The sequence below is a fragment of the Serratia sp. DD3 genome (genome assembly GCF_000496755.2).
Window position 1 is genome coordinate 115,344 of the sequence record NZ_AYKS02000067.1, and the last position, 45,327, is coordinate 160,670.

General features: G+C 48.9%; 38 protein-coding genes, 1 rRNA gene and 4 pseudogenes (1 of these 43 cut by a window edge). 35 read left to right on the forward strand and 8 right to left on the reverse strand.

Annotation, left to right across the window (positions count from 1 at the left end):
- The 4 genes from rpoA to IO95_RS12220 all read left to right on the forward strand — a co-directional run.
- A protein-coding gene (rpoA, locus tag IO95_RS12205; protein ID WP_023491836.1) for a DNA-directed RNA polymerase subunit alpha crosses the window boundary here: on the forward strand, nucleotides 1-862 show its 3' portion. The gene continues 128 nt to the left of window position 1, outside the view; 862 of the gene's 990 nt are visible here — the last part of the coding sequence; its start codon lies off the left edge, out of view; the stop codon is at nucleotides 860-862.
- A 40-nt stretch (nucleotides 863-902) separates the two neighbouring features.
- On the forward strand, nucleotides 903-1,292 hold the full coding sequence (rplQ, locus tag IO95_RS12210; RefSeq protein ID WP_023491834.1) for a 50S ribosomal protein L17: 390 nt from the start codon (nucleotides 903-905) through the stop codon (nucleotides 1,290-1,292).
- A 175-nt stretch (nucleotides 1,293-1,467) separates the two neighbouring features.
- Nucleotides 1,468-1,899 (forward strand): Zn(2+)-responsive transcriptional regulator, encoded by a 432-nt coding sequence (gene zntR, locus IO95_RS12215; protein ID WP_023491833.1) that lies wholly within the window; start codon nucleotides 1,468-1,470, stop codon nucleotides 1,897-1,899.
- A gap of 49 nt (nucleotides 1,900-1,948) precedes the next feature.
- Nucleotides 1,949-2,155, forward strand: a complete 207-nt coding sequence (locus tag IO95_RS12220; RefSeq protein ID WP_037385532.1) for an alternative ribosome-rescue factor A — start codon at nucleotides 1,949-1,951, stop codon at nucleotides 2,153-2,155.
- A 22-nt stretch (nucleotides 2,156-2,177) separates the two neighbouring features.
- Here the strand turns inward: IO95_RS12220 and mscL are convergent, their stop codons facing one another.
- The 5 genes from mscL to def form a co-directional block, all read right to left on the reverse strand.
- Complete coding sequence (gene mscL, locus IO95_RS12225) at nucleotides 2,178-2,588, reverse strand: large-conductance mechanosensitive channel protein MscL (RefSeq protein WP_023491763.1); 411 nt, start codon at nucleotides 2,586-2,588, stop codon at nucleotides 2,178-2,180.
- Nucleotides 2,589-2,714: 126 nt separating this feature from the next.
- Nucleotides 2,715-4,091 (reverse strand): Trk system potassium transporter TrkA, encoded by a 1,377-nt coding sequence (trkA, locus tag IO95_RS12230; RefSeq protein ID WP_023491762.1) that lies wholly within the window; start codon nucleotides 4,089-4,091, stop codon nucleotides 2,715-2,717.
- Between the two features lie 69 nt (nucleotides 4,092-4,160).
- Nucleotides 4,161-5,450 (reverse strand): 16S rRNA (cytosine(967)-C(5))-methyltransferase RsmB, encoded by a 1,290-nt coding sequence (rsmB, locus tag IO95_RS12235; RefSeq protein ID WP_023491761.1) that lies wholly within the window; start codon nucleotides 5,448-5,450, stop codon nucleotides 4,161-4,163.
- A 186-nt stretch (nucleotides 5,451-5,636) separates the two neighbouring features.
- The gene (gene fmt, locus IO95_RS12240; RefSeq protein WP_023491759.1) at nucleotides 5,637-6,590 is read right to left on the reverse strand and encodes a methionyl-tRNA formyltransferase; all 954 of its coding nucleotides are present in this window, start codon (nucleotides 6,588-6,590) and stop codon (nucleotides 5,637-5,639) included.
- A gap of 17 nt (nucleotides 6,591-6,607) precedes the next feature.
- The gene (gene def / locus IO95_RS12245) at nucleotides 6,608-7,114 is read right to left on the reverse strand and encodes a peptide deformylase (protein ID WP_023491757.1); all 507 of its coding nucleotides are present in this window, start codon (nucleotides 7,112-7,114) and stop codon (nucleotides 6,608-6,610) included.
- Nucleotides 7,115-7,246: 132 nt separating this feature from the next.
- Here def and dprA point away from each other — a divergent pair, with 132 nt between their 5' ends.
- From dprA to IO95_RS12380, 27 genes and pseudogenes are all read left to right on the forward strand, one after another.
- Nucleotides 7,247-8,362: a DNA-protecting protein DprA gene (gene dprA / locus IO95_RS12250; protein ID WP_023491755.1), complete on the forward strand. Its 1,116-nt coding sequence runs from the start codon at nucleotides 7,247-7,249 to the stop codon at nucleotides 8,360-8,362.
- Nucleotides 8,334-8,807, forward strand: a complete 474-nt coding sequence (gene smg / locus IO95_RS12255) for a DUF494 family protein Smg (RefSeq protein WP_037385535.1) — start codon at nucleotides 8,334-8,336, stop codon at nucleotides 8,805-8,807. The genes dprA and smg overlap by 29 nt, the downstream gene beginning before the upstream one ends.
- 25 nt (nucleotides 8,808-8,832) lie before the next feature.
- Entirely contained in the window at nucleotides 8,833-9,378 is a 546-nt protein-coding gene (locus tag IO95_RS12260) for a type I DNA topoisomerase (RefSeq protein ID WP_037385538.1), read from the forward strand.
- A 7-nt stretch (nucleotides 9,379-9,385) separates the two neighbouring features.
- Entirely contained in the window at nucleotides 9,386-9,955 is a 570-nt protein-coding gene (tsaC, locus tag IO95_RS12265; protein WP_023492893.1) for an L-threonylcarbamoyladenylate synthase type 1 TsaC, read from the forward strand.
- A gap of 11 nt (nucleotides 9,956-9,966) precedes the next feature.
- A pseudogene (locus IO95_RS24765) lies at nucleotides 9,967-10,425 on the forward strand (shikimate dehydrogenase); the annotation flags it as partial.
- Nucleotides 10,426-11,072: 647 nt separating this feature from the next.
- Nucleotides 11,073-13,046: a type VI secretion system Vgr family protein gene (locus tag IO95_RS12275; protein ID WP_051791222.1), complete on the forward strand. Its 1,974-nt coding sequence runs from the start codon at nucleotides 11,073-11,075 to the stop codon at nucleotides 13,044-13,046.
- 231 nt (nucleotides 13,047-13,277) lie between these two features.
- Entirely contained in the window at nucleotides 13,278-15,791 is a 2,514-nt protein-coding gene (locus IO95_RS12280) for a DUF2169 domain-containing protein (RefSeq protein ID WP_023492182.1), read from the forward strand.
- Nucleotides 15,788-16,858: a pentapeptide repeat-containing protein gene (locus tag IO95_RS12285; RefSeq protein ID WP_037385541.1), complete on the forward strand. Its 1,071-nt coding sequence runs from the start codon at nucleotides 15,788-15,790 to the stop codon at nucleotides 16,856-16,858. Before IO95_RS12280 ends, IO95_RS12285 begins: the two co-directional genes overlap by 4 nt.
- Before the next feature lie 22 nt (nucleotides 16,859-16,880).
- Nucleotides 16,881-17,519, forward strand: a complete 639-nt coding sequence (locus tag IO95_RS12290) for a DUF3540 domain-containing protein (RefSeq protein ID WP_023492180.1) — start codon at nucleotides 16,881-16,883, stop codon at nucleotides 17,517-17,519.
- A gap of 28 nt (nucleotides 17,520-17,547) precedes the next feature.
- Nucleotides 17,548-17,940: a DUF4150 domain-containing protein gene (locus tag IO95_RS12295; protein WP_023492178.1), complete on the forward strand. Its 393-nt coding sequence runs from the start codon at nucleotides 17,548-17,550 to the stop codon at nucleotides 17,938-17,940.
- A gap of 42 nt (nucleotides 17,941-17,982) precedes the next feature.
- Nucleotides 17,983-18,546 carry a type VI secretion system lipoprotein TssJ gene (gene tssJ, locus IO95_RS12300; protein ID WP_051791224.1) on the forward strand — a complete coding sequence of 188 codons (564 nt, stop codon included), beginning with the start codon at nucleotides 17,983-17,985 and terminating at the stop codon, nucleotides 18,544-18,546.
- Between the two features lie 27 nt (nucleotides 18,547-18,573).
- Nucleotides 18,574-19,911 carry a type VI secretion system baseplate subunit TssK gene (tssK, locus tag IO95_RS12305; protein WP_023488935.1) on the forward strand — a complete coding sequence of 446 codons (1,338 nt, stop codon included), beginning with the start codon at nucleotides 18,574-18,576 and terminating at the stop codon, nucleotides 19,909-19,911.
- 37 nt (nucleotides 19,912-19,948) lie between these two features.
- Nucleotides 19,949-21,217: a DotU family type VI secretion system protein gene (locus IO95_RS12310; protein WP_023488936.1), complete on the forward strand. Its 1,269-nt coding sequence runs from the start codon at nucleotides 19,949-19,951 to the stop codon at nucleotides 21,215-21,217.
- Nucleotides 21,217-24,855, forward strand: coding sequence for a type VI secretion system membrane subunit TssM (gene tssM, locus IO95_RS12315; RefSeq protein ID WP_023488937.1), 3,639 nt, complete (start codon nucleotides 21,217-21,219; stop codon nucleotides 24,853-24,855). Before IO95_RS12310 ends, tssM begins: the two co-directional genes overlap by 1 nt.
- A gap of 12 nt (nucleotides 24,856-24,867) precedes the next feature.
- A complete protein-coding gene (gene tagF, locus IO95_RS12320) occupies nucleotides 24,868-25,578 on the forward strand; it encodes a type VI secretion system-associated protein TagF (protein ID WP_023488938.1) in 711 nt (236 codons plus the stop codon).
- On the forward strand, nucleotides 25,575-26,603 hold the full coding sequence (gene tssA, locus IO95_RS12325; protein ID WP_023488939.1) for a type VI secretion system protein TssA: 1,029 nt from the start codon (nucleotides 25,575-25,577) through the stop codon (nucleotides 26,601-26,603). The genes tagF and tssA overlap by 4 nt, the downstream gene beginning before the upstream one ends.
- Nucleotides 26,604-26,674: 71 nt before the next feature.
- Nucleotides 26,675-27,220: a type VI secretion system contractile sheath small subunit gene (tssB, locus tag IO95_RS12330; protein WP_023488940.1), complete on the forward strand. Its 546-nt coding sequence runs from the start codon at nucleotides 26,675-26,677 to the stop codon at nucleotides 27,218-27,220.
- 3 nt (nucleotides 27,221-27,223) lie between these two features.
- A complete protein-coding gene (gene tssC / locus IO95_RS12335) occupies nucleotides 27,224-28,717 on the forward strand; it encodes a type VI secretion system contractile sheath large subunit (protein WP_023488941.1) in 1,494 nt (497 codons plus the stop codon).
- A gap of 190 nt (nucleotides 28,718-28,907) precedes the next feature.
- The gene (locus IO95_RS12340) at nucleotides 28,908-29,390 is read left to right on the forward strand and encodes a type VI secretion system tube protein Hcp (protein WP_023488942.1); all 483 of its coding nucleotides are present in this window, start codon (nucleotides 28,908-28,910) and stop codon (nucleotides 29,388-29,390) included.
- Between the two features lie 652 nt (nucleotides 29,391-30,042).
- Nucleotides 30,043-31,809 carry a type VI secretion system-associated FHA domain protein TagH gene (tagH, locus tag IO95_RS12345; RefSeq protein ID WP_235186766.1) on the forward strand — a complete coding sequence of 589 codons (1,767 nt, stop codon included), beginning with the start codon at nucleotides 30,043-30,045 and terminating at the stop codon, nucleotides 31,807-31,809.
- Entirely contained in the window at nucleotides 31,806-32,612 is an 807-nt protein-coding gene (locus tag IO95_RS12350) for a PP2C family serine/threonine-protein phosphatase (RefSeq protein WP_081878559.1), read from the forward strand. The genes tagH and IO95_RS12350 overlap by 4 nt, the downstream gene beginning before the upstream one ends.
- On the forward strand, nucleotides 32,609-33,421 hold the full coding sequence (locus IO95_RS12355; RefSeq protein WP_023489722.1) for a type VI secretion system accessory protein TagJ: 813 nt from the start codon (nucleotides 32,609-32,611) through the stop codon (nucleotides 33,419-33,421). The genes IO95_RS12350 and IO95_RS12355 overlap by 4 nt, the downstream gene beginning before the upstream one ends.
- A 2-nt stretch (nucleotides 33,422-33,423) precedes the next feature.
- Complete coding sequence (tssE, locus tag IO95_RS12360; RefSeq protein WP_051791229.1) at nucleotides 33,424-33,981, forward strand: type VI secretion system baseplate subunit TssE; 558 nt, start codon at nucleotides 33,424-33,426, stop codon at nucleotides 33,979-33,981.
- A 4-nt stretch (nucleotides 33,982-33,985) separates the two neighbouring features.
- Nucleotides 33,986-35,869 carry a type VI secretion system baseplate subunit TssF gene (gene tssF, locus IO95_RS12365; protein WP_023489720.1) on the forward strand — a complete coding sequence of 628 codons (1,884 nt, stop codon included), beginning with the start codon at nucleotides 33,986-33,988 and terminating at the stop codon, nucleotides 35,867-35,869.
- The gene (gene tssG, locus IO95_RS12370; RefSeq protein WP_023489719.1) at nucleotides 35,866-36,885 is read left to right on the forward strand and encodes a type VI secretion system baseplate subunit TssG; all 1,020 of its coding nucleotides are present in this window, start codon (nucleotides 35,866-35,868) and stop codon (nucleotides 36,883-36,885) included. Before tssF ends, tssG begins: the two co-directional genes overlap by 4 nt.
- Before the next feature lie 296 nt (nucleotides 36,886-37,181).
- Nucleotides 37,182-39,815: a type VI secretion system ATPase TssH gene (gene tssH / locus IO95_RS12375; protein ID WP_023489718.1), complete on the forward strand. Its 2,634-nt coding sequence runs from the start codon at nucleotides 37,182-37,184 to the stop codon at nucleotides 39,813-39,815.
- Nucleotides 39,816-39,839: 24 nt separating this feature from the next.
- Complete coding sequence (locus IO95_RS12380; protein WP_023489717.1) at nucleotides 39,840-40,760, forward strand: serine/threonine-protein kinase; 921 nt, start codon at nucleotides 39,840-39,842, stop codon at nucleotides 40,758-40,760.
- An 80-nt stretch (nucleotides 40,761-40,840) separates the two neighbouring features.
- Here IO95_RS12380 and IO95_RS25195 read toward each other — a convergent pair whose 3' ends face one another.
- Complete coding sequence (locus tag IO95_RS25195) at nucleotides 40,841-41,020, reverse strand: hypothetical protein (RefSeq protein WP_023489716.1); 180 nt, start codon at nucleotides 41,018-41,020, stop codon at nucleotides 40,841-40,843.
- A gap of 903 nt (nucleotides 41,021-41,923) precedes the next feature.
- Here IO95_RS25195 and IO95_RS24115 point away from each other — a divergent pair.
- A pseudogene (locus IO95_RS24115) lies at nucleotides 41,924-42,184 on the forward strand (IS1-like element transposase); the annotation flags it as partial.
- Nucleotides 42,185-42,510: 326 nt separating this feature from the next.
- On the opposite strand, the pseudogene IO95_RS25205 reads toward IO95_RS24115, so the two are convergent.
- Nucleotides 42,511-42,621: pseudogene (locus tag IO95_RS25205) on the reverse strand (IS982 family transposase); the annotation flags it as partial.
- A gap of 265 nt (nucleotides 42,622-42,886) precedes the next feature.
- Between IO95_RS25205 and IO95_RS24770 the strand changes: the two are divergent.
- Nucleotides 42,887-43,255: pseudogene (locus IO95_RS24770) on the forward strand (Sua5/YciO/YrdC/YwlC family protein); the annotation flags it as partial.
- Nucleotides 43,256-43,266: 11 nt separating this feature from the next.
- Nucleotides 43,267-44,085: a shikimate dehydrogenase gene (gene aroE, locus IO95_RS12395; protein ID WP_037385543.1), complete on the forward strand. Its 819-nt coding sequence runs from the start codon at nucleotides 43,267-43,269 to the stop codon at nucleotides 44,083-44,085.
- A gap of 35 nt (nucleotides 44,086-44,120) precedes the next feature.
- Here the strand turns inward: aroE and IO95_RS12400 are convergent, their stop codons facing one another.
- Nucleotides 44,121-44,663 (reverse strand): gamma carbonic anhydrase family protein, encoded by a 543-nt coding sequence (locus IO95_RS12400; RefSeq protein WP_023491267.1) that lies wholly within the window; start codon nucleotides 44,661-44,663, stop codon nucleotides 44,121-44,123.
- A 499-nt stretch (nucleotides 44,664-45,162) separates the two neighbouring features.
- Between IO95_RS12400 and IO95_RS12405 the strand changes: the two genes are divergently transcribed.
- Nucleotides 45,163-45,327: ribosomal RNA gene (locus tag IO95_RS12405) — 16S ribosomal RNA — on the forward strand; the annotation flags it as partial.

Genomic DNA, 45,327 nt, shown 5'->3' on the forward strand with positions numbered 1-45,327 from the left:
GCGCCGTATTCTGCTTTCATCTATGCCGGGTTGCGCGGTGACCGAGGTTGAGATTGATGGTGTACTGCATGAGTACAGCACCAAAGAAGGCGTACAGGAAGATATCCTGGAGATCTTGCTCAACCTGAAAGGGCTGGCGGTGAGAGTTCAAGGCAAAGATGAAGTTATTCTTACCCTGAATAAGTCTGGCATTGGCCCTGTGACCGCTGCCGACATCACCCATGATGGTGATGTTGAAATCGTCAAGCCGCAGTACATTATTTGCCACCTGACTGATGAGAATGCTGCTATCAGTATGCGTATCAAAGTTCGGCGTGGTCATGGTTATGTACCGGCTTCTGCCCGAATTCATTCGGAAGAAGATGAGCGCCCAATTGGCCGTCTGTTGGTTGACGCTTGCTATAGCCCTGTAGAGCGTATTGCCTACAATGTTGAAGCAGCGCGTGTAGAACAGCGTACCGATCTGGACAAGCTGGTAATCGAGATGGAAACCAATGGCACGATCGATCCTGAAGAGGCGATCCGCCGTGCGGCTACTATTTTGGCTGAACAACTGGAAGCTTTCGTTGACTTGCGTGATGTACGTCAGCCGGAAGTGAAGGAAGAGAAGCCAGAGTTCGATCCAATCCTGCTGCGCCCTGTTGACGATCTGGAATTGACTGTCCGCTCTGCTAACTGCCTCAAGGCAGAAGCTATCCACTACATCGGTGATCTGGTACAGCGTACCGAGGTTGAGCTATTGAAAACGCCTAACCTGGGTAAAAAATCTCTTACTGAGATTAAAGACGTGCTAGCCTCCCGTGGTTTGTCTCTGGGCATGCGCCTAGAAAACTGGCCACCGGCAAGCATTGCTGACGAGTAACCGGATCACAGGTTAAGGTTTTACTGAGAAGGATAAGGTCATGCGCCATCGTAAGAGTGGTCGTCAACTGAACCGTAACAGCAGCCATCGCCAGGCTATGTTCCGTAATATGGCCGGCTCTTTGGTTCGTCATGAAATCATCAAGACGACCCTGCCAAAAGCGAAAGAGCTGCGTCGCGTTGTTGAGCCGCTGATTACTCTTGCCAAGACCGACAGCGTAGCTAATCGTCGTCTGGCATTCGCCCGTACTCGTGATAACGAGATCGTGGCAAAACTGTTTAATGAGATAGGCCCGCGTTTCGCGAGCCGTGCAGGCGGTTATACCCGCATTCTGAAGTGTGGCTTCCGCGCAGGTGACAACGCGCCGATGGCATACATCGAGCTGGTTGATCGTGCTGAGTCTCAAGCAGAAGTGGCAACTGCAGAGTAATATCTGTCAGAGCGTAAAAAAACCGGGCTTGCCCGGTTTTTTTACGTCTGCGATTTGGCTAATGTTATTTCCCAAATCCTGTATGATTAATATTCATCCTGATATGAATACAGATTTTTGTATAGGCTGTATCAACAGGCGATTAATGGAAAATAGACTTCCGAGGTGGGTTGTGATGTTCAAAATCGGTCAATTGGCTAAACTTGCCGATGTCACACCTGATACGGTACGCTATTATGAAAAACAAGGCATGATGGAGCATAATGAGCGTACAGAAGGGGGATATCGGCTGTATAGTACTCAGGATTTACAGCGCTTGCGTTTTATTCGTTATGCCAAACAATTAGGCTTTACGCTAGGAACGATAGCGGAGCTGTTATCGATCCGTGTCGATCCTGAGCATCATACCTGCAAAGAGTCTAAATCTATTGTTGATGCACGCTTGCAAGAGGTCGAGGACAAATTGACAGAATTAACGCGAATGCGTGACTCACTTAAACGACTCAGTGATGCTTGCTGTGGCAGTGCTCATAGTAGCAATTATTGTTCTATTTTGGAGGCACTGGAACATGGAGCACGTGAAGACAAATTAAGTCCTGCGATTTGAATATTTTTTATAGTAGCCAATTTATCGTTACAAACCATTGGAGAATATTATGACTAAATATCGGCATACCAAAGGCCAGATACAGGACAATGCTATTGTGGCATTGCTACATGACCCTCTTTTTCGTCAGCGGGTTGAAAAAAATAGTAAAGGAAAAGGGAGTTATCGGCGTAAAGCTAAACATGCTAAAGGTGAGTGCCGGGAGACCAGTGGTAAGTTGTTCTTAGACGATTTACCACTGGTTTTCTGGTTCTAAGCCAATCCACATTGCAAGATAACTATTGTTTGGATTGTTGCTTGAGCAGGTCACGAATTTCTGTCAACAGAGTCTCTTCTGCCGTTGGTGCTGGCGGGGCTGTTTGCTTTTCATCTTCTTTGCTGCGTAATTTGTTCATTAGTTTGATGATCATAAAGATAGCAAAAGCGACAATGATGAAATCAAAAATATTCTGTAGAAAAGCACCATAGTTCATCACCACAGCAGGGATGTTTCCCTCGGCCTCACGCAACACCAAGTGGAACTGTTTAAAATCAACCCCTCCGATCAATAAACCCAATGGTGGCATAACGATATCAGCAACCAGTGAAGAGACGACCCGACCAAACGCGGCACCAATAATCACACCAACGGCTAAATCGACGACATTGCCACGCATGGCAAACTCGCGGAACTCCTTTAACATGCCCATCTGAGTACCCCCTAGTAAGTTAATAAACTAAGTATATACCCATCGTCATAAGCTGCTGGCTTATCGGTATTCCCCGATGGTCATATTGCCTTTAAGAAATTGGCCATCAGGACTGGCGTCATTGGTTTACAGGAAGAACGGGCTTGGCTGAAACAGGCGCTCTACGTCAGGCACAAACTTTTTATCGGTGATAAACATAATGACGTGATCACCTTGCTGAATTCTATTATTGCTGTTGGCAATAATGACATCATCACCGCGTACGATGGCACCAATCGTGGTTCCCGGTGGCAATTTAATATCTTCTACCATGCGGCCAACCACCTTGGAGGTATTCTCATCGCCATGTGCGATAGCTTCGATAGCCTCGGCAACCCCGCGATGTAATAATGATACGCTGATGATGTCGGCTTTACGGACATGCCCTAACAGAGCGGAGATGGTCGCTTGCTGCGGTGAAATTGCGATATCAATGTCACTGCCCTGCATTAAATCGACATAGGCTCGGCGCTGGATCAATACCATGACCTTTTTGGCCCCCATGCGTTTGGCTAGCATGGCAGACATGATATTGGCTTCATCATCGTTGGTGATGGCAATAAAGACATCCATCTGCTCAACATGTTCTTCAATCAGTAGTTCCTGATCGGAAGCGTCACCATAAAACACAATAGTGTCGTGTAGTTGCTCCGCCAGATCGGCTGCACGCTGTTGGTTGCGCTCAATTAGTTTTACGCTATAGGTTTTCTCCAACCGTTGTGCTAACCCTGCACCTACGTTGCCACCACCCACGATCATAATGCGTTTGTAAGGCTTTTCGAGCCGTTGTAGTTCGCTCATTACCGCGCGGATATTCTGTGTGGCGGTAACGAAGAAGACTTCATCGCCGGCTTCAATAACCGTAGAGTCTTGGGGACGTATGGGTCTGTCTTGACGAAAGATGGCTGCGACACGCGTATCAATATGTGGCATATGTTCACGCATTGAAGAGAGAGCATTACCGACCAGTGGGCCACCATAATACGCTTTTACTGCGGCGATACTGACCTTACCCTCGGCAAAATTGACCACTTGTAAGGCGCCGGGGAATTCGATCAATTTATAGATATAATCAATCACCAGTTGCTCTGGTGAAATTAGGTGATCAATGGGCACCGCTTCTGGTTGGAATAACTTTTCGGATTCACGAATATAGTCTGGTGAGCGGATGCGTGCGATACGTTTTGGGGTATTAAACAGCGAATAGGCAATCTGGCAGGCAACCATATTGGTTTCATCAGAATTAGTGACCGCAACCAGCATGTCAGCATCCTCCGCTCCTGCTTCGCGTAACACTCGCGGATGAGAACCGTGCCCTTGGACAACACGTAAGTCAAATTTGTCCTGCAATTGGCGCAGACGACCTCCATCGCTATCAACCACTGTGATATCGTTATTTTCGCCAACCAGATTTTCTGCCAGTGTTCCACCGACCTGACCTGCACCAAGAATAATTATTTTCATCGAATTCTCTACTCGATTTGCAACGGCCGTAGCCGATAGTGAGAAGACTCGGAAGCCTTCTCTAGACAATTATATTTTAATCAACTTAGCGTAAAAGAAACCATCACCATCTTCAGGATGGGGAAGATTCTGCTGACCAGGTGATTGAACATCACCAGTATCAACCAACTTGGCATCGCTATGGCATTGCAGGAATGCCGCAATCTGTTCACAGTTTTCTGGTGGCAGAATAGAGCAGGTCGCATAAACCAGGGTTCCCCCTGATTTGAGGTGCGGCCAGATGGCGTTAAGAATTTCGCTTTGTAATGTGGTCAACTCTGCGATATCACTATCACGGCGTAACCATTTGATATCTGGATGGCGACGTATGACGCCAGTGGCAGAACAAGGGGCGTCTAACAGAATACGGTCAAACTGTTGACTACCGCACCATTGTTGCGGCATTCGGCCATCCCCTTGCCTAACTTCGGCATTTTGGCGCAGACGCTGTAGGTTTTCTTTTACCCGGCTTAAGCGTTGTTCATCAATATCGACCGCCATAACATGAGCTTTAGGGGCAGCTTCCAGAATATGCGTGGTTTTGCCACCGGGAGCGGCACAAAGGTCGAGAATATGTTCGCCATCCTGTGGGTCAAGCAGATCAATACATCCTTGAGCAGAAGCATCTTGCACGGTCACCCAGCCCTCGGTAAAACCCGGTAAATCCGTAACTGAACAAGGTGTCGGTAACCGTATTGCATCGTGATACGTTTTATGTGGAATAGCGGCAATACCAGCTTGTTGCATCAACTGCAGATAATCTTCGCGCTTATGATGCAGGCGGTTTACGCGTAGCCACATGGGGGGTTTTTGATTATTGGCATCAATAATCTGTTGCCACTGTGTTGGATAGGCTTGCTGGATACGTTTTAGCAACCAACTTGGGTGCAGATAACGGCTGTCATTGTTGGCAGCGCGGGCTAACAACGCTTCCTGTTGGCGTTGAAACTGACGTAGTACACCGTTAATCAGGCCTTTCAACTGGGGGCGTTTCAACGCGACAGCCCCTTCAACGGTTTCCGCCAACACGGCATGGGGTGGAATACGGGTATATAACAGCTGATAAATACCCACCATCAGTAAATAGTGCAATATCCGTTGTTTGCCAAGCAGCGGTTTTGCCATCAGTTGCTGAATGCACCATTCGAGTTGTGGCAACATGCGCAATGTTCCAAAACAGAACTCCTGTAGCAACGCACGATCTTTGTCAGCAATATTCTTTTGCAATTCAGGCAGAACAGTACTGAGTGATTGCCCTTGGTCCAGAACCTGGCCGATGGCTTTGGCGGCAATGCTTCGGAGATTGTAATTGTTTTTCATAGGCTGAAGCTGATAATGGTCGGCATTAGGAAAGAAACAGCTCGACGTGGTCGCCGAGCAATGGGAGTACTTATATACTCGTCATACTTCAAGTTGCATGTGTGTTGGCTTTCCTCGCTCACCCCAGTCACTTACCAGTGTAAGCTCCTGGGGATTCTCTGCGTTGCCGCCTTCCTGCAACTCGAATTATTTAGTGTATAGTAGTTTACCTGGTGTAAACCATTCACGGCGCGAATTCAGTAAATCCTGTGCTGACATTGGTTTTTTACCAGCGGGTTGTAACTGCGTCAGGTTCAAAATACCTTCTGCGGTGGCCACCTGAATACCTTGCTTGTCGGCACACACGATAGTGCCTGGCTCCACGTTGGTTGTTTCCGCTAACACGTTGGCTTGCCAGACTTTTACCGGCTGATCTTCGATAATGAAATAGCTGACCGGCCAGGGGTTGAATGCGCGAATGCAGCGTTCCAGTTGTACGGCAGACAGATGCCAATCGAGACGGGCCTCTTCTTTACTCAGCTTTTCAGCATAGGTGGCTAACGCATTATCTTGCACTTCGCGCTTTACTGTACCAGCAACCAATTGTTGTAAGGTAGTGAGCAGTCCTTGTGGGCCTAGCATGGCGAGTTTGTCATACAAGGTAGCACTGGTATCGGTGGCTTCGATCGGACAATGGATTTTGTGCATGATATCGCCAGTATCAAGACCGACATCCATCTGCATGATTGTTATGCCGGTTTCTTTGTCACCAGCCCATAATGCGCGTTGGATCGGAGCCGCCCCCCGCCAATAGGGAAGCAGAGAGCCATGGACATTGATGCACCCCAGACGTGGCATTTCCAGCACGGCTTTGGGCAGGATCAGACCATAGGCAACCACAACCATAACGTCTGCATCAAGAGAAGCAACCAGATGCTGATTTTCTTGCGGACGCAGCGAGTTAGGCTGAAAAACAGGGATTTGGTGTTGTTCAGCCAGTATCTTGACCGGGCTAGGTGTCAGCTTATTTCCCCGTCCTGCGGGGCGGTCGGGTTGAGTGAATACACCGACAATCTGATGCTCAGACGACAACAGCGCATCAAGATGACGCGCTGCAAAGTCTGGGGTACCGGCAAAAATAACTTTTAAAGAATCAGACACGTTGGTTTCCTGATCGGCTAGCGAGCATTAAGCTTGGCCATTTTTTCCAGTTTCTGACGGATCCGTTGGCGTTTCAAGGGCGAAAGGTAATCGACAAAGAGCTTGCCAACCAGATGATCCATTTCGTGTTGGATACAGATAGCCAACAGATCATCGGCCTCTAGCGTAAAAGGTCGCCCTTCACGGTCAAGTGCCCGGACTGTAATTTTCTCCGCACGTGGCACCAAGGCACGATGTTCAGGAACGGAAAGACAGCCTTCTTCAATACCGGTTTCACCACTTTTTTCCAGCAACTCCGGGTTGATCAACACCAGCGGTTGATCGTGGTTCTCAGAAACGTCAATGACAATAATACGTTGATGAATATCCACTTGTGTCGCAGCCAGGCCAATGCCTTCTTCTGCGCACATGGTTTCAAACATATCATCCACGATACGTTGGATGTCTGCATTGACTTCTTTTACTGGGGCTGCAACTTTGCGCAGCCGCTCATCTGGGAAATGTAATACCTGCAAGACTGACATATATCTTTAGATCTGTATCCGAGTGATAACGAGAGATTAGTTTCCATTCTAGACATTTCCTGACCTGATTGACAGCATCCTGAACCAATTGCATGAATTGGTAATGCTTCAATTTGAGTAAGGAAATGCCTGATGCAGCCAGAAGAGATTGGTTTACGCATGTATGCAGTGACGGGGATCAGTGCGCCACTGGCTAGCCATATGATAAATCAGTTGGTCGCTGAAGGGGGGGATCCTTACCCATTGCTAAGGGCATTGGGGCTGAATGAAAAACAGCGCAAACAGTTCCAGCATGCCCAATATCTTGATAGCACACTTAAATGGCTGGAAGTGCCGGGAAATCAGATGTTGCGCTATGGTGAGGCCGACTTTCCTGAGTCTCTGGTACATATCGATAATGCACCGCTATTATTGTTAGTGAAGGGGAATCTTACTGCGTTGCAATTACCGCAGGTTGCCATGGTGGGTAGTCGGCAATTCAGCCATTATGGTGAACATTGGGGGGCTTATTTTGCTTCTGGCTTGGTGCAGGGAGGGTTTGCGGTCACCAGCGGGTTAGCGATAGGCATTGATGGTATCTGCCATCGTGCAGCGTTGGCAGCACAAGGGGTAACTGTTGCTGTGTTGGGGAGCGGCTTGGAAAATATCTACCCGCGCCGCCACCACCGCTTGGCCGAACAAATCATTGAACAAGGCGGGGCGGTGATTTCCGAGTATCTGGTGACGGATTTACCGTTGCCTGCTCATTTCCCGCGTCGCAATCGAATTATCAGTGGGTTGAGTATGGGGGTCGTGGTTATCGAGGCTTCATTGCGTAGCGGATCGCTGATTACAGCCCGTTATGCTCTGGAGCAAGGGCGCGAGGTATTTGCTCTGCCGGGGGCGCTAGGTAATCCAATGAGTGAGGGAACACATTGCTTGATCCAGCAAGGAGCAAGTTTGGTGACCAGTCCGAAGGATATAATAGAACAGCTTCGCAGTGGTCTGCATTGGTTGCCTTTAAGAGAAAATACAACTATTTCTTTATTAGCAGCACAAGTTGAATTGCCATTTGCTGATGTGTTGGCTAACGTAGGAGATGAGGTAACACCTGTTGACGTCGTCGCTGCACGTGCCGGCCAACCTGTGCCAGAGGTGGTAGTCAAGTTACTCGATCTGGAGTTAGCAGGGTGGATCGCAGCTGTACCCGGCGGTTATGTCCGAATAAGGAGGGCTGACCATGTTCGACGTACTCATGTATTTGTTTGAAACTTATATACACAATGAGCCTGAGATGCAGGTTGATCAGGATACCTTGACGAATGATCTTGCCGAGGCAGGATTTGACCGGAATGATATCTATAATGCGTTGAATTGGTTGGAGAAACTTGCAGACCTCCAGGAAGGAGAGAATGCACCTTATTTTATGGGTGCGGATCCACTTGCGATGCGGATCTACACTGAAGAAGAAGGGGGGCGTTTAGATGCCAGTTGCCGCGGTTTTCTCCTATTTTTGGAACAAATACAGGTATTGAACCTCGAAACCCGTGAAATGGTTATCGATCGTGTTATGGCCTTGGATAATACGGAGTTCGATCTCGAAGATCTGAAATGGGTCGTGCTGATGGTGTTGTTTAATATCCCCGGGTATGAAAGCGCTTATCAGCAGATGGAAGAGCTGTTGTTTGAAGTCAACGAAGGTTACCTGCACTGAGCAGCTAACAAGCATAGAAGAAGTTATGACAAAAAACGCGATTTTTGCCACCAGGCAAAATGAACCTTGTCCTGAATGTGGGGCCGAATTGGTGATCCGTAGTGGTCGTCACGGCCCCTTTCTTGGTTGTTCTCAATATCCCACATGCCAATATATCCGGCCGTTAAAAGCGCAGGCAGATGGGCATATTGTTAAAGTGCTGGAGGGCCAAGAATGCCCGAAGTGTCAGGCGACCTTGGTACTACGCCAGGGGCGCTATGGGATGTTTATTGGTTGTAGTCGTTACCCTGAGTGCACTCATACTGAAGTTATCGACAAGCCTGATGAAACCAGTATCCCTTGTCCCCAATGTGGACAGGGTAAACTGCTGCAACGCAAGTCCCGCTATGGCAAAGTGTTTCATTCTTGTGACCGTTATCCAGACTGCCAGTTTGCGCTAAATTTTAAACCTGTTGCTGGTGAGTGTGCTTATTGCCACTACCCGTTACTGATGGAAAAGCACACAGCAAAAGGTTTGATGCTTTACTGTGCCAGTAAACGCTGTGGAAAACCCGTCGCACTCACAGAATAATCATCTCATGAACCCAGAACAGATTTCCTTATTCGCTCCTATTATGACTGCATTGCAAAACCAGCAGGTTATCGCTTATCCAACAGAGGCGGTATTCGGTTTGGGATGTGACCCTGATAGTGAGTATGCAGTGAAGACCTTACTGGCATTGAAACAACGTCCGTGGGAAAAGGGCCTGATCCTGATCGCCGCAGACTATACACAACTCACACCGTATATTGATGACAACGTGTTGAGTGAGCGGCAGCGTGCCATGATGTTTGCCAGTTGGCCCGGACCAGTGACCTGGGTGGTCCCGGCAAAACAACAAACTCCACGCCTCCTTACAGGGCGATTTGATTCACTGGCGGTTCGTGTTAGCGCACATCCGTTGGTACAACAGCTTTGTCGTCAGTTTGGTAAGCCTTTGGTCTCAACCAGTGCCAACTTAAGTGGCCAATCGCCGTGTCGCACGGTTATAGAAGTGAGGCAGCAGTTTGGTGACACTGTTCCGGTATTAGCGGGTGATGTAGGTGGCCGGTTGAACCCTTCTGAAATTCGAGATGTTCTGACCGGTCAGTTGATCCGTCAGGGCTAGAGGCTATTTGTATGGAAAAATTTGCGGTATTAGGTAATCCGATTACTCATAGTAAATTTCCTCGCATTCACGCACCTTTGCTGAGCAAATAGGGATCGAATACCCTTATGGTAGGGTATTGGTTCCGCTAGAGGATGTTGAACGGATGCTACAGCAGTTTATTGCTGCTGGTGGCCAGGGAGCCAATGTCACCGTACCTTTTAAAGAACAAGCTTATAAAGTGGCGACTGAACTCAGTGAAAGAGCGACCTCTGGCAGAGACGGCAAGAGGTATGATGCTGCCGTTACTCGCTTTTGGTGGCCAGATTGTGCTCACTAATCGTACTTTTAGCCGTGTACAGGAGATGATGAAAGCGTTCCAACATCTAGGAGCGGTAAGCGCACTGCCTATGGATCAGCTCGCACAGCAGCATGTTGATCTGGTTATTAATGCGACTGCATCCGAGGTCAATGATGAGATCACCGCGCTACTAGAGAGTATGGGTAAGAGTACTTGAACGCTGCTGGCAGCGGCGGCCTCGTCAGGCACGTGGCTTAGGACGATCCGAGTATCTGGACTCAGCCAACACCACCACCCCTTGAAGAATGAGGGGTATACCCGTATGCCAGTTAGGCGACAGAAGCTGACAAGAACTTACTCAAAACATCACCACACTGAAGTCATTAGCGATAGATTTGTCAAAACTAATTTATGTGATGAAAATCACTGTTAGCATCATTTTTACCTATATCAATATCATTATCCATTTTTATGCTTCTCTACAAACTCTAGGGTATACCTCAATATTATTAATGGGATTGTCTGGGCATAAATTTGCGCAAACCGGGAGAGTAATATAAGGCATTTAACAGCCTGGATAAGCAACATCTGCGTTAACTAAAATCACCATTTTCCTCTATAAATCAGCTTCAAATAACCAATCAATACAATTGAGTCATTACTAGTACATCTAACCATTTTTTGGATGGATAATTTGACAGGGGATAACTGGTTGGTGAACAATGATGCTAATATTTATTTATGAGAGTACTCTCACCAAGGGATTTTAGTACATAGGCGGTTCTACTTTGATGTGTATAGGACATAGTCGTATTAACTCAGCGTATGGATACAAAAATGCTAAATTTAAACCGCATCTTCGTTGCTGGAAAAATATCGGATTTGTCTGAACAACTTCTTTTTCATACCTTAATGGGTGAGGAGAAACTATCAGAAATATATGAATTTGATATCGGATTATTCTGCAAGAAAAACACCATCGACTTGAAATCACAGCTTGGAAAGTCATTTACGGTTAACATTGATGATCGCGCTGCACCTGTACGCTACCTGAATGGCATCATTACCAGCATGACGCTTTCGGATCGTGAAGAATCGGAAGAAAGATACTATCTCTATCACCTGAAGCTACGCCCAACGCTTTGGTACCTGACACAAAATCAGGATTGTCGGATCTTTCAGGAAAAAAGTGTTCCTGAGATTATTCTCGGTATCTTTAATGAATACAAGATCAACGTTGAAAATCGCCTGACATATAATTACAGATCATGGGGTTATTGTGTTCAATACCAAGAAAGTGATTACGACTTTATCTGCCGTTTAATGGAGCATGAAGGGATCTATTTCTACTTCACCCACCAAGCGGACGGTCACACTCTGATCTTGGCAGACTCTCCGCAGCGCCACGATGCCTTGGATGGCTATGGCCACATCGTATATCGTCTAAACGAAGGTGGATTAACTGAAAACGCCGCCACGATTTATCAATGGAAAGTTTCCGATATTATTACTCCCAGTCTCTACAGCATGAATGATTACGATTTCCGCAAACCTCGTGCCAACTTGTTGGAAAATAGGCCCAATCCACAATCCTTTGCCAAAGAAAAGGCAGAGATTTTTGATTGGCCAGGATGCTATACCGACCAAAGTCATGGTCAGTTTTATGCCCGTGTTCGGCAACAGGAGTTCGAGGCTAATCATGAATTCATCAAGGGGCGCGCTTCTTCCTTGGGTCTGGCACCTGGTTATCGATTTATGTTGGATAACGCTCCCAGACTTGAAGATGCCCGCGAGTATATGACTATTGCGGCACGATACTCCTTTAAGGAAAGCAATTACGCCAGTAATGACAGTGTGAATGCCGAGCATTATACCGATTTTGTGGTGCTACCTGCAGCAACACAATGGCGTTCTAAAAGGAAAACAGCCTGGCCGAAGACTCACGGCCCGCAAACGGCGGAAGTTGTCGGTCCTGCAGGCGAAAGTATCTGGACCGATAATTACGGCCGGGTAAAACTTAAATTTCGCTGGGATCGCTACAGTAAAGGGGATGAAACCAGCTCATGTTGGGTCAGGGTTGCCAGTAATTGGGCAGGTTGGCAATATGGTGGTATCCAAATCCCGAGGGTTGGCGAAGAGGTTGTTGTCGATTTTGTCAATGGCGATCCCGATAGACCTTTAATCACCGGTCGCGTTTATAATGAAGATAATATGCCCCCCTGGGATTTACCGGCTAACGCCACCAAAATGGGAATTATGAGCCGCACCCAAGATGGGAGTATCAGCAATGCCAACAGCCTGTTTATGGAGGATACCCCAGGCGTAGAGAATTTCGCTATGCATGCCGAAAAGGACATGAATATTTCTGTCGAACAGGACATGAATATTACTGTCGAAAATGCTATGACTGTTCTAGTTGAAGCCACCAGTACATCAACGGTTATCGGTGACGTGGTACAAACCTATAGCAGCAATTTGGCAACCACCGTGGCGGAAACTATTACTACTATTGCCCCGACGATGATCATTCAACCAACGACCAATATCATTTCCATTACGCCAGATAGTCTGGAGGCAGCATTATTAAAAGTATTTGCTGCCGGGCTGAGAGTACAGGCCATCGGTACTGATATTCGGGTTAGAGGCGCACATATTGACTCAACACAATTTGAAGCAAGGATAGTTCCCGCTTATCTCGGTGTAACCAGCGCTAAAATATTAGTCGACAGTACCGTTCTGAAAATATTTAGACAACAAATCAATATGGGTAGGTTGGAGTTAAACGTAAAAGACTTGGTGCTCTTTCTCTAGTATAAAAAATCATGCTGTCCCTACTTTATAACTAGTGGCTCTGAATAAGCGGGGTCCGGGGAGTTCCCTACAGCTTGAAGGGCTACGGGTATATGATATCCGGGTCTGCGTAAAATGATTGAGTTGGGAATATACTCGCCGTACTTCAAGTTGTATGGGTGTTTATCAATAAGGCGAACTTCCCTAGCTATTTTGTCAGAACGTGGTTTTTATTTGGAAGGCAGCTGTATAATGAAAATTATTAAACCATTGCGTCTTGGCATAATGAATCGACCTTATTATAAAGGGTGCGATCCCTATTTAGGTATCGCTATTTTAGCATTGGTCGATATGCAGGAAAAACCACTATTGCGCCCAGAACCAGAGCTATGGAAATTGGCACAAGATGAATTAACCTGTAGTGGAGGCCTGATCGATCTCGCTTATCCCAAACATTACCCAGAGTTTCTGGCAGTAGGTCATGCGTATCCACATACCTGTCTGGCGGAAAATGTATGCTGCATCGGTATCACACTGGGTGAAAAACAGAAATCCCTCATCGTCTCCGGCGATCGGGAATGGCAAGGAGAAACGCCCTCTGTCCCTCAGCCGTTCACCTCTATTCCAGTGGATTGGTCGCGGTCTTACGGCGGCCCACAAATAGCAGATAATCCTCTTGGTATTGGGGCTAACAATGGGGCACGCCACCCGTTGCCGAATATAGAATCGCCCTCAGAACGCCTGATGTCGCCCTCGCAACAGGTTTCCCCAGCTGGTTTGGGTCCCATCGATCTCACCTGGCCCGCTAGGCAAGCATTTATTGGCACCCTTTACGATGAAGAGTGGGTGAAGCGGGGTATGCTTGGTTTTGCCGACGACGCCGATCCGCGCCTGTTTAATATGGCACCACAGGATCAGCAATGGCATAACCTGTCAGCTTTGCCAAGCGCCATGCCGTATCGGATTGAGAATATGCATCCTCACCATGCGCTACTGACTGGAAAATTACCTTCTTGGCAAGCGCGCTGCTTTGTCCATCATACAACCGCAGGCGAAGAAGCCTTTTCAGAAATAGAGATGCGCCATACCACCGTCTGGTTCTTGCCGCATCTGGAAAAAATGCTGTTGGTCTATCATGGCGAATGCACTATTGAAGAGGATGATGCCCATAATATTCATGTGTTAATGCCCGCGCTTGAACATGAAAACCAACCTCGTCCATTGAGCCATTATCGAGACGTATGGATCAAAAGAAGCGACAAAGAAAAAGGCAGTATTCATGCCTTCCAAGAGAGCGACCTGTTGCCAGAGGATGCCATCGCGCCTTGGATAGATACCGAACTCGGGTCCTCAGAGTCGGTCCACCCTCTTGAACAGAGTTTGGATGCACGTAGACAGTCCATCTATCAGGATGTTGAACAACGCTTGCAAACGGTAGACGGGAAGTTGCCTGAAGGAGTAAAAGACGCGCAGAAAAAAGAACATCCGACACTCTCGCAACTGCCGACATTTATGGCGCAACTGGAAGAACAGGCTCGCAAGGCGCAAGACGATGCCATGCAGCAGGTAAAACAGCGCATACCTGATACGCAAGCTTACGACGCACGTCGCCCAACGGGGCCGGAATCATTTTATAAAATGTGCGAAGGTTTGCGTCAGCAACAAAATGGTCAATTGCAACCCGGCCAGGAAGAGAGCTTGTACCAGCTCTACCGCATTGGGGTACAAAGCCAGAATGCAGCTCCCCTACTAAGCGGCAGCCACAAGACAGAATTGCGCGAGTGGGTTATCACCAAGCTGGCGCAAGATCGTGACTTTAGCGGTTGCGACCTGACCGGAGCCGACCTTTCCCATCTAGACCTAAGTGGTGCCAATTTGACACGTACCATGATGGAAAGCGCCGATCTCAGCCACACTATTCTGGATAATGCCACGCTGACACAAACCCTGCTGGCTCGTAGCCGAATGATGCAGACTTCGCTGCGCAACACCGTACTCCATGAAGCCACTCTAGCGCTAGCCAACTGTAGTGACTGTGATTTTACCGGCGCAATACTGTGCAAGCTGGTGACCGAAGGGGCAAAGTTTGAGCGCTGCAACTTTACGCGGGCCACGCTGGAAAACCAGATATTCGACCAGATAGTGTTGTCCGACTGTAACTTTAGCGCTGCCTCTCTGGAGAACGTTATTTTCAATGCTATTCGTCTTGATAATCCCCGTTTCTCTGCGGCGCGACTGCATAAAAGCACCTTTATTGACAGCCATCTGCAAAAGGCGGTATTTGAAGAAGCCGTGCTGCAACGTTGTTCAATGGTCAACAGCCAGGCAGACGGTATCGATTTTACACGCGCCAGATTGGAAAACTGCGCCTTTACCGCTGGAACCTCACTGCAAGGTACCTGTTTCACCCACGCCAAACTTAGTGCGTGTAATCTACGCCAGGCTCCTTTGAACAATGCCGACCTGAGCTTTGCCCAGTTAGCAGGGTGCGATCTGTCCGAAGCATTGCTACCGTCAGCCAATCTGTTCCGCATACAGGCCAGTCAATCACAGTTCATCCGCTGCGATCTTGCAGGGGCAGACCTCAGGCAGGCAAATCTGATGGAAAGTCGGTTACAGAAAGCACGGCTGATCGGCTGCAATTTCACCGCTGCCAATTTATTCCGTGCCGATATTTCACAAGCGGAGATCAGCGATACCACCATCATGCAGGACAGTTGGACGAAGCAGATGAAAGTTTATCCTTTGCGTAAAGGAGCTGCATGATGATGTCAGCTACTGAACTACAACAAAAAGTCAAACAGGGAGAAGTTATTGAAAACCTGATACTGTCGGGGATCAACCTATCAACATGCGATCTTGCTGGGGGTATCTTTAGGCAAGTTGACTTCAGCAATGCCGATTTCACTGGATGTAATCTTGATCATTGTCTATTCATTGCTTGTACTTTGACGGCGGGAATATTCACTCAGACCCGATTACAGCATGCCAGCTTTAGCGAATCTGATTTAAGCCGTGCCAATTTTAGTGGTGCGCACCTGTCTACTCTCATTTTCAGTGAATGTAATCTGCAACAGGCAGACTTTAGCCATATTCAGGGAGAAATCCTGCAATTCATGGAATGCAGCTTGGAACAAGGGCGTTTTCAGCATGCGCAACTCAGCAAAAGTGCCATTTCGGGATCTTCGTTGAAAGAGTGCGACTTCACCGCCGCAAAACTATTTAAAACCACTTTTTATCAGATAGATATGCGGGAATATATTCCTACAGGTGCAGGTTTCGAGCAGGTGAATTTTTTTGAATGCCTTCAGCAGGGGCTAGATTATCAAGGTCTTTCTTTCATTCAGTGTCAGTTCACCCGCAACCAACTGGATGACGTCAATTTCGCTTCGGCTATCCTGAATCGTTGCCTTTTCCAAGGGGCATCGTTGCAGAGGGCAAACCTGAGAGAGGTCCAGGCTGAATATACACAGTTTATTGAGGCGGATCTCTCGCAAGCAGATTGCCGCGCCAGTCTGATGAGCCAATCGATGTGGATCAGTGCACGTTTGTCTTCAACCCACTTTGAATGCTGTCAACTGGCACGAGCGTTATTTAGCAAAAGTCTCGCGTTGGGCGCTCTTTTTACTGATGCCCAGCTTGAGTACGCCGATTTTTCGTATGCCAACATCAGCCAGGCCAACTTCAAGGGAGCACGTTTTAACCGGACCCAGTTTCACCGGTCTATCCAGGTGGAAACACTCTGGGGTGACAAGACGGGCATGCTGGAAAACGATCCAGAACTTTTCGCCGCCGAAAGCTGGGCGCAGTCGGAACAGTTGGCCAACCGTTAGAGTTTGAAAAAGGAAGAAATCGATGAGTGCAGCAACCGCATCACAAGTTTTACCTGTTTATGTACCGCAACAGGCTAGTGGCCGAGTGGTGGATATTTTGTCCGACGGTAGCGTTGTCGTTGAAAGTGAAGGATTAGGTTGGCAGTGCCGCCGGGCCGCAAGCTGTCTGTTGATGCCAGAATCTGGTGATACCGTCCTGTTCGCTCGTTCTGATGATGAAAAACTGTGGTTGCTGGCCGTGTTGGAGCGGAGTTGCCCAGAACACCAGGCGCAAATAAGCGTCAAGGGTGGCCTGAGTATTTCAACGTCAGGTGGTGCGCTAACCCTGAACAGTGAACAACAGTTGGTGATGAACAGCCACTCTTTGCAGATCAAATCCGCTCAGGGTGAATGTGCTATCGGGACATTGGAATTCCAGGGTGATGAAGTGAATGCAAACATTCGCATTGGTCGTTGGATCGGCGATCGCTGTGAATCTGTCTGGCATACCGTGACACACCTCAGTCAGTTGCTGTTCCGTCAAGTAAAGCAAACCGAACACGTCCGGGCCGGACAATTGGATTATCAGGCGCAGGATTACCTGCGGATGCACGCGCGCAGCACGCTGATCACGTCAGAAAAAATCACAAAAATAGATTCAGACCAGATTCACGTCGGCTAACGTTAGTCAAATAAGGAGTAACTTGACCATGTGCTTTGCAAACTGTCAGTTAGGTGGTTTGGATTTTGCTTCTCCCGATGTCTGTCTGACACCACCGTTGCCTTTATCTATCCCTTATGCAAACTCGGCGGCTGGCATGACGGCGATCCCCAATGCGCTGCACATTATGTTTGCCGCCATGCCTGCCCATAATATGGCAACCATTATACCGGCCACCACAGGGAATGAGCCGGGATCTATCGGCGGCGTAGCTTCCGGCACAGTAATGGGGTCATCCAGGCATATTACCGGCGTGCTCACATTTTTGGTTGCCGGCTTTCCGGCGACTCGTTTAACCAGTCTGACTCAACAAAATTTAACTAACGTCGCCGGTACACGTATTTTACCTAGCCAGTCCACAATTATTTTAATGGGTGCATAAAAACAGGCTTTTTCTCTGTGAAACAACGAGACGAGAGGTAAAATGAAATCGGTATTTTGTTATTTTACGCAGTGCAGCGGTAAACTGTTGGGCATGATGATGATCAGCCTGCTGCTCTATGGCTGCATGAGTAGCGATAGCGACACTAAAAAAGTTTCGGTGGAGACTACTAATTATCATATTGCCGTTCTCGCAACCCGTGATGCTAATATCAGTACCAATGGTGCCCCAGCTCCGCTGAAAATAAACGTATTCAATTTACGCTCTGATAGTGGATTTATGAATGCAGATCTCTTTTCCTTACATAATAATCCACAGGCAGCACTGGGAAATAATTTACTGAGTCATGAACAGTTTTTTTTATTACCTAATAAGGAACCAGTGAATATTTCTGGGAAGTCAGATGACGAGCGATATTACGTTGGTATTACCGGGGAGTTTCAGTCCTTGAACCATAAAGTCTGGCGCATTGTTATTCCCATAAAAAAACCTGAGAAGCCGCCTTTTTACAAATTTTGGCTCAGTATACCGTCTCAACAAGAGATTAAAGTTATTGCTAATCAGCAAGGGTTACACGTTGCTGAAAGTAATAATATGGAAAAATAGGCCACTTTATATTTCCAAGGATAGTTCATGAAGCAAGCACATAAAGTTGTCTGGACTGAGGGGATGTTTTTGCGCCCTCATCATTTTCAGCAATCTGAAAATTATCTTGAATACTATATCCGTTCGTGGGGAATGGCCCTGGAAGCATATTATTGGGGTTTTATCTCACTGGATATCGATGAAAGTGCACTACGCTTGGGGAATATCGCGCTGAACTCCGCCAGTGGCATTCTGCCTGATGGCAGTTTTTTTTCTTTCCATGGCCCGGCGGAAGCACCCCAACCGTTGAAAATTACCGATGGGAAAAATACCACTAACGTAGTGCTTGCTCTACCTGTTCGCCGCGCTGGCAGTCAGGAAGTGACGTTCAGCGATTCAACTGATTCTTTGGCCCGTTACCTCACTTACGAGATGGAAATTGCCGATATCAACACTGTTTCAGTAGGCAGTGCCGAATTGCAGTTTGGACAGTTGCGTTTGCAACTGCTACCAGAGGACGAATTGACCGCTGACTGGTGTGCCATCGGCGTTTTGCGAGTGCTGGATAAAGGGGGAGATAACAGTCTGAAAATCGACGCGACCTATATCCCGCCGATGCTCACCTGCCAGGCAAATCACCGACTAAATGCCTTTATCAGTGAAATTTCGGGTTTGTTGCAACAACGAAGCCAGCAATTGAGGCAACGTCTGGGGCAAAGCGGACGAGGAGGCGTTTCCGAAACATCAGATTTTATGATGCTGCAGTTAATCAACCGCTATGTCGGTATCACGCAACATACCTTACACATTAATAAGATCCACCCAGAAAGGGTATTTTCCGAGTGGCTGGCCCTGGCCTGCGAATTAATGACGTTTTCTCCTGCACGTATTGCTGGCGAAGTATTGCCAGTTTACAACCATGACGATCTGGCCACCTGCTTTAGTGCACTAATGAACTGGATACGGCAGGGTCTGTCTATCGTATTTGAAGAAAATGCGATTCAGCTACCCTTGGTCGAACGCTCACATGGTCTGAATATTGCTGTCATCCCATACCCCAGCATGTTGAATGAATTTGGTTTTGTGATTGCCGTAAATGCCGATATCCCCACCGATACCCTGCGCGCCCGTTTGCCTGCACAGTTGAAGATCGCCCCGGTCAATAGCATTCGCGATCTGGTGCAATTGCAATTGCCTGGGATCGGATTACGCAGCATGCCTGCTGCTCCGCGCCAGCTCCCCTACCACGCAGGCTATACCTACTTCGAACTGGAGAGTGGTGGTGAGCTATGGAAAAAAATGAGTCAGTCAGGAGCCTTTGCGTTACATCTAGCTGGGGAGTTCCCTGGTCTGAATATGGAGTTTTGGGCGATCCGTCACGCGTGATCTATTGCTGTAAGGATGGGGAAAAAAGGAATGTTCCATGCAGAATACTTTTTCTAAAGCCACTGACAAACCGTCTTCGATACTTCAGGGTGAAGTGAGACGAACAGGAAATCCTTTGGTCATGGCGGCCAATTCGCTGCTTAACATGATCCAGACAATACGCAATCAGGTTACGCGTCCTGATCCGACTACGCTACGGCAGACGTTGATTGACGATATCCGCCGCTTCGAAGTCAGGGGGCAACGGGAGGGATTGCCTTATGACGTGTTGATCGGTGCCCGCTACTGCCTGTGTACCGCATTGGACGAGGCAGCCATGATGACCCCTTGGGGGAAGAATACCGTCTGGTCCAGCAACGGGCTGTTGGTCACTTTCCATAATGAGAGTTGGGGTGGGGAAAAATTCTTCCAGTTACTGGCTCGCTTGTCGCAGCAACCGCAGAAAAATATTCTGTTGTTGGAACTGATCAACTATTGCCTGCTACTGGGTTTTGAAGGCCGCTATCATATTATCGAGAATGGCTATTCGCAGTTGGAAACACTCAAGCAACGGCTGTCGCAAATCATCCACACAGTACGCGGCAACTATCCAGCGCTTTTGTCACCATGTGCTATCGATCAACCAATGGAACAAAAGGTCTGGCGCCCCATGCTCCCCCTGTGGGCCTGTGCGGCTTTTCTGGGATTGCTTGCCTGCCTTTGGTTTATCATGCTGGAGTGGCGACTCGGTGAAGCCACAACGCCGGTTATCGCCTCTATCTATCAACTTGAACTGCCGCAGGTGCTCGCAGACGAAATCCCTGCGCAGCAAACACCTTCACCAATGCTGACCAAACTCAAGGATTTTCTACAACCGGAAATCAAGCAAGGCCTGTTGAGCATACGCGACGAAGAGCAAAAAAGTATCATAATACTCCGCGGGGATGGTCTGTTCGATTCGGCCTCCACTTCAGTACGTGAGCAGTATCGGCCAATTATCGCCCGTGTGGCAGAAGCGCTGAATCAGATCGATGGCAAAGTTCTGGTTACGGGGTACACCGACAACGACTCCGTCAGCAAAGCCCGCTTTGCTTCAAATTACGATCTTTCACTGGCGCGTGCCGAGTCGGTCAGCGCTCTGCTGAAAAAACATCATTTGCAATCAGATCGCTTGATGACTGAAGGAAAAGGTGAGTTGGATCCTATTGCCCCCAATACCAGTAGAGCCAATAAGGCACTGAACCGCCGGGTAGAAATCACACTGCAATTAGCACCGAATATCCAGCAACACGCGATGAACACACAATCCCAGGCGGGAGAAAACTGATGATGAACTCATTGATTGCCATTATTACCAGCCGTTTCTTGTGGGGCATGGTAGGTATCGGCTCCATCTCGATGATCATTTGGTTCATCGGCCCTTACCTTTCCATCGGTGACTATCGTCCCCTGGAGTCCTCGGTTAATCGGCAGATTGCGATTGCCGTACTCTGCGGCTTCTGGCTGCTGAGCAAACTGATCGCCGCGTCCTGGCGTGCATGGCGTAATAGCAAAATGCTGGGGCAAATGGCACAGTCTCAGCCTCAGCCAAATGCGCCACAAGGCGCGGAACATGACGATCCCAAACTGGTAGAACGCTTCGAAGAAGCCACTCGTCTGCTGAAGAAAGCCCGCTTCAACCATGCGCAATCACGCTTCCTGCCCGGATGGTTGCAACGGTTTAGTCGGCAATATCTCTATCAGCTTCCCTGGTATGTATTGATCGGCGCTCCTGGGGCCGGGAAAACGACCGCACTGGTCAATTCGGGGATCAATTTCCCGCTGGCCGATCGGTTCGGTAAAACAGCACTACGCGGTATCGGTGGCACCCGACACTGCGACTGGTGGTTTACCGAAAATGCGGTGCTGCTGGATACCGCTGGACGTTATACCACCCAGGAAAGCGACCCTGAGCAAGATGCCCAAGAATGGGGAAGCTTTCTGGGCCTGTTGAAAAAATATCGCCCCAGACAGCCAATCAACGGTGTGATAGTCACCGTCAGTCTGAGTGACTTGGTGAATCTCACCGCAGAAGAGCGTCAGGAACAGGCACAAATACAGCATAAGCGGCTGGTGGAGCTGCGTGAGTCGTTAAAGATCGATTTCCCAGTCTATATTATGGTTAGCAAGATAGACCTGCTGCGCGGTTTTCTTGCCTACTTCGGCCATTACGACAAGGCGCAGCGCAGCCAGATATGGGGATTTACCCTCGCCCGCACCGAGATGGAAAAAGCCGACTTCGCGCTCATACCAGCCTTTGAACACCATTTCAACCTGTTACTGCAACGTCTGGACGTTGGTTTGGCCGACACGATGTTAGCTGAGCAGGATCAGCAAACCCGGGGAGAAAGCTATTTGTTCCCCCAAGCCTTTGCCCGTTTACGTCAGACCTTGGGAGACTATCTCAATACCCTATTCGCTACCTCCAGTTTCGAGGCCAAGTTCACGCCTCGTGGTGTCTATTTCACCAGCGGCACTCAGGATCGGATGCCCTTCGATAAAATGATGTCGGAAATGAACAATTCGCTTCATGTATCGTCCCGTTCTCATGATGAAACAAGCGACGCAGAGGCGGAAACAGAGGATAAGCTATCGCAAGGGAAAAGCTATTTCCTGAAAAAATTTTTGGAAGATGTGGTTTTTCGTGAGTCGGCACTGGCGAGTAACAACCGTTGGTGGATATATCGTAATACTACGCTGCACTGGATCGGTTATCTCACACTAGCGGCGCTGTTCCTCGGTATGGGGCTGTTCTGGTATTCCAGCTACATAAACAACCACCGCTATCTGGATGAGGTGAGCAGGCATATTCCCCCTTTGGAGCGTCAAGGGCGTGAAATGGAGTTGTCCAACCATCAAGATATCTTCACGCTGTTGCCTTACCTCGATAGTCTTGCAGGTATGTCCGCCAGCGAGCATTTTTCTCTGCATGAACCGCCGTTCACTTATCGCCTGGGACTCTATCGTGGTGTTCAGGTTGAAACGGCCAATCAAGCGTTGTACCAAAAAGCACTAAAAAACATCCTATTGCCTTACGTTGCCTGGCAAGTGACAGAAGTATTGCGCAATGATATGGGTGGCGATCCTGATTTTAGCTTTGAGGCACTGAAAGCCTATCGAATGTTATACGAGCCGGATCACTATGACGGTAAATTCCTGCGTGCCTGGATACTGTTCAACCTGCATCGCATCTCTGGCCCCAGCACCAGTAAAGCCGCCTGGCAGGCTCTTGATGCTCATCTGAAACAGCTTCTGGACGAAAGCGTTCAGTCTTCGCCTTACCTGCGCGACTCTCAACTGGAGCAGGCTGCACAGCGGCGGCTTAATGAAGCGCCGCTATCAGTACGGATTTACGGACGACTAAAACGCATCCTGCTGAAGGAAGACGCGCTCAAAACCGTTTCACTAACCGATTTGGCAGGTCCACAGGCCGAACTGGCCTTCCGGCGTAAAAGCGACAAATTCAGCACCGATGGCATACCGGGTTTGTATACTCCAAAAGGCTACTGGCTGGCGTTTAACAAGCGGATTGATGATGTCACACAAACATTGCTAAATGAGGATGGCTGGGTACTGAACATCAGTGAAAATGCCCTGAGCAGACAAAGTCGGTCCGATCTGCAGAAAACCGTACGCTTACTGTATATGCAGGATTTCATCAGCGTCTGGGATGCGTTACTGGCGGATGTCGAATTGAAGAACATTGCCAATCTGAGCCAACGTATCAGCACTGCTCGTCTGCTTTCTGCCGCGGACTCACCGCTGCGCAATTTTCTTATCAACGTGGTGAACAACATCAGGCTCACCGATGAACAGGAGCCTAAAAACAATAGCGTCACTTTGAGCAATGCAGAAAAAAACACTGCCAGCCCTAGCCATTTCCTGGGCAATCTGTTTTCCAACCCTCAGTCTGCTGAAAGTGGCAATGGCGGCGGTGATATCTCATCTCAACCGGAGCAGGTAGTCATCAAGCACTTTGCCCCGATTATCGAATTGGCAAAAAGCAGCGATGAAGGCGCAAAAAATATTGCCTTTGATACAGTACTGAAACAGATCGATGGATTGTACAACTACCTGATAGCGGTACAAAGTGCTGCAAACAGCGGCATGGTCGCGCCACAGGGCGACATTATTCTGGCGTTGCAGGCGGAGGCAGGACGTTTACCCCAGCCGTTTAAAGACATGATGTTATCACTAGCGGTCGGTGCAAGCAGCGACTCACAGATGAAAGAGTTGGAAGGGCTGCAAAAGCGTGTCGGGTTTGAGGTCAGAGATTTTTGTCGGCAGGCTATCGCTGGCCGTTATCCACTGGTGCGTAATGCCCGGCAAGAGATTACCAGCCAAGACTTTGCCCGTATGTTCGCACCGAACAGCGGCATTATGGACAGTTTTTTCCGCCAGAACCTCGAAGGCAAAGTAGATACCTCCCGCGCCTCATGGCGTTTCAACCCAGGCGTTGATGGCAAAACGCTATCCGGTGGTAGCGACATGCTGCGTTCCTTCCAGCAGGCCCGAATCATACGGGATACCTGGTTCAGCGGACAGAGTCAGAAGCCCTCTTATACCCTGACGGTTAAACCGGTCAGCATGGACGCGGATATTCTTAGCATGACGCTCGATCTTGATGGTCAGATCTTCCGTTATAGCCATGGCCCACTGGTCCCTCTGGTGGTGAGTTGGCCCGGTATCGGCAACACCTATCAGATCACACTACAGCTTGACCTTGCCAATGGAAAAACCACCTCACTCGTGACTGCGGGAGATTGGGCACTGCACCGCCTGATGGATAAGGCAACGTTGGGGCCCAGCAATTCTTCGCTGTCACAAACGGCGACATTCAATCTGGAAGGACACCAGGTGGTGATGGAGTTCACGCCCAACAGCGTGCGCAATCCTTTTCAGCCAACCGCTTTCAATTGCCCTTAGGAGAGTTGATACATGAGCCAGAACAACACTCATCTACCAGAGCAACCGGCTAACGGTATCGGTTGGTATGGCAAGATCCCAGGTAACGGTGATTTTGTTCAGCGCCGCCTTCCCAAGACCTTGGTCAATCGGTGGGCGCACTGGTTCCAGTCTGGCCTGGTGGCGCTGCAACTCTCAACTCCACATAATTCGCGTTATTCGCTACATGGAGCACCACTCTGGTATTTCATCCTGCCTACCACCCTGGGAACGCCTTTCGTGCAGTTAGGATGTCTGCTGCCGTCACAGGATCGCGTTGGGCGGCATTATCCATTATTCGCCATGTGGTTGGAGCCACCTGAGCACTGGCATAACCAGCGACTACTACTGGCTGTGGAGCGTTATTACCAGATTGGGAAAATCTTGCAGGCAGGCATTCATCAGCGCCATTGCGCAGAGCGCATCGATCAGGCTTTGCAGATGTCGCCGCCGTTATCGTCAGCAACAATAGGGGATTGCAACGTCACCGCTGGCGAAACAGTGCCAGTGATTGATTTTGATCCCTACCGATATGGCAGTTTCTGGTGGAGCAACAGCGCCAATAGTAAACCGTTTGATACCTATGTCCACAGTGGCCATCTTACGGTACAGCTTTTCCATCATCTGTTCGCACCGATAGGCGATGCCAGACAGGTACACCAAGGGCCGTATGGACAAATGTTTGATAGGGAACAGCAGATATGATGATTGAGCACCTGCTAACGCCAGTAACAGCAGAAAATCAATGTGGTGAAAACCTCGAGTATGACGTTGAGTTTATGAAAATGGAGCAGCTCGCCGCGGGTAAAAAAGAGCAGCAATTCGGCGATACCATCATACCCGCAGAGGAACCAGATTGGGGGGCGGTAGAGCGCTTGAGCATCAATCTGTTACGCCGCACCAAAGACCTGCGGGTGATGTTTTATCTCGCCACAGCTTGGACGCAACTTCGCGGGTTACAGGGATACGCCGACAGCTTGCAGTTAATCTACCTGGCTATCGAACGATATTGGCATCAACTCCACCCTTTGCTGGAGATAGACGGTGAGTATGACCCGATATTTCGTATCAACGTACTCGCCAGTCTGGGCGATCACACATACCTAACCCAGGCGGTACGTACATCACCACTGATTAAAATAGGCAGTAACGAGCTTTCGTTGCGTGATGCCTGCACACTGCTGGATGGAAGCAAACAGGAAATTGCCAGCTTCCCCGACGGGCTGCCGCGCCTGCGTAATGAACTGATTAATCCGCAACAGAGCACTGTCGGTCTAGTTCGTACTATTACCGAACAGTTGGCCCAATTGCGTCACGCCATTCATCTGCATCTTGGCGAAAATGCCCTGCCGGAAATGGCGTTGCTGCAAAGCAATTTCGAGGGCATCACCCAGGCTATCCAACAAATGGCAACGCCTAGAATCAGGGAGGAAAACACCGAGCCTGCTCCTACTTCGCCAGCGTTGGGTCTGTTCGATGATGGTTTGACGCCGATCGAGTTCGGCTATGGGCAGGTACAATCTAGGGCTGATGCTCAGCATTTGTTGGAGAAGGTGAAAGACTACTTCCTGCGCCATGAACCCAGTCATCCCGCGCCGCTGATGATTGAGCGGTTGCAGAAGCTCATCAATCTTAATTTTCTCCAGATCGTCAACGATCTGGCTCCGGACGGTTTGCGTCAATTGGAAGTCATTCTGGGAACAGGAGAAAAGCCAGAGAAAACCAACTAGTCAGACAGAAATATGGCAGTGCTGAATTGATATCAGAAACCATTTTAAAACATGGAGTTACGGAGAAAACAATGGCAAATATGAAATCTCGCAGCGGGCAAAAATTTATCGCCCGTAACCGGGCCCCCCGCGTACAGATTGAGTACGATGTTGAAATATACGGGGCGGAACGGAAAATCCAATTGCCTTTCGTCATGGGCGTTATGGCCGATCTGGTAGGAACACCTCTTGAGCCGCAGGTGGGCCTTGAAGAACGTAAGTTTCTTGATATCGACATAGACAACTTCGATGACCGGATGAAATCCCTAAAACCCAGAGTGGCTTTTCAGGTTGAAAATACCCTCAGCGACGAAGACCTGCTAAATGTAGAGCTGGTATTTGAAAGTATGGACGATTTTTCTCCTGCGGAAATAGCCCGTAAGATCGAACCGCTAAGGCACCTGCTGGATGCACGAACCCAACTGTCTAACTTACTTTCCTATATGGACGGTAAAAGCGGAGCCGAAGAGCTTATTACCAAGGTATTAAGTAATCCGGGGTTATTGCAGTCGTTAACGCAGGCTCCAATGAAGGAAACTCACGGTGATCCTGAAACCGCAACGGTGCCAGAGGAATAAACCATGAACCAACAACTTCAGACGCAAACCACCCCGCTAGCCAGAACTTATACCAATGATGAGTTCAACTTGCTGTTGCAGAAAGAGTTCCGGCCAAGAACCGATCAGGCCAAAGAAGCCGTTGAGAATGCGGTAAAAACGCTGGCACAGCAGGCATTAGAGAATACCATCACCGTTTCCGCCGATGCCTACCGCACCATTCAGGCACTGATCGCTGAAATCGACGACAAGCTTTCCCGGCAGATCAATAAAATTATCCACAATGATAAATTTCAGCAGTTGGAAAGTGCCTGGCAGGGTTTACACTACCTCGTCAATAACACCGAAACAGATGAGATGCTAAAAATCCGTTTTATCAGCATCTCCAAACGTGAGTTAGGACGGACCCTCAAACGTTATAAGGGGGTCGGTTGGGACCAAAGCCCGTTATTCAAACGTATCTATGAGCAGGAATACGGGCAGTTCGGTGGCGAACCTTTCGGCTGCCTGGTCGGTGATTACTATTTTGACCACAGCCCGCAGGACGTCGAGCTGCTTGGTGAAATGGCGAAGATCGGTGCAGCCTCTCACTGCCCGTTTATCACTGGGGCCTCACCCAGTGTGATGCAGATGGGATCCTGGCAAGAGTTGGGCAACCCGCGAGACTTAACCAAGATATTCCAGAATACCGAATACGCGCCTTGGCGTAGCCTGCGCGAATCCGAGGATTCACGCTATATCGGGCTAGCGATGCCACGTTTTCTGGCGCGCTTGCCGTATGGTATTCAAACCAACCCGGTGGATGCGTTTAATTTCGAAGAGGAAACCGATAGCGCCAACCACCAAAACTATACCTGGACCAACGCGGCCTATGCGATGGCCACCAACATCAATCACTCATTTAAGGAATATGGCTGGTGTACCGCCATCCGTGGCGTCGAGTCCGGCGGTGCCGTTGCCGATTTGCCTTGCCATACCTTCCCCAGTGACGATGGTGGTGTCGACATGAAGTGCCCGACAGAAATCGCTATTAGCGATCGGCGTGAAGCCGAGCTGGCCAAAAATGGGTTTATGCCGCTAATCCACCGTAAAAAATCAGACTTTGCCGCCTTTATCGGTGCCCAGTCGTTGCAAAAACCCGCGGAATATCATGATCCCGATGCGACGGCAAACGCCCAGTTAGCGGCACGTCTGCCCTATTTATTTGCCTGTTGTCGATTTGCACATTACTTGAAGTGCATTGTACGGGACAAAATAGGATCCTTTCATGAGCGTGGCGATATGGAGCTGTGGCTGAATAACTGGATTATGAATTACGTTGATGGCGATCCGGCTAATTCCTCTCAGGAAACCAAAGCCAGAAAACCCCTGGCAGCGGCAGAAGTCCAGGTGCAGGAAATTGAAGACTCCCCTGGCTATTATTCTGCAAAGTTTTTCCTGCGCCCACATTATCAGTTAGAGGGATTAACCGTTTCGTTACGTTTAGTTTCAAAGCTCCCGTCATTAAAACAAAGTTAATGACGTAAGTATTTGCTCATCTTCTTTCATGTAAGGGCAACTTTGACCGCAATCTGAGAGATGAAGGGCACAAAGAACAGCACGAGAGTCATAATTTCTTCTTTATAGAAGAAGATATTTCTTGTGCCGTAAACCACCGTTGCTTTTTAAAAACGGATTTTAATCAACTCTACTTAGAGAGAACTTAGTTATGGCTATTGATATGTTCATGAAAGTGGATGGCGCCAGTGGTGAATCAAAAGACGCTAACCATAAAGGTTGGACCGATATAACTTCATTTTCCTGGGGAGCTTCTCAGCCTGGCAATATGGGCGTAGGTGGAGGCGGCGGTACAGGTAAGGTTTGCTTTAATGATTTGCATGTCAAGGCATTAATTGACAAATCCACGCCGGCACTGCTGAAGCATTGCGCCAGCGGTAAACACCTCCCCAAAATTGAGTTGTCCATCTGTAAAGCCGGTGGAGGACAAATGGAATACGGGAAAATTACCCTGGAAGATGTGCTGGTATCCAATATCCAATATACCGGTACCGGTAACGACGACACTGTCGGTATTGTTTATGCCTTCCAGGCAGCAAAAGTTCAGCAGCAATATTGGGAACAGTCTGAGCAAGGAGGAAAAGGTGCTGAAAGCAGTGCTGGTTGGGATATCAAACAAAACTGCGAAGCGTAATCGGCAATAGCAATATCCCCGAGTGTGGAGAAATTGTTTTGATACCTAAAATAATTCGAGGTGTTTGTAGGCGGCAAGTCCGAGACAAATCAGTCAGGAATTGATTTGGATAGTGCTTGTGCTAGCTCGCAGGGTGAAACCTCATGGATGAGGTTCATCATTCTCAGGCGCATAGTTCGCTATGTGACTGGTGCGACAAGTCTGCCGGGAACAGACTTGAAGGCTATTGGCAGCCGCCCCGTCAGGGGCGAGGCTCAGGACGAGCCGAGTATCTGGACGCAGCCAACACCTAGGCAACTTGAAGTATGAGGGGTATATATCCGAATGTCGTCAAGTTATCAATTGGGCAGGCCCTCTGAGCGAGGTTGATTAGCTATACCCAAGTTCAATGAAGTTGTTGGGAGGCGGCAAACGAAAGTAGCCAACACCGATACAGCTTTATTGATTGGTGACGGATATAAACACAGTTTCAGGGGACAGTAAAGTTAGCCAATAACGCGATAACCTGAAGGCGCAGGTATATTTTTCGATACGCATTACCCACGTGTCATATATGAGTCAAATCAATTTAACACGTGGGTAATTTCTGTAGCCCGGTGAATGATTAAGTTTCAGGCAAACATCAATGGAAAGAGCATCTATGCGGTTAATAATGATCAAAAATAGGGACAACGAGAGGTTACCCCAGAGTTACTGTGATTTTAAGGCTCCTGGTGGAACTATCGGGCGTGGGACGGACAACACGCTGATCCTGCCGGACAAAACCCGAGCGATTTCCCGTTTGCAGGCTATCGTGCATATCTCTCCCACTGGGGAACCATCAGTGACACACAGAGGAAGCACTACACCATTACTCTTAAATGGCAACGAACTGCCACATAGCGTTCAGAATCCTTTAGTAGAAGGCGACATACTAGACATCGGTGGTTATCGATTCAGTGTGAGCCTGCAAGAGGCATCCGCTATACCGGCTCCGATGCTTGAGCCGGATATTGCCGCTTCATCGGCTTATGGTATTCATGAGACTATATGGGATGAGTTGGAGGCCGAGTTTCGGTGGGTTCCGCCACACCGCAATGCCAGCAAGCGCGACGATCCCGATCATCCGTTACTTGCCAATGGCCCAGACCGCCACACAACGAAAGATCCTCTTGCCATGCCACAGGAGACCGAACTGGCCTCTTTGCAAACTGTAACCACCGATCCCGATCGCCTGTTCACACAGGATGAACCTTTCTCACAGCCGACCATTATGAAAGACACCACGCCAAGCGTACTGTTTATTCATCCAGAGCTTGCAACCAAAAGTGACAAGCAAACTACAGAACACCCGCCGTTAACTACGGCTACGGAAAAATCCGCGATTCTTTTCGGCCATGAAGAAGATGAGCTATTCACTACGTGGGCACCGAATACCGATGCGGTGAGTGAAGATGATCCGATCAGTCTGTTTATCAGTAACGCAGTCCCTCTCACCACGGCGACGGATGACCTTGCAACATTGGTTAACGAGCTTCCGTCATGGTTGTGCGAACCCGAACCGCAGAAAGCAGTAAGTTTACCAGCGGAAAAACTCACCGAACAAACGCCCCCACCTAGTCCACAGGAAGTGACCCGATGGCAAGAACAACTCAATGCTCCGGAAATCTCTTCTTGTTTCGACAATGCACTATTCCAACCAGTGCCCCCGGAACACAGCGCAGAGCACGCTGATGAAATAGTACCACCACGCTCAAGGATGGGAATCGAACCGGTCAGACATCAGTCATTTAAACCGCTCAAATCCACTTCAAAGGAGCAATTGCATGGCGAGTTGTTCAGCGCATTTGTTAACGGGCTGGGTTTGGATGACGCCCCGGTAGCCCCTGACTTTTCACCTGAGCAACTCTATCTGGCAGGCAGGCTGCTTAGTCTGTTCTCCCAGGGAACGGTCGCGCTGCTTTCATCACGCAACATACTCAAACGGGGTCTGAAAGCGGAAATGACCATGATTCTTGAGGAGGAGAATAATCCTTTCAAGATGCTGCCATCGGGTAAGACCGTGCTGATGCAGATTTTTAGCACCCCAATGCCCGGCTTCACCCCCCCGGAAAACGCCGTGCGCGATGCCATGCTCGATCTACAAGCCCACCAGTTAGGTATGATCGCTGGGGTGCGCGCCATCATTGCCGCTATGCTACAAACATTCCATCCCGATACGCTGGAAAAAAAGGCACTGGAATCGGGGAATGCTATCAGTAAGGGACTGTTTGGAATGAACCGTAAAGCAATCCTGTGGGAGATGCTGAAACGCCAATACCAGCAGGTCGCTAATGAAGTTGATGACGACTTCCATACGCTGTTCGGTGAAGCCTTTCTTCATGCCTATGACCTTGAGATCAGTCAATACAAGGCTTCACAGAACCGCAAGGGCTCATGATGAAAATAACCACTTTTACCTGCTCGCATCAGGGTAGTCGCCCACAGAATCAGGATAAGACCGCCCAATATCTTGGCGAGCATTCGGCCTGTTTCGTGTTATGTGATGGCGTCGCAGGCAATGACGGTGGTCATCAGGCTGCCACTCTGGCCTGTCAGTTTCTGATGGAGCACGCCAACGAGGGATCCCCCTGCTCGTCTGATGCTGTTCCATTGCTGATAGCACGACTCCAGCAAGTTATCGAACAGGCGCAACAGCAGGATCAAACCTGTAGCCATATGCGAACCACACTGGTGGCACTATTCATCGATCGCCATACGCAGCAGGCACACTGGGTTCATACCGGAGACAGTCGGCTTTATCTGTTTAGAAACGGTTATCTTTGCCAGGCTACGTCCGATCACAGTTTGGCGCAAAAAATGAAAGAGGCGGGGTATCACATTGGCACTATCCCCGACAACCTGCTTTACACTGCGCTGGGCAATGTTGAACAGCAAGAGGTTGCCTATAGTCCGGTATTATCTCTTGCTGACGGGGATGCATTTTTATTGTGTAGTGACGGCTTCTGGCAGCGCTATAACCTGGCGCTGTTGGAATACACGTTGCGTCTGGCTCAAACGCCTGAAGAGTGGCTGATGCTGATCGAAGAACTGTCTCAACCGCTGACACAGCAGGATAACTACAGCGCCATTGCCATATGGGTAGGTTCCCCGCAGGAGTCCACGCTGTTACAGATGCTCCCATTGGATGAAAAAGTCATCTGCCAGTCTTCAATACCCAGCCAACCCGGAGATAAACCTTGAAATCATTACTCACAGTACTGAAAGGCCGTCCGTTATCCAGCGCCTTGGCAGAAGCCGAATCGCAGGTCAAAGCATCGCCCAACGATGCGGACAAGAGAGCCAGTTGGGTGCAATTGCTTTTACTGTACGGTGCTTGGCCACGTGCTCAGGCACAATTAAAGGCCTGGCAGGCATTGGCTCCAATAGCCCGTCCCACCACGCAGCAGCTATCCGAGGCCGTTACGGCAGAAATAGAGCGTGAACAGGTACTGCGTGGAGAAATTGCACCCGCTTTTCTTAACACTCCGACCGAATGGCAATCAGCATTAGCCAAAGCATTGCTGATGCCCGCAGACAAGGCCAGCGAGTTACGTGCTCTCGCCTATCAACAGGCAGAGGAGATTGCAGGCAGTCTGACGGTCAGCGGCCAAGATGAACAACAACTGATCGTTGATTTTAGTTGGCTAGCCGATGCCGATAGCCGTCTGGGGCCAATATGTGAGCTGTTTGTCGATCATCACTACTATTGGGTCCCTTTCCAGGATATTGAGTCCATCAATTTCCAGCCACCGCAAAACACGGTTCATCTGATTTGGGCACATGCCATGGTTAAGTGGCGAAGCGGGCAGCAGCAGGTCTGTCAGATTCCTGCACGCTATCCGTTGTCAGAAAACAGCAGCGATAGTCATCGTCTGGGTCACCGCACTGACTGGTATCCACTGAACGAGGAAGGCCATTATGCCGGACAGGGGCAAAAATCCTGGCTGACGGACAATGACGAGTATGCCCTGCTAACGGTGCGCCAGGTCCAGTTCGTTACGGGTGAATAGCGATGACAAAACCGATGAGCACTCCTGATAGATCTACACAGATTGGCCGGAAAATAAGTGCGGGCGTCTCCTCACGCGGCAGAATGCTACCTACGTTATTTGATCGGTTAACGGATTTAGAACCCAAACAGAAGCGAGAAACAGACAGGAACCAAAGTATTTCGCACAGCCTGTTGAGAAAGACGATCCTGCGCGACTTGCAATGGTTATTTAACTGCACTAACAACGAATCACTGATTGATTTATGGGCGTTTCCCGAGGTTCGACGTTCTACGCTGAATTACGGGATTACTGCCCTGGCAGGGAAAAGAATGTCAGAAATCGAGTGGCCCGATATCGAAAGAAACCTAATTCAGGCCATCCTGAATTTTGAACCACGCATTATCCCAGAGAAATTGACGCTGCTGTGTATTTCCGGTCGGGACGATCTGGATGTGCACAATATCTTGTCGATAGAGATCCGTGGGCTTTTGTGGTGCACCCCTCATCCGCTGGAATTTTGTTTTCGTTCCGACATCGACCTGGAAAATGGTTATTTCAACCTCAAGGACATAGGGTGAATTGATGGAGAGCAAGCTGCTTGAGTATTACAACCGTGAGTTGGTTTATCTGCGTGAAATGGGGGCAGATTTTGCCGAGCGCTATCCCAAAGTGGCTGGACGTCTGGGGATGCAAGGGATTGAAGTCAACGATCCTTATGTGGAGCGCCTACTTGAGGGTTTCGCCTTTCTGACTTCGCGGATCCAGTTGAAAATGGATGCGGAATTTCCCCGTTTTTCACAGCGGGTGCTGGAGGTGATTTATCCCAACTATCTTGCGCCAATCCCTTCAATGGCAATAGCAGAACTGCATCCAGATGGCCGAAAAGGCAATATCAACACCGGATTTTTGGTGCCGAGAGGCACAATGATGACCAGTGACTCTTTCAAAAAGAGCGGCATTACCTGCAAATACCGCACCGCTCATGATGTGATGCTCTATCCGCTCAGTATCAGCCAGGTTTCGCTGGGTGCAGCGCCCGGTGATATTGCCAACGTTGCCGGGATTGACCGTGACGCCTGCCAAAGCGCGCTGCGTATTCGTCTGCGGCTTGATGATAATGTCACCCTGGATAACTTGCGCCTCGATAAGTTGACCTTCTACCTTAGCGGGCCAGATATAGAAGCGATGCAACTGCTGGAGCTGGTGATGCAACATACCACCGGTATCCTTTGCCAATCAACGTACAATCCTCGGCAATGGCAGTATCTGTCCAAAGAACAGCTCAACCATGAGGGGTTTGAAGCCGATCAGGCGCTGTTACCTAACGATCTCCGCAACTTTGACGGTTATCGCCTGTTACAGGAGTATTTCGCCTTTCCCGCCCGCTTTCGATTTATCAGTATTTCTGGCCTGACGCCACTGTTCAGCATGTTTCCAACGCAAAGTAGCCACGCAAAAGAGTTCGAGATCGTTTTATTGCTCGATAAGGCGCTACCCGCGCTGGCCAAACGGATAGACACCAGCCACTTATCGTTGCACTGCACACCTGTAGTCAATCTGTTCCCCAAAGTGGCCGAGCGAATTACGCTGAACAACAAAACCAACGAATATCATCTAGTGGTCGATAATATTCAACCGCTGGATTACGAAGTTTTTTCTGTACAGCGGTTATGGGGAACGCCAGAAAACAACCAGTACGAACAGGAGTTCCGGCCATTTTATTGTACTCAGGGACGTGACGGGCAAAACTACGGCGCCTACTTTTCCCTGCGCCGTTCGCCACGTCCCCTCTCCGCTAAAAGCAAGCGACACGGTACGCGCAGCACTTATCTTGGATCGGAGGTTTTCCTGTCTCTGGTCGATGCTAACCATACGCCCTGGCGCAACGATCTGGAATACTTCACGGCGGAGGTTTTAGTCACCAACCGTGATTTGCCATTGTTACTGCAAAAACAGGAATTGCTTTCCTTCATCGTTTCCGACTCAATTCCCTTGCGACAGGTCACTTTAAGAACGCCACCATCTCTACCCCGCGAGGCATTAGCGGAAGGTCGCCTCTCGTGGGGATTGATCAGCCAGTTACAACTGGATTATGTCAGCTTGATGGAAGGAGATGAAGCGCAGAGTACTCGTATGTTAAGGGAGTTGCTGACGCTGTATGCCAAACTCGAAGAGCCGCAGGTAATAAAGGAGATTAATGGGGTGCAACATTGTCGTTTGACTCCAACCTATCAACGATCGCCTTTCCCCGGCCCCATCGTGTTTTCACGCGGTATTGCCATTGGTCTGACCGTCGATGAACAGGCGTTTTCTGGCGGTACCCCCTACCTGTTTGGCTGCGTACTGGAACGGTTATTCAGCCGCATCGTCACCATGAACTCGTTTGTCACGACCTCCCTGAGTACGCCTCAACGCGGGAAAATTGCCCAGTGGCCGCCGCGGATCGGCAGGAGAACCTTGATATGAGCGCCAAGATGCCACGCCTGCGCGACGACTTCTGGACTTCACTTACCGAGCAGCCTTATGAGCATGATCTGTTTCAGATCCTCAGGCTGCTTGATGCGCAAGGCGGCTTCGAATGGCCTCTTGGCCGGGCACCTCATCCCTATCAGGAGCCCATCCGCCTTGGTCAGCAACCCTCGCTATCGTTTGCTCCCGCTACGCTGGCCAGTGCCGGGCCTGCGGATAACGATGCGTTGTACCACTTGATGATATACAGCTTTGGTCTGTTCGGCCCAAATGGCCCACTACCGCTGCATTTTACCGAATATGTTCGGGAGCGTTATCTGCACCATCAGGATCGCACACTGCTCGACTTTCTCAATCTGTTTCATCATCGCCTGATCCTGCTGTTCTATCGTGCATGGGCCAATAGTCAGCCCACCGTATCGCTTGACCGTGAAGACGATCAGGCCTTCACCCGTTATATTTCTAGCCTTACCGGGATGGGGGGGAAGGCACTGTATGCCCGTGACAACCTACCTACTCATGCTAAATACTTTATGGCTGGGCACTTGGTGCGTCAGAGACGCAATAGTGAAGGATTGGCGAAGATCCTCCGTCATTACTTTCAGATTCCTGTGCGTATCCTTGAGAATATTCCCGTCTGGCTGGCTATTGCACCGCACCAGCAGACACGCTTGAGCAGTGGGCAGTCTCCACGCTTGGGGCGAGAGGCTTTCCTCGGTCAAATGGTAAGAGATGTGCAGCATAAATTCCGTATTGAATTGGGGCCGATGTCCGATCGGGAATACCGGAGTTTTTTGCCCGGTCAACCGCAGGCACTCGCACTGCGCGACTGGGTGCGGCAATACCTTGGTATTGAGTATATCTGGGATGTGCGTTTGATCTTGCACAAGAAAGAAGTGAGCAGAGCGACGCTAGGGGGAAAGCAACCTCTGGGACTACGCTGTTGGTTGCGAGATGCTGACCAGGACGGTGATGTCAACGAACTGATTTTTTCACCAGAACCTATATCCTAGCTCAATGAAGTTGCAGGTACGCGGTAAACAAGAGAATCCCGATGAACTTACATCGGTCAGTGATTCGGGTGGACGACAAATCCACCAGACGTGGATTTGAACGTGACATGCAGTGGCCCCGATAGGGGCCAGCCTCATGAATTAGGCGAGTAACTGTCGCCAACACCGCTGCAGCTTCATGGGTGACGGGTATCATCAACTATGTGACTAGGGTGAGCGAAAGCAGCCGACAACCCTGCAGTTTGATCGACGACAGGTATAAACAGTAAATTAAAGTAGACTACTAAAGGATTATCATGAGTGAAATCAGCCGTGCGGTTCTGTTTGGAAAATTGAATGGTCAGTTGCTGGAAAGCTTAGAAAATGCCACTGCCTTTTGCAAACTCAGGGGCAACCCCTATGTTGAGTTAGCGCACTGGATACATCAGTTAATGCAGTACCCTGAAGGGGATTGGCAGCGGATTATCCACTACTTCGATATTGATGCCGGAAAGTTGAGCAAAGACATCATCGCGGCGATCGACCGTCTGCCCCGTGGTGCCAGTTCGATCTCGGATCTGTCAGAACACATCGATAATTCCGTCGAGCGTTCTTGGATCTTCTGTTCACTGACGTTGGGTAGTCAACAGATCCGTGGCGGTCACCTGTTGCTTGGGCTGTTAAAGACCACCAACTTGCATCATCAATTGTTGGCTATCTCCCCATGCTTCTCGCTGATTAATAGTGAAATCCTGTTACAGCAGTTTGAGCTGATCCTCACCGGCTCTTCCGAAGCGGATAAAACGCCCTTGCCATCAGGTACCACACTAGCGCCAGGTTCAGGAAAAAACGTTCTGGAACAGTACGGTAATAATCTGACGGAAAAAGCGCGCCGCAATGAACTGGATCCCGTCATTGGACGTGATGAAGAGATCCGTCAACTGATTGATATCCTGATGCGTAGGCGCCAGAACAACCCCTTGTTGACAGGAGAAGCGGGCGTGGGCAAAACGGCGGTCGTGGAAGGGCTGGCGGCACGTATCGCCGCCGGCGAGGTACCGCCCAAATTACGCGATGTAACATTGTATTTATTGGATATGGGAATGCTACAGGCTGGAGCTGGGGCCAAAGGGGAGTTTGAACAGCGCTTACGTGCGGTGATCGACGAAGTACAATCCAGCCCCTCACCGATTATTCTCTTTATCGATGAGATCCATACGCTGATCGGTGCGGGCGGTACGCAGGGAACCGGTGACGCAGCCAACTTGATGAAACCCGCGTTGGCACGCGGTCAATTGCGTACCATTGGCGCGACTACCTGGTCCGAATATAAAAAATACATCGAAAAAGACCCAGCCTTGACTCGACGCTTCCAGGTAGTGAAAGTGCTTGAGCCTGATGAAAAGAAAGCAGTCAACATGTTACGGCATCTCCGGCCAACCCTCGAACGACATCATCAGGTCATTGTACTGGATGAATCAGTTGAGGCCGCCGTGCGTCTTTCTCATCGTTATATTCCTGATCGCCAGTTACCGGACAAAGCGATAAGCCTGATGGATACCGCCTGTGCCAGATGCGCCGTCAGTCAGCATGCTGAACCCGCCCAAGTTGAAGACTGCCGCCGCCATATTGAAGCGCTTGAAACAGAGTGGGTGATCGCCAGCCGCGATGCACGCATCGCGGCTGGCGACGCAGAACGCCCCAATCAGTTGAAAGAACAGATTGAACAGGCACGGCAACAGTTGGACACACTGAGTTCACGCTGGAAAAACGAGTTAGAGCTGGTAAACGAAATCATTGAATTACGTGCCAGGCTCTACGATACCGATGGATCGGCAGATGAAAACCAACAATATGATGCAGCCGCGCTACACGTACAACTTGCCGAGTTACAGCAGCAGTTAGCTGAACTGCAAGCGTGTGATCCATTAATCTTCCCTACGGTAGATGCCAACATTATCGCCGCAGTAATTGCTGACTGGACCGGTATTCCTTTAGGCCGGATGATGAAAAGTGAAATTGAGTCAGTTTTGGGATTGGCGGAGACACTTAATCAGCGGGTGATTGGGCAAAAACACGGCCTGGAGGCGATAGCCAGCCGTCTGATTACCTCACGCGCCAGCCTGGACGATCCGAACAAGCCGATTGGCGTCTTTATGCTCTGCGGCCCTTCCGGCGTAGGGAAAACCGAAACGGCTCACGCCCTGGCAGAGAGTTTCTATGGTGGGGAACGCCATGTCATCACCATCAATATGAGTGAGTTTCAGGAGTCTCATACCGTTTCCACATTAAAAGGAGCGCCTCCGGGTTATGTAGGCTATGGAGAGGGAGGTATTCTTACCGAGGCGGTCCGTCGTCGCCCCTATAGTGTCATTCTGCTCGACGAGGTTGAGAAGGCTCACTCTGACGTTCACGAAATCTTCTACCAGGTATTTGATAAAGGTTGGATGGAAGATGGTGAAGGACTACGCATTGACTTTCGTAACACCATCATCATCCTCACCTCGAACGTTGGCAGTGAAGTAGTAAGCGCTCTTTGTTCCGATCCTGCATTGTTGCCGGATCCCGAACAGTTAACGGTTGCACTGCGCGAACCCTTGCTCCGGGCCTTCCCGGCTGCATTGCTTGGTCGGTTGATGGTGGTCCCTTATTACCCGCTCAACGACGAAGTTCTGGCGGATATCGTCAAGCTACGGCTGGAACGAATCCGCCAGCGCCTGCTAGAAAACCACAATATGACTTGCTCTTTTGATGACCGGGTAGTCCAACAGATTGTTAGCCGTTGTACGGATGTAGAGTCTGGAGGCCGTCTGGTCGATACCATTTTGACCAATACACTGTTGCCCCAGATCAGTCATTACTTGCTGACCGCCAGCACAGAATTACGTCAATATCACCATCTGCATATCGATTATGTAGACAAAAATTTTGACTATGATTTTCAGGTGTAGAATGCCTTGATAAAACAATGTAATATGGCAAAAACGCTGACGCCCGGACGCCATGCCCAGGCGCTTAATCCGGGGTACCATCTGGCTCGATTGGAGATCCAACAGGCGATCGGTGAAGGCGGGTTTAGTATTGTGTACCAGGCTTTCGACCATGGTCGAAAGCACCCTGTGGCCGTTAAAGAATATTTTCCTGTTTCGATAGCCACCAGAAAACCTAATGGGGAAGTCATTCCCCATGATGACTGCTTCTTGCCAACATTCAACGCAGGGCGAACCTACTTCCGCCAGGAGGCTAGGATACTCGACGTTATTACTCATCCTTGTGTGCCACAATTGTTTGATTTCTGGCAAGAGAATAATACCGCCTATATCAGTACCTCACTTTATCGCGGCAACACTTTGAAAAAATGCCATAGAGAGACACCAGATTTAGCTACCCAATCTTGGCTAATGACATTACTCACTTCGTTGCTAAATACAGTGTACATGATCCATCAGCAAGGTTGTCTCCATCTGGATATTTCATGGGACAACATCCAAATCCAGGACGGCGCTTCCCCTATTTTGCTGGACTTTGGTTCTGCCTGTTTCACAAATAATCATAGCCCTAACAGACCCAATTTGATGTTGAAACCGGGTTTTTCACCACCTGAACTTTATTACCGTGCAGAGAGAGAGGCTATCGGCCCCTGGTGCGATATTTATTCGATTGGCGCCCTGATTTATGGGTTAATCACCGGAACACTGCCGCCAGTAAGTTTGACTCGCTGTATCGAAGACCGTTACCAACCTTTATCGGAGCAACGACCAAATGGCTATTCCTATCAGTTTCTCCGGGCTATCGACCAGGCATTAGCGGTCAGTTATGTAAACCGACCACAGACACTGGCCACCTTTGCCCAACAACTTGATATAAAACTATCCTCAAGTGACCTCAATGGGTAATGTGTTGGCTTTCCTGCAATTCGAATTATTTTGGGCCCCGATTTTTCAATGGAGTCCATTTCTCCCATGATAAATAGACATTAAGCCAGCACTACCGTCAGATGGCCCCCAAAACTGCCGGTCCCTTTGATATCAAGTACCAGGTCAGTCGTGGTGGATAAATCCGGCCCGGACATTTTTTTATCCGCTCTCAGGGTGGTGGCCTTGACTGGTTTACGGTGATGAAGAGCGTCAACGTAAAAGGGGAATCGGTGCTTCACTGACTAAAATCCCTGTGCTGATTAACCTGAGATCTGGTAGGCCGTCGTTAATATCATCATTTCTGAATGGTTCAGCTTGATTGATAGTTTATCTTCTTCAATTTTTTATTCAGAGCTCAGGTTATATAACCAAAAAATGCGGCTCTTTAAGTACAAGAAAATATTTTTCGTGATCTTTCACTAAGTTTTCTACTTGTATTTCATGGAAAATGAGATGAAAGCATCCCATCTTTGAATATGGGAGAAATAAGTCAGTTGAATATACCCAAAATATTTTGAGTTATTTGTAGGCGGTAAGTCTGAGAGTCGCTAGGAGCATAGTCCACTATGTGACTAGGGTGACAGAGCGCAGCTAACACCCAAGCAGTTTTAAGTAAGAAGGGTATATATCTACAGACTTACGGTAGCGCAATATATCCACGTGGGGAACCCTGTTTATCCATGGGGCGCATGCGGCGAGTCTGGTGGCAAAAGCGTCAGGGCAGTGGATAATGTCCTTCAACCAGCCTGGTCATAGTGGTAATGGCCAATAAGCTGGCAAGAACGGTTATGGGCGATATCCGCCCATAACCGTGAATATGAAAAAAACACGTCAGTGCCAGGCCGTATTGATGTCTGGTGCAGATAAACATCAACACTAATAAAAGGGTGAATGCAGAAAAGTTGCTTGGGTAATCGAAGTGATGACAATGACAGATATAAGACCGTGACTTGCTAAAGCAGAATAAGCTCATGGGTATAAAGTCCGTTTGGAGAATAAGGTGTGAGTCAGCAGCTCTCATCGTAGTCGGCAGCGTTGCCTGCAATGTTGCCTGCAATAAAGTCGGATACCGAGCTGTAACATCTCGTCAATGTCAAAACAACGAAAGCCTTGCAAACTGGGATGTGTTCATACAGCTTCTAATGGCTATTATTGATGTTGTTTGTCCTCACTGTTTTTCTTCAGCGCAGGTTGTACGTAATGGTTATACTCGTGGTCGGCATCAGCGATATTTATGCCGCCGGTGTGACAAAACTTTCCAGCTTAGTTTTGTGCAGAAAGCTTCGGTACCGGGGAGTCATCAACAGATTATCGATATGGCGATGAATGGCGTAGGTTGTCGTGCGACGGCACGTATCATGGGGATAAGTCTAAATACTGTCCTCAGACATTTAAAAAATTCGATTCCTTCAAATATTAAGTCGAGCCTGGAGGGCTGTATCAGCACTGACAGGGATGAAAGCTAACTCTTTGTGTTGTCGTCAGCTATAGAGTATATCCCTATGATATTTCAAGCCGCTTGAAACTCTTGTTGCGTCCGAGATACCCGGGATAATCGCACTAAGGGGCGCTTTGGCGGCTCAGGCCCACTACGACTCTCCAGCACGCTTTCCCAAATAACTTGCGTATTCCGCTCTGTTCGATCACGGATTGGCATCGAAGTTCGATCAGTGTTTCGCATCCATTCGAACAATTGGGATGCTTTAACTCTTTTACTGCTTTTCAACCTCTTTTTTCCTCGCTTTTCACTGCCATTTTCCAGGCACTGCAGCTCCCATAATGGGATAAAGAGCTGGCAAAAATCATCGACATCACAGAAAAGTTCTACTAATTTGTTCATTCCTGTTTCCCACTCAATTGATCCGTTTGTTTTTTTATCAAAAGTTCGGTTCTGGGAACAGGCACTTAGTTCAATTTTTTATCCAGAGCTCAGGTTAAATAATTCGAGTTGCAGGAAGGCGGCGACGCAGAGAATCCCCAGGAGCTTACACTGATAAGTGACTGGGGTGAGCGACAAATCCGCCGCTTGCGGCGGCCCCGGAGGGGCGAGGGCCATGGATGGACCTCGTAATAAAGCCAACACATGCAACTTGAAGTATAACGAGTATATTAATGACAACGTGTTGAGTAAGCGGCAGCGTGCCATGATGTTTGTCAGTTGGCCAGGCCCAGTGACCTGAGTGATCCCGGCAAAACAACAAACCTTACGCCTCCTTACTGGGACTGGGCGATTTGATTCACTGGCGGTTCGTGTTAGCGCACATCCGTTGGTGTAACAGCTTTATCGTCAGTTTGGTAAGCCTTTGGTCTCAATCAGTGCAAACATAAGTGGTAAGCCGCCGTGTCGCACGGTTATAGAAGTGAGGCAGCAGTTTGGTGACTCTTTTCCGGTATTGGCGGGTGATGTAGGTGGTCGGTTGAACCCTTCTGAAATTCGAGATGCTCTGACGGGTAAACAGCTCCGTCAGGGCTAGAGGCTATTTGTATGGAAAAGTTTGCGGTATTAGGTAATCCGATTGCTCATAGTAAATCTCCTCGCATTCATGCACTTTTTGCTGAGCAAACAGGGATCGAACACCCTTATGGTAAAGTATTGGTTCCGCTTGAGGATTTTGAACGGATGCTACAGCAGTTTATTGCTGCTGGTGGCCAGGGAGCCAATGTCACCGTACCTTTTAAAGAACAAGCTTATAAAGTGGCGACTGAACTCAGTGAAAGAGCGACCGTGGCAGGGGCGGTTAATACACTCAAGGTATTACCTGGTGGTCAATTGTTGGGGGATAATACTGATGGTATTGGTTTGCTGTCAGATCTTGAGCGGCAGCAATTGATCCAGCCTAGTGATCGTGTGCTGCTGGTTGGGGCAGGGGGCGCGGCAAGAGGCGTTATGTTGCCGTTACTCGCTTTTGGTTGCCAGGTTGTACTCACTAATCGTACTTTTAGTCGTGCACAGGAATTGATGAAAGAGTTCCAACATCTGGGGGCGGTTAGCGCACTGTCTATGGATCAGCTAGAACAACAGCATGTTGACCTGGTTATTAACGCGACTGCATCAGGGATTAATGGTGAGATCCCCGCTTTACCAGAAAGTATGGTGAAGAGTACTACCCGATGTTATGACATGTTCTACCAACATGGGAGCACGCCATTTCTGGCCTGGGTTCAGCAATTGGGTGTTCAGCAGTATGCGGATGGTTTGGGTATGTTGGTAGGGCAAGCTGCACATGCTTTCTTTTTGTGGCACGGTGTTATGCCGGAGATAGAGCCAGTGTTGAAGCAATTGCGTAAAGAATTGGCGATGTGAGTATGGCCCCGCAGTGATAAGCGGGGCGATGACAATCAGCTATTTTCGGCAAGGTATTCATTCTTCCAGCGAACATAATTATTGGCGGAGTAGAGCAATCCTTCCAATTCCGCTGGCGTTAATTTCCTTACCTGGCGTGCTGGGCTGCCTACATATAGGTAGCCACTCTCAAGGCGATTTCCCGAAGTGACCATACTACCTGCGCCTATCATCACGTCATCTTCTATTATTGCGCCGTCGAGCAAGATTGCGCCCATTCCCACCAGCACGCGGTTACCAATGTTACAACCGTGCAGTATCGCTTTGTGTCCTACGGTGACATTCTCACCAATCAGTAGGGGATACCCAGCGGGATTATGGGTGGACTGATGGGTAACATGTAGCACACAGCCATCCTGGATATTACTACGAGCACCAATTCTCACTGCATTAACATCGCCGCGAATAGCAACCAAGGGCCAGATGCTAACATCATCAGCGAGTTCAACGTTACCGATCACCACGCTGGAAGGATCGATCATGACTCGCTGACCAATGTTAGGGGTGTAATGAAGATAAGCACGTACAGCATTGGTCATGTTAAGGCCTCGCATCAGGTTCGGAATTACTGGAAATACTAGACTTTGGTAGTGAAATTACAACAAGCTTGCAACATTAACGGTGGGAAAACAGCGTCTTTCGGGTAAGAATCACGCGAAATGACGTAAAAACGCGCATTCGAAAAAAAAGATCTAAAAACAGGTTGTGGAAAAAACGAAGATCCCTATAATGCGCCTCCATCGACACGAAAACTTGTGAACAGGTTCACAGAGTTAACGTGATATTCAAAGAATAACTTGAGCAATCAGGCCTCTTTGAGATGAGGGAGCGTAACATGCGCCACCTCGAGTTGACGGGCGAAAGCCAGTAACTCACTGCTCTTTAACAATTTATCAGACAATCTGTGTGGGCACTCACAAAGACGATATCCAGTTGCTTCGGCAACAAAAAAATATCAAGTCTTAAAGAGTGACTCATGTAAGTAAAATTCATGCAGTAATCTTTGAGCATCGCTATTAACTTAGCAAATCAAGCTTTTAATTGAAGAGTTTGATCATGGCTCAGATTGAACGCTGGCGGCAGGCTTAACACATGCAAGTCGAGCGGTAGCACAGGGGAGCTTGCTCCTTGGGTGACGAGCGGCGGACGGGTGAGTAATGTCTGGGAAACTGCCTGATGGAGGGGGATAACTACTGGAAACGG

What these genes read in the sequence shown, in the direction of transcription:
- IO95_RS12350 (WP_081878559.1), top strand. Translation starts at nt 31,806, where the DNA reads ATGATGAAAATAACCACTTTTACCTGCTCGCATCAGGGTAGTCGCCCA.
- tsaC (WP_023492893.1), top strand. Translation starts at nt 9,386, where the DNA reads ATGAACCCAGAACAGATTTCCTTATTCGCTCCTATTATGACTGCATTG.
- IO95_RS12295 (WP_023492178.1), top strand. Translation starts at nt 17,548, where the DNA reads ATGTGCTTTGCAAACTGTCAGTTAGGTGGTTTGGATTTTGCTTCTCCC.
- IO95_RS12290 (WP_023492180.1), top strand. Translation starts at nt 16,881, where the DNA reads ATGAGTGCAGCAACCGCATCACAAGTTTTACCTGTTTATGTACCGCAA.
- tssC (WP_023488941.1), top strand. Translation starts at nt 27,224, where the DNA reads ATGAACCAACAACTTCAGACGCAAACCACCCCGCTAGCCAGAACTTAT.
- IO95_RS12380 (WP_023489717.1), top strand. Translation starts at nt 39,840, where the DNA reads ATGGCAAAAACGCTGACGCCCGGACGCCATGCCCAGGCGCTTAATCCG.
- tssJ (WP_051791224.1), top strand. Translation starts at nt 17,983, where the DNA reads ATGAAATCGGTATTTTGTTATTTTACGCAGTGCAGCGGTAAACTGTTG.
- tssE (WP_051791229.1), top strand. Translation starts at nt 33,424, where the DNA reads ATGACAAAACCGATGAGCACTCCTGATAGATCTACACAGATTGGCCGG.
- tagF (WP_023488938.1), top strand. Translation starts at nt 24,868, where the DNA reads ATGAGCCAGAACAACACTCATCTACCAGAGCAACCGGCTAACGGTATC.
- trkA (WP_023491762.1), bottom strand. Translation starts at nt 4,091, where the DNA reads ATGAAAATAATTATTCTTGGTGCAGGTCAGGTCGGTGGAACACTGGCA.
- tssK (WP_023488935.1), top strand. Translation starts at nt 18,574, where the DNA reads ATGAAGCAAGCACATAAAGTTGTCTGGACTGAGGGGATGTTTTTGCGC.
- IO95_RS12280 (WP_023492182.1), top strand. Translation starts at nt 13,278, where the DNA reads ATGAAAATTATTAAACCATTGCGTCTTGGCATAATGAATCGACCTTAT.
- zntR (WP_023491833.1), top strand. Translation starts at nt 1,468, where the DNA reads ATGTTCAAAATCGGTCAATTGGCTAAACTTGCCGATGTCACACCTGAT.
- def (WP_023491757.1), bottom strand. Translation starts at nt 7,114, where the DNA reads ATGTCAGTCTTGCAGGTATTACATTTCCCAGATGAGCGGCTGCGCAAA.
- tssF (WP_023489720.1), top strand. Translation starts at nt 33,986, where the DNA reads ATGGAGAGCAAGCTGCTTGAGTATTACAACCGTGAGTTGGTTTATCTG.
- tssM (WP_023488937.1), top strand. Translation starts at nt 21,217, where the DNA reads ATGATGAACTCATTGATTGCCATTATTACCAGCCGTTTCTTGTGGGGC.
- rsmB (WP_023491761.1), bottom strand. Translation starts at nt 5,450, where the DNA reads ATGAAAAACAATTACAATCTCCGAAGCATTGCCGCCAAAGCCATCGGC.
- tssH (WP_023489718.1), top strand. Translation starts at nt 37,182, where the DNA reads ATGAGTGAAATCAGCCGTGCGGTTCTGTTTGGAAAATTGAATGGTCAG.
- IO95_RS12220 (WP_037385532.1), top strand. Translation starts at nt 1,949, where the DNA reads ATGACTAAATATCGGCATACCAAAGGCCAGATACAGGACAATGCTATT.
- IO95_RS12310 (WP_023488936.1), top strand. Translation starts at nt 19,949, where the DNA reads ATGCAGAATACTTTTTCTAAAGCCACTGACAAACCGTCTTCGATACTT.
- IO95_RS12260 (WP_037385538.1), top strand. Translation starts at nt 8,833, where the DNA reads ATGACAAAAAACGCGATTTTTGCCACCAGGCAAAATGAACCTTGTCCT.
- IO95_RS12285 (WP_037385541.1), top strand. Translation starts at nt 15,788, where the DNA reads ATGATGATGTCAGCTACTGAACTACAACAAAAAGTCAAACAGGGAGAA.
- tagH (WP_235186766.1), top strand. Translation starts at nt 30,043, where the DNA reads ATGATCAAAAATAGGGACAACGAGAGGTTACCCCAGAGTTACTGTGAT.
- mscL (WP_023491763.1), bottom strand. Translation starts at nt 2,588, where the DNA reads ATGGGCATGTTAAAGGAGTTCCGCGAGTTTGCCATGCGTGGCAATGTC.
- aroE (WP_037385543.1), top strand. Translation starts at nt 43,267, where the DNA reads ATGGAAAAGTTTGCGGTATTAGGTAATCCGATTGCTCATAGTAAATCT.
- IO95_RS12275 (WP_051791222.1), top strand. Translation starts at nt 11,073, where the DNA reads ATGCTAAATTTAAACCGCATCTTCGTTGCTGGAAAAATATCGGATTTG.
- rplQ (WP_023491834.1), top strand. Translation starts at nt 903, where the DNA reads ATGCGCCATCGTAAGAGTGGTCGTCAACTGAACCGTAACAGCAGCCAT.
- tssB (WP_023488940.1), top strand. Translation starts at nt 26,675, where the DNA reads ATGGCAAATATGAAATCTCGCAGCGGGCAAAAATTTATCGCCCGTAAC.
- tssG (WP_023489719.1), top strand. Translation starts at nt 35,866, where the DNA reads ATGAGCGCCAAGATGCCACGCCTGCGCGACGACTTCTGGACTTCACTT.
- tssA (WP_023488939.1), top strand. Translation starts at nt 25,575, where the DNA reads ATGATGATTGAGCACCTGCTAACGCCAGTAACAGCAGAAAATCAATGT.
- dprA (WP_023491755.1), top strand. Translation starts at nt 7,247, where the DNA reads ATGCAGCCAGAAGAGATTGGTTTACGCATGTATGCAGTGACGGGGATC.
- smg (WP_037385535.1), top strand. Translation starts at nt 8,334, where the DNA reads ATGTTCGACGTACTCATGTATTTGTTTGAAACTTATATACACAATGAG.
- IO95_RS12340 (WP_023488942.1), top strand. Translation starts at nt 28,908, where the DNA reads ATGGCTATTGATATGTTCATGAAAGTGGATGGCGCCAGTGGTGAATCA.
- IO95_RS12400 (WP_023491267.1), bottom strand. Translation starts at nt 44,663, where the DNA reads ATGACCAATGCTGTACGTGCTTATCTTCATTACACCCCTAACATTGGT.